Below are 56922 nucleotides of genomic sequence, written 5' to 3' on the forward strand. Positions count from 1 at the left end.
CAGCACGGAGCGGTTGGTGCTGCGCCCCCTCGACGAGGACGACGTGCCCGCCCTGGCCGAGATGATGAACGACGAGCAGGTCGCCGCCTGGACCGACGTGCCCCAGCCGTTCACCGAGGCCGGCGCCCGGCGCTGGATCACCGAGCACGCGCCCGCCGAACGCGCCGCGGGACGCGGCCTGGACCTCGCCGTCACCGAGTTCCTCACCCAGCGCCTGGTCGGCGTCGTCCAGCTGTCCAAGACCAACTGGCACATCCGCGCGACCGAGTTGTCGTACATCGTCGCTCCCTGGGCCCGCGGCGAGGGGTACGCCTCCGAGGCCGCGCTCGCCACCGCCCGCTGGCTCTTCGACGACCGGGGCTTCGAACGCATCGAGCTGCGCACCGCCGCCGACAACACCGCCTCCCAGCAGGTCGCCCAGAAGATCGGCTGCATCAGCGAGGGCGTGCTGCGCAACGCGTGCATAGTCCATGTGCGCACCGAGGACGGCGGCTGGGCCGACCTGCGCACCGACTTCATCGTCTGGAGCCTGCTGCCGGAGGACCTCGAAGGCGCCGACGAACAGCTCGCCGACACCAGCGGCTTCACGTCGTACGCGGACTGGAACTGACGCCCCCGCCGTGGCCCGTCGTCGGCGTGCGGCGGGACCGGGTACCCTCACGGAGCCCGCCACTGGGCCCTGCACCCCTGACGACCTGCGAAAAGCTGGAGATGGACGACGATGGCCGACCGGGTCACGGTGATCGGCTGGGACGGTTCGCCGCTGACCGAGGCGGCACGCTCGGCGCTCGGCGCCGCCACGCTCGTGGCGGGCGCGGCCCACCATCTCGCACTGCCCGAACTCCCGCCCGCCGCCGAACGCGTCCGCCTCGGCAGCGTCGCGCTCGCCGCCCGCCGCATCGCCGCCCACCGCGGCACCGCGGTCGTGCTGGCCGACGGCGACCCCGGCTTCTTCGGCGTCGTACGCACCCTGCGCGCACCGGAGTTCGGCCTGGAGGTGGAGGTCGTCCCCGCCGTCTCCTCCGTCGCCACCGCCTTCGCGCGGGCCGGCATGCCCTGGGACGACGCCCAGGTCGTCGTCGCTCACCCGCGCACCCTGCGCCGGGCCGTCAACGTCTGCCGCGCCCACACCAAGGTGGCCGTCCTCACCTCGCCGGGCGCGGGCCCCGCCGAACTCGGCCTCCTCCTCGCGGGCGTCCACCGCACCTTCGTCATCTGCGAGGAACTGGGCACCGAACGCGAGCAGGTCTCCGTCGTCACCTCCGACAAGGCCCCCGACCACACCTGGCGCGACCCCAACGTCGTCATCGTCATCGGCGGACCGGTGAGCGCGTCGGAGGGCGGTGGCTGGATCGCCGGCCGCGACCCGGGCACCGGACCGCGCGGCTGGGTCCAGCCCGACGAGGCGTACGGCGACGGCGCCGCGCTCGGCGAGGGCGAGACCGAGCTGCTGCGCGCCGCCCAACTCGCCCGCCTCGGGCCCCGGGTCGGCGACCTCGTCTGGGACATCGGCTGCGGCTCGGGCGCGTTCGCCACCGAGGCCGCGCGCGCCGGTGCCGCCGTCATCGCCGTCGACCACGACCGGGCCGCGTGCGTCCGCACCGACGGCGCCGCCCGCCGCTACGGCGTCCAGCTCCACGTCGTCCACGGCAGTGCCCCGCACGTCCTGGAGGACCTGCCCGAACCCGATGTGGTGCGGGTCGGCGGCGGGGGAGCGGCCGTCGTCTCCGCGGTCGCCGACCGGCGCCCGCAGCGCATCGTCACCCACGCCGCGACCCGCGACGCGGCCGAACTCGTCGGCCGCGACCTGACCGAGCACGGCTACCGCGTCGAGTGCGCCCTGCTCCAGTCCGTCGAACTGGACACCCGCGCCTGGCGGGAGACCGAGCGGAACGTGGCCTTCCTGCTCAGCGGGGTCCTGGGGATCGCCCCGTGATCCGGTAGTCGTACCGCGCGCGGTAGGCTGGCCGATCGTTGTACCCCACCGGTGGCCCGGAACTTCGTTCGCCAATGTCCGGAACGCACGCCCCTTTTGGGGTGGGTGTGGTACGGCGAACCCGTGGACGCGCAACGTGGCGCAGTCCACAGCGGCCTGTCGCGGATCATGCTGTCGTGACGGCGCGACGACCGGGACAATGCCACTGAATGGCTTTGTCGCCTTTTCCGGCGGGTCGTTCGTGCCGCTGGGCACGGACGCTCGTTCTTCACCATGGGGCGGTCGGCATGCCGTTCCGGGTGAGCTGGTCGTAGGAGCACTAACCGATTGGGCGAGGGGTACGCATGACCGACACCGGCCAGGTCCCGGGCGAGGGGCAGCCGGAGAGCGCAGGCATGGTGGAGCAGCCGGGCGTCACCGCGCACGGCGCGTACACCTACCTCTCCGAGGCACCCGCCGAGGACGAAGACCTGCTGCTGCCGGGCGCCCAGGGCGCATGGGGCAACGAGGTGCCGCCGCCCGCCCCGGAGCCTGTGGTGGAGGCCCTGCACGAGCCGGGCCCGCACGAGGCGTCCGGCCGTGACACGGGCTCCGTGGACCTGGGCGGCGTCCGCCTCCCGTCCCCGCAGGAGACCATGGCGCCACGCCGCCCGCTGCACCTCGGCCCGCCCATCCCCAACGCCTCCGCGAGCCCCGTCCGCTCCCTCGCCGACCGCGGCCCGGAGTACCTGGACGCCCAGCCGCTGCGCGAGATGGTCCCGCAGAGCGCGGCGCCCTGGGGCGCGGCCGCGGGGGGGCCGGGCACCGGGCAGGTGCCGGGTACGGCCGAGGCCGCGCCGGTCGCCGGCGGTACTCCGGGTGCCGAGGCCCCGGCGGTCGCCGTGCCGGGTACGGCGGAGGCGGTGCCGGTCGCCGCGGAGGCGGCGGGTGCGCCGGTCGCCGGACAGGGGCCGGGTGCGGAAACGGTTGACCCGGCGGTCGCCGGGGCGCCTGATGCCGCCGTCGGCGAGGCCGGCGTGATCGGCCTCGCCGCCCAGGCCGTCGCGCAGGCGCCCGTCGCCGAGCAGCTGGTGCAGGGCCACGACGGTCCCCAGCCCGCCGACGGCCATGACGGCGTCTACGCGCCGCGGGCCGAGGAAGCCGCGCCGGTCGCCGCCGAGCCCGTCCAGGTGCCGGTCGCCCAGGCTGTCGAGGCCGCCGAAGCGACCGCCGTCGCCGTGCGGCCGGTCCAGGAGGCGCAGGCCGCCGAGGCGGTGGGCGCGCCGGAGGCCGGGGCCCCCGTGCAGGCCGAGGCCCCGGTTCCGGGCGCCGTCGAGGCCGTCCCGGCCGCCGAGTCGGCCGAACCTGTCGCCGTCCAGGCCGCCGAGTCGGTGGAACCCGTCGAGGCCGTCGAGGGGGGCCAGGCCGCGGAACCGGCCGAACCTGTCGCCGTCCAGGCCGCCGAGTCGGTGGAACCCGTCGAGGCCGTCGAGGGAGTCCAGGCCGCCGAGCCCGTGGCCACGGAGGCTCCCGCCGCCGTGGAGGCCGGGGTTCCGGTCGTGTCCGCGCCGGTTCCTCACCAGCTTCCCGATGCCGTCGCCGGCGGCCCTGTCGCCGAGCCCGTCGAGCCGGTCGCCGTGGACGCTGCCCAGCCTGCCGAGCCGGTCGCCGTGGACGCTGCCCCGGCCGCCGTCGAGCCCGTCCAGGCCGCCGAGCCCGCCGAGCCGGTGGCCGCCGACGCCGTCCAGCCCGCCGACGCCCCGGCCGAGCAGGCCGAGGCCGCCGCGCCGGTCGTCCACCAGGTCCAGGGCCCGCAGTCGGTCGAACCCGCTGCCCAGGCCGCCGAGACCGTGCCGAGCGCGCCCCAGCCGCAGGCTCCGACCCCGGCCCCGGTCGAGGTACAGCCCCTGCCGCAGCCGACGGCCCAGGACCAGAGCGAGCAGGCCGTCCCCCTCGCCGAGCCCGTCCCGGCGAGTGACCCCGCCGTACCCACCGTCCCCGCCCCCGAGCAGCCCGCCGAGGCCGTCCCGGCGCCGGTCGCCGCCGTGGCCGTGGACCCGCAGGCCGCCGTCGCCGCTGCGGCCGAGGCGGCGCAGCCGCAGCCCGCCGCCGACCCGGCCCCCGCCGCGCCCGCGCAGCCGCAGGACGCCTCGGCGCCCGTCGACGCCCCGGCCCGGCAGACCCCCGTCCCGACGGAGGTCCCGGGGCAGCCCGCCCCCGCCGCCGAGCAGTCGCACGGCGTTCCCCTGGAGCCGGGTGCCGAGCAGCCGCTCGGCGCGTTCGTCCCGGTGGAGGGGCAGGTGCCGAGCGCGCCGCATCTGGCGCCGACCCCGCCACACCCCCTCGTCCTGCCCGCGCAGGGCCCCGCGCCGCAGGCCGTCGTGCCCGCGCCCCGCGAGGCCGAGGCCGAGACCGCGCCGCACGCGCGGACCCCTGAGCCCGCCGCCGAGCAGGGACAGACCCCGGCCGAAGCGGCACCGGCACCCGCGCGGGGCTCCACCGGCCCCGCCGCCCCCGGCTACGACGACGCCGAGCGCGAGGCCGTACTGAAGGTCATGCGCGAGCGCCGCGACATCCGCAACGGCTTCCGCAACGACCCCATCCCGCACGAGGTGCTGCTCCGCGTCCTGGAGGCCGCCCACACCGCGCCCTCCGTCGGCCACTCGCAGCCCTGGGACTTCGTCGTCATCCGGTCCGCCGAGACGCGCAACACCATGCACGAACTGGCCATGCGCCAGCGCGAGGCGTACGCGAAGTCGCTGCCCAAGGGCCGGGCGAAGCAGTTCAAGGAACTGAAGATCGAGGCCATCCTCGACACTCCGGTGAACATCGTCGTCACCGCCGACCCCACCCGTGGCGGCCGGCACACGCTGGGCCGTTACACCCAGCCCCAGATGGCGCCGTACTCCGCCGCGCTCGCCGTCGAGAACCTCTGGCTCGCGGCCCGCGCCGAGGGCCTCGGCGTCGGCTGGGTCAGCTTCTTCGACGAGCGTGAGATGGTGCGCGCCCTCGGCCTGCCCGAGCACCTGGAGGTCATCGCCTACCTGTGCGTAGGCTACGTCGACGAATTCCCCGACGAGCCGGAGCTGATGCAGGCCGGCTGGTCCAAGCGACGCCCCCTGTCCTGGGTGGTGCACGAAGAGACGTACGGCCGCCGCGCCCTGCCCGGAGAGGAACCCCACGACCTGCTTGCCGAGACCGTCGCCCAGATCCGCCCGCTCGACGCCAAGGCCCTCGGTGAGGCCTGGGAGCGCCAGAAGCGCATGACCAAGCCGGCCGGCGCGCTCGGCATGCTGGAGATCATCTCCGCGCAGCTGTCCGGTCTCTCCCGGCAGTGCCCGCCGCCGATCCCGGAGCCCGCCGCCGTCGCCATCTTCGCGGGCGACCACGGTGTGCACGCCCAGGGCGTCACCCCCTGGCCCCAGGAGGTCACCGGTCAGATGGTGGCCAACTTCCTGGGCGGGGGCGCGGTCTGCAACGCCTTCGCCGCCCAGGTCGGCGCCGAGGTGTGCGTGGTCGACGTCGGCGTCGCCGCCGACCTGCCCGCCACCCCCGGCCTGCTGCCCCGCAAGATCCGCGGCGGCACGTCCGACATGACCACCGGGCCCGCGATGACCCGCGAGGAGGCCAAGGCGGCCATCGAGGTCGGCATCGAGACCGCGCGCGACCTGGTCGCGGCCGGCAACAAGGCGCTGCTCACCGGTGAGATGGGCATCGCCAACACCACCGCGTCCGCCGCGCTGATCTCCGTCTTCACCGGCGTCGACCCTGCCGAGGTCACCGGCCGCGGCACCGGCATCAACGACGAGACACTGGCCCGCAAGACCGAGGTGGTCCGGCGAGCCCTGGAGTTCCACCAGCCGGACCTGGCCGACCCCGTCGGCGTCCTCGCGGCCATCGGCGGCTTCGAGCACGCCGCGATGGTGGGCCTGCTGCTCGGTGGCGCGTCCCTGCGTACGCCGGTCATCCTGGACGGCGTCAGCGCGGGTGCCGCGGCCCTCGTGGCCCGCGCCATCGCCCCCGAGGTCCTCGCGGCCTGCATCGCCGGCCACCGCAGCGCCGAACCCGGCCACGTCGCCGCCCTCAACAAGCTCGGCCTGCGCCCCCTGGTCGACCTCGACCTGCGCCTCGGCGAGGGCACGGGCGCGCTCCTCGCCCTGCCGCTGGTGCAGAGCGCGGCCAGGGCGATGCACGAGGTGGCGACGTTCGACTCGGCTGGCGTCACCGAGAAATAGGCCCCCAGGGGTCTCGGCAGGGCGGTTCCGGTCGCCGCCCTGCCGGACTGCCGCACCGCCGTGACCAGCCCCCGGACACCTGCCCCGCCCTTACCGCTGCCCACGTAAAATCCGCACGTCAGGGCCACCACAACGCCCCCGGAGGAGCCATGGCCGAACACCCCGCCTACCCCGTAGGTCTGCGCCTCTCCGGCCGCCGCGTCGCCGTCCTCGGCGCCGGCCAGGTCGCCCAGCGCCGGCTCCCGGCCCTCATAGCGGCCGGCGCGGACATCGTCGTGGTGTCCCCCGAGGCGACCCCCTCCGTCGAGGCGATGGCGGACGCGGGCGAGATCACCTGGCACCGGCGGCGGTACGAGGACGGCGACCTCGCGGACGCCTGGTACGCCCTCATCGCCACCAGCGACCAGGAGGCCAACGCCGCGGCCTCCGCCGAGGCCGAGCGCCACCGCGTCTGGTGCGTCCGCTCCGACGACGCCGACCGGGCCACCGCATGGACCCCGGCCACCGGCACCAGCGCGGGCGTCACCGTCGCCGTCCTCACCACGGAGGCCCGCGGCCGCGACCCCCGGCACACCGCCGCCATCCGCGACGCGGTCGTCGAGGGTCTGCGCGACGGCACCCTCGTCGCTCCCCATCACCGCACCCGCACCCCCGGCGTCGCACTGGTCGGCGGCGGCCCCGGCGACCCCGACCTGATCACGGTCCGCGGTCGTCGGCTGCTCGCCGAGGCGGACGTCGTGATCGCCGACCGGCTCGGCCCGCGCGACCTGCTCGCCGAACTCCCGCCGCACGTCGAGGTGATCGACGCCGCGAAGATCCCTTACGGCCGTTACATGGCCCAGGAGGCCATCAACAACGCGCTGATCGAACACGCCAAGCAGGGCAAGTCGGTCGTACGGCTCAAGGGCGGCGACCCCTTCGTCTTCGGCCGCGGCATGGAGGAGGTCCAGGCGCTCGCCGAGGCCGGCATCCCCTGCACCGTCGTGCCGGGCATCTCCAGCTCCATCTCGGTGCCGGGCGCGGCCGGCATCCCGGTCACCCACCGGGGCGTCGCCCATGAGTTCACGGTCGTCAGCGGCCATGTGGCGCCCGACGACGAGCGTTCGCTGGTCGACTGGCCGTCGCTGGCCAGGCTCACCGGCACGCTGGTGATCCTGATGGGCGTGGACAAGATCGGGAAGATCGCGGAGACGCTCGTCGCGCACGGCAGGTCCCCGAAGACCCCGGTCGCGCTGGTCCAGGAGGGTACGACGGCCGCGCAGCGCCGGGTCGACGCCACCCTGGCCACGGTCGCCGAGACCGTCCGCGCCGAGGACGTGAAGCCCCCGGCGGTCATCGTGATCGGCGAGGTCGTGACACAGGGCCTCGCGCCGACCGCGTGACCGACACCCTCCTGATCACGTGTAACCTCGGGTAACACGTCCCTATCCAGCCGTTGGCACCACACCCAGGACAAGGCAGTATCACCCTGTGGCCGATCTCATCACCGTCGACGATCCCGACGACCCGCGTCTTTCCGACTACACGGACCTGACCGACGTCGAGCTGCGCCGCAAGCGCGAGCCCGCCGAGGGCCTGTTCATCGCCGAGGGCGAGAAGGTCATCCGCAGGGCCAAGGAAGCGGGCTACGAGATGCGCTCCATGCTGCTCTCGGCCAAGTGGATCGACGTCATGCGCGATGTCATCGACGAACTCCCCGCCCCCGTCTACGCGGTGAGCCCGGAACTCGCCGAGCGCGTCACCGGCTACCACGTGCACCGCGGCGCGCTCGCCTCCATGCGGCGCAAGCCGCTGCCGACCGCCGCCGAACTGCTCGGTCCCGCCCGCCGCGTGGTGGTCATGGAGTCGGTCAACGACCACACCAACATCGGTGCGATCTTCCGCTCGGCGGCCGCCCTCGGCATGGACGCGGTCCTGCTCTCGCCCGACTGCGCCGACCCGTTGTACCGGCGCAGCGTCAAGGTGTCGATGGGCGCGGTGTTCTCGGTGCCCTACGCCCGCCTGGAGAACTGGCCGAAGGGCCTGGAGCAGGTCCGCGGGGCCGGCTTCACCCTCCTCGCCCTCACCCCCGACGAGAAGGCCCGCAGCCTGGACGAGGCCGCCCCGCACACGATGGACAGGGTCGCCCTGATGCTGGGCGCCGAGGGCGACGGCCTCTCCACCCAGGCCCTCGTCGCCGCCGACGAATGGGTCCGCATCCCCATGTCCCACGGCGTCGACTCACTGAACGTGGGTGCCGCCGCCGCGGTCGCCTTCTACGCGGTGGCGACGGGTCGCCCGCGGTCCTGAGTCCACGGCCGGTCAGCCCCGCGCCGAGGCGGCCCGGCTCACCAGGAGCCGTCCTCTGCCCGGCGGACGGTGCCGTGCGGGGAGTCCCACCGGACCACCGGGACGGTCGGCCCCGCCGGTCGGTCACGGCCGCCCACCACGCGGTGCGCCCTCACCCTCCGGCGCCGCGCTCCACCGGGGAGGAGCCGGGCGGGTCGGCGTACGGCCGTGTGTCACCGGTGGTCCCCGAGGGGCCGACCGGCGTCCGCTGCGACGGCCGTGCGCTCCCGCCGAACGCGCCGCCGAAGCCGTCGCCCAGGCCCCGGGCCGGCCCCTGGCAGCCCTGGGCCAGGGCGATGCCGAGGGCCACGAGCAGGGTCACCACGACGAACACGGTGAGGCGCTGCCGGAGCAGGCGGGGATTGGCGGGGCGCAGGCCGGACTTCGTGGTGCGCGGGGCCGGGCGCCGGGCGCCGCCGCGGGTGCCGGGACGGCTTCTGCCGGTGGAGCGGGGGCCACTGCCGCGCTGGTCCGGAGCCGGCCGTGCCGTGCCCGGCCGGGAGGGGGCGCCGCCGCCGCGCGAGGTGCTGCCGCCGCGCGAGGGCACCGGGCCGCCCCGGGCGGAGGCGCCGCGCGGCACCGGAGTGCCGGAGGCCTGGCGGCGCGTGGCGCGCTGCGGGTCCGGATACGTGTCGGCGAGCCGCCCGGTGGGCCGGTCCGCCTCCGCCGCGCGCGGGGAGGGCGGTCGCGCCTCGCCGAGGCCCTGCGCCTCGCGGGCCGCGATCTCCTTGAGCCGCAAGGACAGTTGGAGCGTGCTGGGCCGGTCCTCGGGGTCCTTCGCTAGGCAGGCCCGGATCAGCGGGGCGAGCGCGTCGGGCACGCCGTGCAGTTGCGGTTCCTCGTGCACCACCCGGTACAGCATCACCTCGGAACTGCCGTGTCCGAAAGGGGAGTCGCCGGTCGAGGCGTAGGCGAGGGTGGCGCCCAGCGAGAAGACGTCCGTGGCCGGGGTGACGGCCGCGCCGCGCACCTGCTCGGGGGCGAGGAAGCCCGGGGAGCCCACGGCGGTGCCCACGTGGGTGAGGGTGGAGGCGCCGGTGGACCAGGCGATGCCGAAGTCGATGATCCGCGGTCCCTTGGGGGACAGCAGGATGTTGGAGGGCTTCAGGTCCCGGTGGACGACCCCCGCCTCGTGCACCGCGACCAGGCCCTCGGACAGCGCCGCGCCGATCGCCGCCGCGTCGGCCGCGAGGAGCGCGCCCTCGTCGGCGACCCGGTCGTGCAGGGACGGCCCGGGGACGTACTGGGTGGCGAACCAGGGGCGGTCGGCCTCCAGGTCGGCGGCCACCAGCCGGGCCGTGCAGCCGCCCCGGATGCGACGGGCCGCCGAGACCTCCCGTGCGAAACGCGAGCGGAACTCCTGGTCCTCGGCGAGATCGGGCCGGATCACCTTCAGGGCGACCCGCTGCCCCTTCTTGTCGGAGCCGAGGTAGACCACGCCCATTCCGCCCGCGCCGAGCCGTCGGTGAAGCCTGAACGAGCCGACGACGCGCGGGTCCTCGCGCCTCAGGCGCATCATCGCCATGTTCATCCCCGCTGCCCGGTCCCTCTGACGTGGCACAGCTTACGTTTCCCGGGCCGCCCGCGCGCAGAGGCCGCGCCCTCTCGGCGCGACGGATTGTGCGCGCCGCCGGGTCGGGGTGAGACACGGTCAGGAGACCCGCCGCTACAGGGACCTTGGGCCGACGCCACCGTCAACCGCACGTGTCCGCAGGGGCGTTGACACTGCCACGACCAGGGGACCCCGTCCTCCCCTCCGTTGCCGGAACCGGCCGCGGACGCCCCGCCCCACCCGTCGCCGACCGGCGCCAGGACGGCACCCGGCATCCGCTCCGTGACCGTCCCGAGTGATCGAAGTCACGCGTTCCGGTGCGCCGTCCGCGTCCGACATGCCCGACACGGCGGGCGACCCCTCAGGGAAGACCCCGAGACCCGGGACCGGCTCTCCACCCAGGGGAGTAGGCCGCGGCCGGGGGCTCATCCTCCGGGAGGCCCGGCAATAGGTACGAGGGCATGACGCCCGGTTCGCGCACCGCGCCTAGATTTGGGGTCAAGCGGCGGGTGCAGCGCTCGTCCCCCGAGGTCGGACACCCGCCGCTGTCACAGACAACCGAGACGGTCAGGAGAGGGGTCATGACCCACCCGGCACCGCGACGCACCGCGTTCGCACCCCGCCGCGCGGGTCGCCGCCACCCACTGGTGGCGACGCTCATGGCCCTTCCCCTGGCGGCCCTGCTCCTGCTCGTCTTCGACGGCTGGGAGACGGTGGCCACACAGGCGTCGTCCGTGGGTGCGATGCTGGGGCGCTGAGCGGCGACCCCAGGCCCGGAAGAGCGGTCCGGGCGGGGACATCCATCCATGAAACCCCGTGGGGACGGGGGTGCGGCGGACGGCACATATGCCGGCGCAGCTGGGGAGCTGCGCCGGCATCGCCGTTCCCCGCCGGGGAGGCTGCCGCGGACGCCGGGCCGCCACCGCCGTGACGGCCGTCGGACGTCCGGTCCGCCGCCGCGGCCGGACGCGCTGTTCCGCGCGTCCCGAGGGCGCCCGGCCGGCTCCGGTGGGCGTCCGGGTCTCCTCCCGGCCCGGCACGGCGCACCGCACCGCAACCGCCGCCCCCCACCCCGCCGTCGTACCCCTCACCACACCCCGTCTGCCGAGGCCCCGTGAACATCGTCCCCATCCTCGTCGCGCACGCCCGTGCCGCGTACCCGCACCGCGCCGCCGTCCCCACCACCCTCGCCGACCGCCCGGACGCCACCGTCGTCCGCCTCGGGGACACCGTCGTCAAGGCCCACGCCCCCGGCACCGATCCCACCCACCTGGCCCGACGCCTCGACACCGCCGCCGAGCTGCCCGGTGTCCTCCTGCCCCCGCTCACCCCCGCGGCGGAGAACCTGCACGGCCGCCCGGTGACCTACTGGCCCTACGGCACCCCCGTGGACCCCACCGCCCCCGCCGCGGCCCCCTGGGAGGCCGTCGCCACCCTCCTCGCCCGGCTGCACCGCTGCGCCCCGCACTCCGCCCTGCCCCCGATGCGCGGCCCCGCCAAGGCCGCCCGTGCGATCACCCGCCTCCGCGCGGCCCTGCGCACGGCGCCCCACCCCGCCGCCCGCCCCGTCCTCGACGCCTGGGCCGCCCTCCCGGCCTGGGCCCGTGCCGAGACCCCGATGCCCACGCCGCAAGCCGTCTGCCACGGCGACCTCCACCTCGGCCAAGTCGTCCGGCACCCCGCCCCCGACGGCCCCTGGCGGCTGATCGACGTGGACGACCTGGGACTCGGCGTCCCCGCCTGGGACCTCGCCCGTCCCGCCGCCTGGTACGCCTGCGGACTCCTCCCGCCCGACGACTGGACCCGCTTCCTGGCCGCCTACCGCCGGGCGGGCGGCCCGGCCGTCCCCGCGCACGGCGACCCCTGGGCCGCCCTGGACGTCCCGGCCCGCGCGCTCAGCGCCCAGACGGCCGCCCTGGCGATCACCAGGGCGCTCGCCGCGGACCGCCCGCTGGACGGGATCGAGCGGGCCGTCGTCGACGCCTGCGCCCGCATGCCCGCCCCGTGACGCCCGTCCTCCCGGAAGGCGGTCGCAACCACGCGCGGTGAAACGGAGTCCGTCCTGGGGAACACCAAGCAGTACCGACCGGCGAGGAGTTGAGCCGACGATGCAGTGTCCGAAGTGCCACGCACCCATGCGGACGTACAACCGCAGCGGCGTCCGGATCGAGCAGTGCGGCGGGTGCCGCGGCATCTTCCTCGACTACGGCGAGCTGGAGGCCCTGACCCAGCTGGAGTCGCAGTGGTCCAAGCCCGCCCCGCCGGCCCCGCCCGCCGCCCCGCAGGGGTACCCGGCCCCGTCCGCGCCCGCCTGGGGCGGGAGCACACGAAAGCCCCCCGGCCGACGGCCGGGGGGCTTCCTGCTGTGTGGACGATACTGGGATTGAACCAGTGACCTCTTCCGTGTCAGGGAAGCGCTCTCCCGCTGAGCTAATCGTCCGCGGACAGTGGTCCGGGGACCACGGTCAGTGCGCGATACTGGGATTGAACCAGTGACCTCTTCCGTGTCAGGGAAGCGCTCTCCCGCTGAGCTAATCGCGCGGGTGTGGATCTTCGAGAGACCCGGGACCTCCGGCTGACCGGGGATCCAGTGGACGATACTGGGATTGAACCAGTGACCTCTTCCGTGTCAGGGAAGCGCTCTCCCGCTGAGCTAATCGTCCTTGGAGGTGGAGACGGGATTTGAACCCGTGTAGACGGCTTTGCAGGCCGTTGCCTCGCCTCTCGGCCACTCCACCAGGAGTGTAGGGGATCGGGATGACCCCTTCTTCCTTCGAGCGGACGACGAGGCTCGAACTCGCGACCTCAACCTTGGCAAGGTTGCGCTCTACCAACTGAGCTACGTCCGCCTGTCGTTTCGGTCCGCTTCCGCGTCCCGGCGACGTGTTGAACTCTAGCGGATTCCCGGGCCAGCACAAAAACGCGTTTGCGCAGCGTGCTGCGCTGCGCCCGGCGGAGGCGGTGGTCGGGGGCCCCTCCGGGACATCCCCGGGTCACCTCGCCGACACCCACCTAGACTCGGGCACGTGCTCCACCATGCTCCCGGCCTTCCCCCGCTGGCCCGCTTCGGCGACCGCCTCGCGACCGGCCTCCTCGACGTCACCAGCGATCCCGCCGCCCTGGAATCCACCGGCTTCTGGGCCGTCTGCGCGGACTTCGAGGGCCGTCTGACCTGCGCACGCTTCGCGGACGTACGACAGGCACCGGTACCCGCCCCCGTGCCCGGCGGCTGGCACGGCCCCGCCGTGGGGGACTGGGTCTCCTCCCTCGACCGCGCTTCCTACACCGCGGCCGTCCGCCGCGTCCGCGCCCACATAGCGGCCGGCGAGGTCTACCAGGCCAACCTCTGCCGGGTGCTCAGCGCGCCGATCGCCGCCGACGCGGACGTGGACGCCCTGACCTCCCTGCTGGCCCGCGGCAACCCGGCACCGTACGCCGGAACGATTCGCCTGCCCGAGCACGGCGTGGAGATCGCCACCGCGTCCCCGGAGCTGTTCCTGCGCCGCGACGGGCGGACCGTGGAGTCCGGACCCATCAAGGGCACCGGCCGCACCGAGGCGGACCTCCTGGAGAAGGACTACGCCGAGAACGTGATGATCGTGGACCTGGTCCGCAACGACATCGGGCGTGTCTGCGCCACCGGCAGCGTCACCGTCCCGGACCTGTGCGTGGTGGAGAAGCACCCCGGCCTCGTCCACCTCGTCTCCACCGTCCGCGGCGAGCTGCGCGCGGGCGCGGGCTGGCCCGAGCTGCTCGCCGCCGCCTTCCCGCCCGGTTCCGTGACCGGCGCGCCCAAGTCCAGCGCCCTCAGGATCATCGAGGCCCTGGAACCGGTCCCGCGCGGCCCCTACTGCGGCGGCATCGGCTGGGTGGACGCCGACCGGGGGGCCGGCGAGCTGGCCGTGGGCATCCGCACCTTCTGGACCGACCGCGCCGAGGGCGTCCTGCGCTTCGGCTCCGGCGCGGGCATCACCTGGGGATCGGACCCCGAGGGGGAGTGGCGGGAGACCGAACTGAAGGCGTCCCGCCTGCTCGCGGTAGCGTCGGGGACGTACGAGCGAACCGGAGAGGCGTGCACATGAGGATCTGGCTGGACGGCGGGCTGCGGGACACGGACTCCGCGCGGGTCTCCGTCTTCGACCACGGGCTGACCGTCGGCGACGGCGTCTTCGAGACCGTGAAGGCGGTCGAGGGCCGCACCTTCGCACTCACCCGGCACCTCGACCGGCTGACCCGCTCGGCCCGGGGGCTCGGTCTGCCCGACCCCGACCACGACGAGGTCCGCGAGGCCTGCGCCGCCGTGCTCGCGGCCAACCCGATGCCGCTCGGCCGGCTGCGGATCACCTACACCGGCGGCCACGGTCCGCTCGGCTCGGACCGCGGCGAGCACGGTACGACCCTGGTGGTCGCCCTCGGCGAGACCACGCGCCGCCCCGACACCACGGCCGTGATCACCGTCCCCTGGACCCGCAACGAGCGCGGTGCCCTCACCGGCCTGAAGACCACCTCGTACGCCGAGAACGTCGTCGCCCTCGCCCGCGCCCACGAACAGGGCGCCTCCGAGGCGCTGTTCGGCAACACCGTCGGCCAACTGTGCGAGGGCACCGGCTCGAACGTCTTCGTCGTCCTGGACGGCGAGATCCACACCCCACCGGCCGCCTCCGGCTGCCTCCCCGGCATCACCCGCGCCCTCACCGTCGAGTGGACCGGCGCCAGGGAGACCGACCTGCCCCTCGACGTGCTGACCCACGCCGACGAGATCTTCCTGACCTCCACCCTGCGCGACATCCAGGCGGTCCACCGGGTGGACGACCGCGAACTCCCGGACACCCCGGGTCCGGTGACCACGAAGGCGATGCGGATCTTCGAGGAGCGGGCGGGGCAGGACCCGGACCCGCGGTGACGCGGTGGCACCGGCGCGGGGCTTTGCCGGCGCGGCTCCGGTTCGGGCCGCCGGGCCTCCTCGTGGGCGGCGTCGCGGACGGCCCCCGTGGTGCGCTGTTCCGCGGTCCGGCGGGCTCCGGCGCGGATGCGCGGGGCTGACGCCACGAGCAGGACGGATCGCGGCGCGGGCGCGAGGGCGAGGGCGGGTACACCGCCCGTGGTGCGCGTGGCGGCCGGCCGTCGCGGGGGATCGCGCCGGCCATGGGCCGGGCGGGACCCGGCCGTCGGCCGATGCTTCGGCCAGACTCCCGTGCCCCGGGCGTGACTCCGGCCCCGAGCCTCGGCGAACCGGCTGACTCCGGCCGCCGTCCTGGGTAGAACAGCTGTGATGACCACGACCCTGCGGCCCCTCGAGCCGCTTCAGCAGCATCCCGACGGCACCCGTTCGCGCCGCTACCAGGTGTGCGTGAACAGCCGTCCGGCGGGCGAGATCCACCTCGGGACCTCGCCGTCCCTCGGGGACACGGTGGCCCGCGTCGACGACCTGCGGATCGCCGAGGCAGACCGCCGCCGCGGCCGGGGGACCTTCGCCGCGCTCGCCGCGGAGGAGGTGGCGCGCGGCTGGGGCTGCCGGCAGATCGAGACGGTCGTACCGGCCGCCTCGGCGGACATCGCGCTACGGCTGTTCGGCGCCCTCGGCTACACCCTCCGCAACCGCGGCATGGAGAAACGCCTCGACGCCACCCCGCCCGCGCTGCCGCCGGGCAGCCGCGCACGGCCCATGTCCGAGGCCGAGTTCGAGGACTGGCAGGCCCACGAGCACGCGCGCTACATCCGCACGTGGGTCGAGCGGGGCGTCCCCGAGGCGACCGCCCGCGCCAAGGCCCGCGACGACCATGCCCGGCTGCTGCCACGGGGGTACGCGACCGAGGGCATGCTCTTCAGCGTCCTGGAGCACGAGGGAACCCGGGTCGGCACCCTGTGGCTGGCCCTGCGGGAGGACGCGGCGTACGTGTACGACGTCGAGACGGACGCGGCCGGGCGCGGCCGGGGGCACGGCCGGGCGCTCATGCTCCTCGCCGAACGCCAGGCCATGGAGGCCGGCCGGCCGCTCCTCGGCCTCAACGTGTTCGCGGGCAACACCCCGGCCGAGCGGCTGTACGAGTCACTCGGCTACGAGACGGTGACGTACTCCTTGTCGAAGCCGCTGCTGTAGGCGGGCGGGGCGGCGCGACGTCGCGGCGGCGCGGGAGTCCTCAGGCGTCGCGCCCGCCCAGCAGCCGGTCCGCGATCTCCTCGATCCGCTCGCGCAGCCCCTCCTGGCTCTTGCCGCCGTCCAGTCGCTCGCCGCCGATGACGTACGTCGGGGTGCCGGTCACGCCGATCGCCTTGCCCTCGGCCTGGTCGGCGTCGACGATCAGGATGTGCCGGCCGTCGATCAGCGCGGTGTCGAACTCCTCGGCGTCCAGACCGAGTTCACGGGCCACCTCGACCAGGAGGGGCTCTCCCTCCCGGCCCAGCTCCCCGACCCGCTCCAGGACGGCCTCCACGTACGGCCAGCCGCTGCCCTGCGCCAGCGCCTCCTCGGCGGCCTGGGCGGCCGCGAAGGCGTGCTTGTGCCGTTCCAGCGGGAAGTGCCGCAGCCGCACGTCCAGCCGGTCGCCGTAGCGGGCACGCAGGGCGCGTACGTCGTCCAGGGCGGTGCGGCAGTCGGGGCACTGGAGTTCGCACCAGACGTCGAGGACGACGGCGTCGGCGCGTTCGGGGGAGGAGTCGCTCATGACCTCCAGTCTTCCAGGCCGGCCAAGGCCACCCCAATCCGGACCTCCGCCCGGACCCTGGTGGGGCCGGCGTTCCTCCCGGCCCCCTCGCCACCGGCACCCGGGGAGGAGGCGACCCGGAGATCTCCCTGATGTACGGCCCGGGGCATGGCCCCGCGCGGGCCGGGCGGTGCAGGATGGAAGGGACGAAGCGCCACACGTCGGCCGTGCCGGAGTGCCGGACCGCCGCTGGTGAGGCGTCGAGCGTCCACCCGACCGAGCCCGCCAGGAGGACCGGATGATCGCCGAGACAGTCTGTTCCGCCGTGTCCGCGGCGGGCCTGGGTATCGCGGTGGTCACGGCCTACCGCAGGCGCTTCCTGTCGGCGGCCCGCATCGCGGCCTACGCGCTGGTGCCGGTCGGTCTCGTGATGACGGGCGTCGTGGGCTGGCTCGCGGACACCGCGTTCAGTCCCACCGCCTGGGCGGGCTTCGGCGTGCTGGCCGCGGCCTGGCTGCTGTTCGCCGGCACCCGTGCGGTGGAGCGCCGCAGGGCCGGGGCGGGCAGTGAACAGGGCGGGGCGTCGTCCGGCACCGGGAGGGCACGGCCGGGCGCCACGGCACCGGAGTCACCCGCTCCGGCGCTGGGGCAGGGGAAGGGGAGACGTCCCGCGTCGTCCGGCGACGACTTCAGCGACATCGAGGCGATCCTCAAGAAGCACGGCATATGACAGTCACATGAGTCGCCGGAGCGTCACAGTGGGTCCACGGATGTCCGGAATCGTTCACCAGCCGAAGCGAGCCGGACGAGAGATCACGGGATTCGGCGAACTCCCGCAAGATCGTGAGTCTTGATCGCTGGCGAGGTCCCGCGTGCGCCATGATCAGCCGCGAGATGCTGGATACGACACAGAGCGAGGCCGCGCCGCCGAAGGACGAGCCGCGCGGGTGCCTCTTCGCCCTCTCCCAGCCACCGCTGATGATCTTCCTGGCGGTGATCGGGTGTCTGATCCTCATGGCTGCGCTGCACGATCTGCTGTTGCTGTGAGTCGTACACGTCCGTCCCGGCGCCACCCGCCGGGACCGACGTCGCCCCCTGGAGCGCTGCCGTTCACCCGACCGGCCCCAGCCCGTCGGGCTCCTTCTCGGCCGAGCCGAGCCGGCCGGCCTCCTCCCGTCCGCCGCGCCCCGGGAAGCGGCTCAGCCCGTCGCCTCCTTGCGGCGCGCCCGGTACGCGGCGACGTGCAGACGGTTGCCGCAGGTGCGGCTGTCGCAGTAGCGGCGGGAGCGGTTGCGGGACAGGTCGACGAAGGCGCGGCGGCAGTCCGGGGCCTCGCAGCGGCGCAGGCGCTCCACCTCGCCGGCGACGACGAAGAAGGCCAGGGCCATGCCGCAGTCGGCGGCGAGGTGGTCGGCCACCGAGGCGCCGGGGGCGAAGTAGTGGACATGCCAGTCGTAACCGTCGTGATCGGTCAGCCGCGGGGTGGTGCCCGCCGCCGCGACCAGCTCGTTGATCAGCCCGGCCGCACTCCTGGCGTCCGGGGCCGCGAAGATCGCCGCGAACCGCGCCCGGACCGCCCGCACGGCCGTAAGGTCGGTCTCCGAGACCACCCCGACATCGCTGACCTCGTGGTTTCGTATGAAATCCGCGAGGGCCGGGACATCGGGCAGCCCGTCCGGTGCCGTCTCGTCCTCCGGCGCGGTGTTCACCAGGTCCACCACGGTGTCGAGGGCGCACCGGGTGTCATGGGTGATCAGCACGTTTCGCTCCCTGGCCTGGGGGTCGGGCGGGCGCCCGCCGATGCTGGCCGATGGTAGCGACAACGTGCCCGTCGCAGGGGGCGCGTCCGGCCCCGGACGCCGTGGAACGCCGTCACGGGCCCACGGGTTCCCGAAGCCGCCGTGGCCGCGCCCAGGGCCGCCGTGGGAGACCCGTTGCGCGCACACGGACGGACCGACACCGTTTCCGTGAGCGCTCACGTGACGGCGCCGGCCTGTGCCGTATGCGGTTGTGCCGGCCCGAGCCGTCTCCCCGAGTGGACGGCGCCGGGCTGCTCGCAGGGGCGGCGGGCTAGCTTTCCGCCAGGATGTGCGAGAGCTCCTGATCCAGATCGAAGTGCCGATGCTCCGTGCCGGGCGGCACGGCGGCGTCGGTTCGCTTCAGGAAGGACTCCAGGGCCCGCGCGGGCGCCTCGAGCAGGGCCTCCCCCTCGGGGGAGCTGAGGGCGATGCAGACAACGCCCTGACCATGGCTGCGGGACGGCCAGACCCGGACGTCTCCGGTTCCGGTGGGCCGGTGCAGCCCCTCGGCGAGGAGGTCGCGGGCGAACACCCACTCGACGGTCTCCTCGGCTCCGGTGTGGAAGGTGGCGTGCACGGCGTAGGGGTCGGCCGTGTCGTACCGCAGGCCTGCGGGGACAGGCAGGGAGGACTCGCTCGACACAACGAGGCGCAGGTGCAGCTCGCAGCTGACCGTGGTGTTCATAAGCGCCAGGGCCTTTCGCTCAGTGTGCGCTCGGGGATTCGCACGTCGGCGAAATCGACATGCCACCTACGGTGCCGTTGTAAACCCCTCTGAGGGTTTTGCGTGTGTTTACGACACTCTTCCGGCCGAGAACTCGTACCGGATCTACGACCATTCCGGTGATGTGAATCACTCGGGTAGCGTTGTCGGTATGAATACGGAGAGTGACGATCCTGGGCTCGGGTCCCGCGCGCCGGAATTCGTCAGAGCGCGCAGACTGCTGCACCGCGGCTGGCAGGCCGGCGTCTTCGTGATCGGCCTCGCGGTCGTGATCGCCGGCGTCGCCCTGCTCCCGCTGCCCGGCCCCGGCTGGGTGGTGATCTTCGCGGGCATGGCGATCTGGGCGACCGAGTTCGTGTGGGCGCAGCTCGTGCTCCGCTGGACCAAACGCAAGGTCACCGCGGCGGCGCAGCGTGCCCTGGAGCCCGAGGTGCGCCGCCGCAACATCGCGCTGACCACGACCGGAGCGGTGGTCGTGGTGGTGCTGGGCACCATCTACCTGGTGCGGTTCGGTCCCGTGCCGCCCTGGCGGACCGGCAGCCGGTGAGCCGTCTGCTCCGCCCCGCCCGGCCGTCGCCGCGGCCGCTGGTCGAAGGCACTCCCTGACATGGGGTAATGTTCTTCCTGCACCGGGGCGATTAGCTCAGTGGGAGAGCGCTTCGTTCACACCGAAGAGGTCACTGGTTCGAACCCAGTATCGCCCACCCCGGACCGACGGCCCATCCGCGAAAGAGCGGATGGGCCGTCGTCGTATTCGTATGCCGTGACGGCCCGTCATCCGGTGGGAGAAGTTCCACTCGCGCACAACTGGCCGAAAGTGTCCGGGCATTAGGGAAAGCCGCCGAGTTTCCCGGCCGCTGCCCAGGAGCGTGGAATTCCGTGCGGCCCCAACACCCGTGGCGTCCGCGCGACGTGAGCCGGAATCAGCGGCCGGCGCGCGGAGCGCGGCACACTCGGCGCATGGACTGGAACCACTACCGCTTCCGCAGCCTGTGGCCCCTGCCCGCCCCGCCGGCCGCCGTCTACGCCGTGCTGGAACGGCCCGAGGACTACCCCCGCTGGTGGCCCCAGGTGCGTGCGGTGACCCGGCTCGACCGCTCCACCGGCATCCTCACCATCCGCTCGGCACTGCCCTACGCCATGACCTTCACCGCCCGCGAGAGGCGCCGCGACCCGGTCGCCGGGGTCCTGGAGATCGCCATCAGCGGCGACATCGAGGGCTGGGCGCGCTGGACGGTCACCGCCGCGGCCCCGGGGACGCTCGCCCTCTACGAGCAGGAGGTCGATGTCCGCAAGCCCCTGCTCCGGCGCCTCGCGGTGCCCGGCCGTCCGGTCTTCCGCGTCAACCACCGCCTCATGATGCGGTCCGGACGGCGCGGACTGCTGCGCCGGCTGCGAGCGGTTTGAAGGATCGGCGTCGGGACCTGTATTGTTCAGTGCGTTCCCGGGCGATTAGCTCAGTGGGAGAGCGCTTCGTTCACACCGAAGAGGTCACTGGTTCGAACCCAGTATCGCCCACCGGGAGAGAGCCGGTCCGCACAGCGGACCGGCTCTTCTGATGCCAGGGGGGCGTCTTGGGCACGGAGCGGGACGGGGACGGCCCGAGACCCGGCGCGCATGTGCGCGGGGCGCGGGTCCGGAGCCTGATCAGGATCTTCCTCCTGTCCCTGGTGCTGGGCGTCGTCGTGGCGGTGGCCAGGAACACCTTCAACACCGAACGCGTCACCACGATGTGGGTCGGGGCCCGGATCGCCGCCGACGGCAGCGCGCGGATCACCGAGGTCGTCGACTACGACTTCGGCTACCCGGACAGCGAACGGCACGGCATCTACCGCGACCTGCCGGACCTGCCCTACGACGAGGACGAGGCGCACGTCACCGCCACCATGGACGGCCACCGCGTCCCCTGGGAACTGACGGCCGGCGACGACTACACCGAGCCGGACGGCGAGCGGGAGACCGCCACCCGCATCCAGGTCGGAGACCCGGACCGGGCCGTGACCGGGGTGCACCGCTACCGCGTCCAGTACACCCTCCAGGGCGTCGTGAAGAACGGCGGACTGGCCTGGGACGCGGTCGGCACCGGCTGGCGCGTCGACCGGTCCCGCGTCGAGATCCACGTCCTCACCCCGTACCCGCTCGCCGCCCCGCGCTGCGTCCACGGCACCGACGGCTCCGAGCACGCCTGCGCGCTGTCCCGGCCCGGACCCGGTGAGCTGACCGTCCGGCTGGACCGACTCAAGGGCAGGGAAGGGGCCACCCTCTTCGCCGGACGCGGACACGGCGCCTCGGGGGTCGCGGCCGAAGCGCCCGCGCCGCCCGCCGGGAAGGCCGTGGGCACCACCGTGACCCACCCGCTGCTGAACGCCCTCCTCGCCCTCGGCCTCGCCCTCGCCGCCGCGCTGGTCACGATCCCGTTGCTGCGCCTCGCCGGGCGCGACCGGCCCGCGCCCGGGGACACCGACCCGGGCACGCCCGGCCCCACACCACCGCCGGGCCTGAACGCCGCCCAGGGCGGGCTGCTCGTCAGCGAGCGGGTCGAGGCCCGGCACCAGACCGCCTGGCTGCTCGGCGCCGTCGCCGAGGGCCACCTCGTCCTCGGCGGCGAGACACACGCGCCGACGCTGCGGCGCCGTGCCACGAGCGCCGGGGCCCACGACCCGGTCACCGAGGACGTCCTCCAGCGCGTCTTCGCCGGGCGCCGCGAGGTCGTCCTCGGGGCGTACGACCCGTGGTTCCAGGAGGGCTGGGAGGCGCTGGCCGGTCACCTGACCCGGTGGCGGGAGGAGTCCGGCCTGTGGGAAGCCGCCTCCCTGCGCCGGGCGCGGACCGGACGGTACGCCGGTGTCGCCGCGAGTGTGCTCGGCTTCGTCGTCGCCGCCGTGGGCGCGGCGCTCGGCGGCGGCCGCCATACGGCGGGCGGCCCGCTGCTCATCGCGGGCGCGGTCGTCTTCGGCGCCGGCCTCGCGTCGGCCCGGCGCGCCTGGGAACTCCAGCGGCGCACCCCCGAGGGCAGCGCCCGGTGGCTACGGGTCGAATCGTTCCGGCGCTATCTCGCCGACCCCGCGGCCTTCCCCGGGACGGAACCCCTCGACGAGGACCAGGTACGCCACTGCACGGCCTGGGCCGTCGCCCTGGACCTCGCCGCCGACTGGCGCGAAGCCGTGGAGAACTCCGCCGTCCCCACCCGCCAGCCCTCCTCCCGCACCGTCCGCCTGGGCCCCGCCCTCGCCTGGGCCCTCGTCGGGACCGCGGTGGCGTCCGCCCGATCCCCGTCGTCCGGTGGGAGTTCCGGCGGCAGCCCGGGTGGCGGCGGCTCCTCCTCGGGCGTCGGCGGCGGAGCGGGCGGCGGCGGAGGCGGCTCCTGGTGAGTCCGCCCGCCGGGGCATCGCGCCACGTCCGGAAGAGGGGCGTCCTACGCCGCCGCGGGCATCTGCGGTCGTAGCGGCCACTCCGTGTCCACCGTCTCCTCCGAGCCGTTGCGGGCGAACCAGGACTGGAGGCCGCGGGCCTGGGCGGCGTGCCAGCCGGCCTGGAGGGTGTGGAGCTCGGCGGGGGAGAGGCGTTCGAGGCGGGTGGCGAAGCGGCGGCCCAGGGCGCGGACCACCTCCAGCGCCGCCAGCGCGTCCGCCGCCGCGTCGTGCGCCCCCTCCAGTTCCACGCCGTAGTGCGCGCACAGGTCGGTCAGTGTGCGCCGCCCCTTGCGGTAGCGGTCCAGGTGCTTGTCCAGCACCCGCGGGTCCAGCACCCGCAGCGGCACCGAGGGGAACCACCGATCCAGGGAGGACGCCCGGTGCCTGCGCAACTCCCGGTCCAGCAGCGTCAGATCGAACGGCGCGTTCATCACCACCAGCGGACGCCCCCGCGCCGCGTGCTCCGCCAGCTGCTCGGCTATCTCGAACACCACCGGCGCCGGCCAGCGTCCGTTGCGCTGCAGGTGCTCCTCCGTCAGCCCGTGCACCGCCGTCGCCTCCGCCGGCACCGGCACCCCCGGGTTCACCAGCCAGCGCGAGACCCGGGGCAGGGTCTGCGGCGCGTCCTGGACGACCACGGCGGCCGACACGATCCGGTCGGTCTCGACGTCCACGCCCGTGGTCTCCGTGTCGAAGGCGGCGAGCGGCCCTTCGTACCAGTACGTCATCCCAACCCAACTCCTCGTCCGCCCACGGCGGCTGACGATCCGTCTTCTGCCTGTTTGGTGATACCCGGGCCGTTTGCGCCGTACGCCGGAAGGAGACAACAGGAGTACGGGTCTTTGCAGTTCAGCAGCCCGTAGCGGGGAAACCCTTGGTTCGGAAGGCTGTTGGTCATGGCCACTGTGCAGCCCGAGCGGGGCGGGCTGCTGCCCGAAAGCACGGGCACCGTCCGCGGCTCGCTCGCCACCACCGCCTGCATGGAGACACTCCAGGTCGGCTACCTGCACGCGGTCGCCGCCGCGGCCGGCTGCTCGCTGTCCCAGCCCTTCCCGGACAACGGCATCGACTGGCACGTCAGCCACAGCGCGCCGGGCCACACGGTCGACGACGAGGTCACCATCAAGGTCCAGCTGAAGGCCACGTACCAGATCCCGCCCCACCCCCCGGGCCGCGCCTTCTCCTTCACGCTCGACAACGACCACCTGCGCAAGCTCGCCCGTAGCCCCGTCACGGTGCACAAGATCCTCGTCGTGATGCTGGTCCCGCGCGCCCAGGACGACTGGCTGCGCGCCGGCCACGACCGGCTCGACCTCAGGCACTGCTGCTACTGGGTCAACCTGGCCGGCCATCCCGTCACCGGGCGGCACCGGACCACCGTGCGGATACCGACCACACGCATCTTCGACGACCGGGCGCTGTGCGAGATCATGACCCGCGTCGGGACGGGAGGCAGACCATGAGGATCCGTCCCCACGAGGAGCCGGTGCCGCCGCGGCCGCACCCCGGCGCCCTCCCCTGGCACCGCACACCCCGCGCCGCCGACGTCGACCCCGCGGTGCTCGGCGTCCTGCTGCGCCGGCACGGCTGGCAGCGGCGCGGCGGGTCCGCCGGACGCTACGGCCGCTGGACCCCGCCGGGACCGGGCGGCGGCGCGACCAGCCTCCTGGTGCCCGAAAGCCGGGCCTTCCCCGACAGCGACGACCTGCTCGGCGAGGCCCTGGACGCCCTCGCCCGCAGCGACACCCCCGCCGCCCGCGAGGTGCTCGTCTGCCTCGCCGTACCCAGCGACGAGATCCGCTGGTGGCGCGACGCCCCGAGCGGCCCGGCCGGCACCGCCTCCTGGGGCCGCGAGGAGCAACTGCGCGGTGCCGCCCGGCGGATGCTCCTCGCCGCCGCGCTCGCCACCCGTGCCCGCGCCGGGTACCACGGCGCCCGCCACCGCCGTGCCGCCACCGCACTCCTCGACGACGTCCTCGTCGGCCCCGCCGCCGAGGACGGCCGGCTGACCGCCTTCGCGCCCGTGCCCGCCGCCCGTCCCCTCGCCGTCCGCCTCCAGCAGGCCCTGTACGCCGCCCGCGAGGCCATCGACTACCGGCGCGCCACGGGCGGCATGGACGCCTTCGACGGCGCCGTCGAGGCCGGCGTCAGCCGCGAGCTGACCGAGGCGCTGGGCGCCCTCGTGCGCGGCACCGAGGGGGCCCGGGTCTGCGTCGCCTGGGCCCCCGCCGCCGGCGTCCCCGAGGGCTGCGCCCCCGACACCGAACCCGTCGAGTTCTCCCCGGGCGACCTGCCCGTGCTCCGCGACGCCGCCGCGCGTTACCTGCGCGAGGAGCCCTCCGTACCCGTGCGGATCACGGGCGCGGTCGTCCGCATGCGCCGCTCCGGACCCGGCGGCGAGGGCACGGTACGGCTGCGCGTCCTCGCGGGCGCCGAGGTGCCGCACGTGCGCGCGACCCTGGGCGAGGAGGACTACCGCATCGCGGGCCACGCCCACCTCGTCGGCCTCCCGGTGCGCGTGCACGGCCGGCTGGAGCGGCGCGGCGGCTTCCGCAGACTCACCGGCGCCTCCGGGGTCGTACCCATGCAGGTGGACGACGCCGAGCGGGACCGCCTGATGAAATCCCTCCAGGAGAACCTGGACTTCTTCGAGGAGGCATGCGGAGAGGCGTGAGGGGACGGGAACCGACCGTAACCGTTTCGCGGTCGGTGCCCTCGGGTCGGTACGATCGCCTGTGCGCGCGCTCCTGGTATGGCGCCGCACCCACCTTCAGTCAGGAGAGACCGGTGTCAGACGTCCGTGTGATCATCCAACGCGATTCCGAGCGGGAAGAACGCGTGGTGACGACGGGCACTACGGCCGCCGACCTCTTCGCGGGCGAGCGCTCGATCATCGCCGCGCGCGTGGCCGGCGAGCTGAAGGACCTCGCCCACGAGCTGTCCGACGGCGACGAGGTCGAGGGTGTCGAGATCTCGTCCGAGGACGGCCTCAACATCCTGCGCCACTCCACCGCGCACGTCATGGCGCAGGCCGTGCAGGAGATCTTCCCCGAGGCCAAGCTGGGCATCGGCCCGCCGGTCAAGGACGGCTTCTACTACGACTTCGACGTCGAGAAGCCGTTCACGCCCGAGGATCTCAAGGCCATCGAGAAGAAGATGCAGGAGATCCAGAAGCGCGGGCAGAAGTTCGCCCGCCGGGTCGTCACCGACGACGCCGCCCGCGAGGAGCTGGCCGACGAGCCGTACAAGCTGGAGCTGATCGGCCTCAAGGGCTCCGCGTCGCACGACGACGGCGCGGACGTCGAGGTCGGCGCCGGCGAGCTGACGATCTACGACAACCTGGACGCCAAGACGGGCGAGCTGTGCTGGAAGGACCTCTGCCGCGGTCCGCACCTGCCCTCCACCCGCCTCATCCCGGCCTTCAAGCTGATGCGCAACGCGGCCGCCTACTGGCGCGGCAGCGAGAAGAACCCGATGCTCCAGCGCATCTACGGCACCGCCTGGCCCTCCAAGGACGAGCTGAAGGCGTACCTGGAGTTCCTCGCCGAGGCCGAGAAGCGCGACCACCGCAAGCTCGGTGCCGAGCTGGACCTCTTCTCCATCCCCGAGCAGATCGGCTCCGGCCTCGCCGTCTTCCACCCCAAGGGCGGCATCATCCGCCGGACCATGGAGGACTACTCGCGGCGCCGCCACGAGGAGGAGGGGTACGAGTTCGTCTACACCCCGCACGCGACGAAGGGGAAGCTCTTCGAGACCTCGGGCCACCTGGACTGGTACGCCGACGGCATGTACCCGCCCATGCAGCTCGACGAGGGCGTGGACTACTACCTCAAGCCCATGAACTGCCCGATGCACAACCTGATCTTCGACGCGCGCGGCCGCTCGTACCGTGAACTGCCGCTGCGTCTCTTCGAGTTCGGGACCGTGTACCGGTACGAGAAGTCGGGCGTCGTGCACGGCCTCACCCGTGCCCGGGGCTTCACGCAGGACGACGCGCACATCTACTGCACCCGTGAGCAGATGTCCGAGGAGCTGGACAAGACGCTCACCTTCGTCCTCGGCCTGCTGCGGGACTACGGTCTGACCGACTTCTACCTGGAGCTGTCCACCAAGGACCCGGAGAAGTTCGTCGGCTCCGACGAGGTCTGGGAGGAGGCGACCGAGACCCTGCGCCAGGTCGCCGAGAAGCAGGGCCTGCCCCTGGTCCCCGACCCGGGCGGCGCCGCGTTCTACGGCCCGAAGATCTCGGTGCAGGCCAAGGACGCCATCGGCCGTACCTGGCAGATGTCGACCATCCAGCTCGACTTCAACCTGCCCGAGCGGTTCAACCTGGAGTTCACCGCCCCCGACGGCTCCAAGCAGCGTCCGGTCATGATCCACCGCGCGCTGTTCGGCTCCATCGAGCGCTTCTTCGCGGTGCTCCTGGAGCACTACGCGGGCGCGTTCCCGGCGTGGCTGGCCCCGGTGCAGGCGCTGGGCATCCCGATCGGCGACGCCCACGTCGAGTACCTGGAGAAGTTCGCGGCGGCGGCCCGCAAGCAGGGCCTGCGCGTCGAGGTGGACTCCTCCTCGGACCGCATGCAGAAGAAGATCCGCAACGCCCAGAAGCAGAAGGTGCCCTTCATGGTCATCGCGGGCGACGAGGACATGTCGAACGGCTCGGTGTCCTTCCGCTACCGCGACGGCTCCCAGGAGAACGGCATCCCGGTCGACGAGGCCATCGCCAAGATCGCCAAGGTCGTGGCGGAGCGGGCCCAGGTCTGACCCTGGCCGAGAATGGGCCCCCGGCGGACTTCCGTCCCCGGGGGCCCTGGCCGGTGAGGGGGCCCTACGCCATATGCTGCATGGCATGACGAGTGAGCCGGAGCAGCAGATCGGCGTGGGGACGCAGGACGCGTTCCAGCGCCTGTGGACGCCTCATCGGATGGCCTACATCCAGGGCGAGAACAAGCCGAGCGGCCCGGGGGCCGACGACGGCTGTCCCTTCTGCTCGATCCCGGCCAAGTCCGACGAGGACGGGCTGATCATCCGCCGGGGCGAGCATGTCTACGCGGTCCTCAACCTGTATCCGTACAACGGCGGCCATCTGATGACCGTGCCCTACCGGCACGTGGCCGACTACACGGATCTCACCGGGCCGGAGACCGCCGAGCTGGCCGAGCTGACCAAGCAGGCGATGACCGCCCTGCGCACCGCGTCCGGGGCGCACGGCTTCAACATCGGCATGAACCAGGGAGCGGTGGCGGGCGCGGGCATCGCCGCGCACCTGCACCAGCACGTGGTGCCCCGCTGGGGCGGCGACACCAACTTCATGCCCGTGGTCGGCCACACCAAGGTGCTCCCGCAGCTCCTTGCCGACACCCGCAAGATGCTGGCGGAGGCCTGGCCCGCGTAAGGCCGCTCGGATACGCCGAGGGCGCCCCCCTTCCCGGGGAGGCGCCCTCTTCGTGTCCCGGACGCGCTACGCGTCGTACAGGTCCGCCTTGCGCGGCGACGGGTCCTGGACCTGGCCGCTGAGGAACGACGACCGGTTGCCGAACTTCTCCGTGTCGACGCCGTGCTCCTTGAGGACCTTGATCGCGGCCGAGTGCACGACCCGCAGCACCGGGGTGGCCGCGCGCAGCGCGTCGTCGGCCATGAAGCGGTGCCGCCAGGGCTGGTCGGCCCACGCGTGCCGCAGACCGAACGGCTCCGGCAGGCCGAGGGAGCCGCCGAGCCAGTTGAGCAGCGGCGGGTACCAGGCCAGCGGGGCGCGCACGGCGAGCCGTACGACCTCGTCGGTGGTCATCAGCGGCAGGTTGATCTTGCGGGTCTCCCAGGGCTTGAAGGTCTTGGCGACCTCCTTGGTCGGCGCCTCCGGCTTGCTCCAGAACAGCCCGTTGACCGGGCCCAGCGCATGCCCGGTGACCTCGATGCGCAGCGTCTCGTGCAGCACGGTCACCGTGATCATCATGGTGATCACCAGCTGGCCGTCCCACAGCGTCCACTGCACGCCCAGGTAGTGCCGGTCGCCCTTGCCGAACTGCTGCTTGTTGCAGATCTCCTGTATGGCGTGCGGCTTGACCTGGAAGGCCTCCACGTCGGTGCCCTCCGGCCGGGACACCGCCCCGGCCTTCTCGGCGATCGGGGTGACGATCCAGTGCTTGACCGACGGCTTGGGGAAGCCCCCGGTGTTCAGCGGGCCGCGCTCCAGCAGGGCCAGCTGGTCGTGGATCGCGCGGATGACGTCCCAGCTGCGGAACGGGTGGATCTCGCGGCCCGGTTCGGCGGACACCAGGTCCTCGGCGAGCTGCCAGGCGCCCCAGCGGGTGCCCATGCCGAGTATGCCCTTGGGGCCCGCGTAGAAGACCGAGTTGGACTGCTGCTCGGCGGTGAGCCGGGCCAGGGACTCGCGCAGCGCGTCGGCCGCGGTCTGGTTCGGGCCGCGCGGCACCGCCTCGGGCACCTTGATGCCCACGCTGCTGCCCGACAGCAGGCCGTCCCAGCGGCCCCGCAGGTCCTTGGCGGTGCGCTCGCAGATCCGCTTGGCCAGGTACCAGCCGACGACCGGCAGCACCACGGCCGCCCGCGCGTACCACCCCCAGAAGCCGCCGAAGGGCATCTTGACCAGGAACAGCACGGCCAGCAGGCCCACGCCGAGGAACAGCGTGGTGGCCAGGGTGCCGGCCCGCTTGTCGTCGCGCTTGGCGACGAAGGAGCGCAGCTGGAAGACGAGCAGCCAGGCGATCAGCCCCGGCAGGAAGAGCACCCCGCACAGGACCGTCACCAGCGTCAGCCGGTTGTCCCGTTCGCGGCGGATGTTGTTGGCCGCCAGACAGTGCTCGACCACGAACTGCGGCTCGGAGCCGAACGACTGGATGAGCGGCTTGCGGCCGGCGCCGAGCATGCGGTCCACCACGGCGCGCGAGAACGCCTCGCCGAGGTTGGGCTTGAACAGCCCGATCCGGCCGGCCTTGACGGTGGACTGGTGCCACTCGTTGTCGGCTTCCTTGATCTTGTCGACCGGGCCGTCCCGGTAGGCCGCGGAGGCCAGCGCGGCCGTCGCCGCCTGCTGACCGTCGCCGGAGACGGGCACCTGGGGCCCGTCCCACTCCGTTCCAAACGACATTCCCGCCCCCATCGCCGCCGGTGTCGCTCCTGCGGCCTTCCCGACTTCCCTGCTCCGCACACCTGTTGGGCCCCTCGGCCTACCGGAACCGGACGGCCGGCACACGAGGTGCCCAGGTGATCAGCGTATCCGTCACCACCGACGACCGGAGGGCGGACGGCCGAAGCCGTCCGCCCGGAATCCGGCCGATCAGCCTTCGTCCCCGGCCTGTTCGCGAATGCGTTCCGCGATCTGCGGGGGCATCGGCTCGTGGCGTGCGTACGCCCGGTCGAAGCGCGCGGTGCCGTGGGACAGCGAGCGCAGGTCGACGGCGTAGCGGCCGATCTCGAACTCGGGGACCTCGGCCCGGATCAACGTGCGGCCGGAGCCCACCTGCTCGGTGCCGAGCACCCGGCCGCGGCGGCCCGACAGATCGCTCATCACGGCGCCCACGTAGTCGTCGTTGACCAGGACGCTCACCTCGGCCACCGGCTCCAGCAGGTGGATCCTCGCGTCCGCTGCGGCCTCGCGCAGGGCCAGCGCGCCCGCGGTCTGGAAGGCGGCGTCGGAGGAGTCCACCGAGTGCGCCTTGCCGTCGAGCAGCGTGACCCGCACGTCCACGAGCGGATGTCCGGCGGCGACGCCCCGCGCGGCCTGCGCGCGCACGCCCTTCTCCACGGACGGGATGAACTGGCGCGGCACCGCCCCGCCGACCACCTTGTCCACGAACTCGATGCCCGAGCCCCCGGGCAGCGGCTCCACCTCGATCTCGCAGATCGCGTACTGCCCGTGCCCGCCGGACTGCTTGACGTGCCGGCCGCGCCCGGTGGCCTTGTTCGCGAACGTCTCCCGCAGGGAGACCTTGTGCGGTACGACGTCCACCTGCACGCCGTAGCGGCTGCGCAGCCGTTCCAGCGCGACGTCCGCGTGCGCCTCGCCCAGGCACCACAGCACCACCTGGTGGGTGTCCTGGTTCTGCTCCAGGCGCATCGTCGGGTCCTCGGCGACCAGCCGGGACAGACCTTGCGAGAGTTTGTCCTCGTCCGCCTTGCTGTGTGCCTGGATGGCGACCGGGAGCAGCGGGTCCGGCATCTGCCAGGGCTCCATCAGCAGCGGGTCGTCCTTGGCGGAGAGCGTGTCCCCGGTCTCGGCGCGGGACAGCTTGGCCACGCACACCAGATCGCCGGCGACGGCCTGGGTGACCGGCCGCTGCTGTTTGCCGAACGGCATGGACAGGGCGCCGATCTTCTCGTCCACGTCGTGGTCCTCGTGGCCCCGGTCGCTCAGTCCGTGCCCGGAGACGTGCACCGTCTGGTCGGGGCGCACCGTGCCGGAGAAGACGCGGACCAGGGAGATGCGGCCGACGTAGGGGTCGGACGCGGTCTTGACGACCTCGGCGGCCAGCGGTCCGGCGGTGTCGCACGGCCTCAGCTCGCGCGGCTCGCCGTCGAGGCTGGTCACACCAGGCACCGGATGCTCGAACGGCGTCGGGAAGCCGCCCGTGATCAGGTCGAGCAGCTCCACGGTGCCGAGTCCCTGCCGGGCGCCCTCGGCGGCGGGGGCGGCGGCCAGCACCGGGAAGAAGCGGCCGCGCGCGACGGCCCGCTCCAGGTCCTGGACCAGCGTCTTGACCTCGACCTGCTCGCCGCCGAGGTAGCGGTCCATCAGGGTCTCGTCCTCGCTCTCGGCGATGATCCCCTCGATGAGCCGGTTGCGGGCCTCGTCCAGGTCCGGCAGCTGGTCCGGGCCGGGTTCGGACTCCTTGCGCCCGCCGGACGAGTAGTCGAACAGCTTGCGGGTGAGCAGCCCCACCAGGCCGGTCACGGGTGCGTGCCCGTCCGGGCCCTCGGGGCCGCGCAGCGGCAGGTACAGGGGCAGGACGGCGTCCGGGTCGTCGCCGCCGAAGGCCTCGGCGCAGATCCGGGTCATCTCCTCGAAGTCCGCGCGGGCCGCCTCCAGGTGCGTGACCACGATCGCGCGGGGCATCCCGACGGCCGCGCACTCCTCCCAGACCATGCGGGTCGAGCCGTCCACCCCGTCCGAGGCCGAGACGACGAAGAGGGCCGCGTCCGCGGCGCGCAGACCGGCCCGCAGCTCCCCGACGAAGTCCGCGTAGCCGGGGGTGTCGAGGATGTTGATCTTGATGCCGTCCCAGGCGACCGGCACCAGGGACAGCTGTACGGAGCGCTGCTGCCGGTGCTCGATCTCGTCGTAGTCCGAGACGGAGCCGCCGTCCTCCACGCGGCCCGCCCGGTTCACCGCCCCGGCGGTCAGCGCCAGGGCCTCCACCAGGGTCGTCTTGCCCGATCCGGAGGGGCCGACCAGCACCACGTTCCGTATGGACGCGGGTTGGTCGGCCGTCAGAGCCCTGCCGGCGGCCCCGGGGTGTGTCTGAGTCTTGTCGCCCATGATCCTGCCTCCCGTGCACGGTGAGGTCATCGGGGCGCGGACACGCGAACCGCGTGCTGTGGCGGCTTCGGCGACGCCCGCGGTTATTCGAGCTTTCCACTCCCGTCACGTCGCGTCCATACGGAGGACCCGATCCCGCCGCCTGCACCCGCGCGGGGGCGTACGGACCGGGTCCCGGTCCGGTCCGTGCGAGCCCGGCGCACCACCTCAGCGCACGGGCCGCGGGTGCCCGCCCGCCACGGGTACGCGCGCGTGGCTACGATGGGCCAGCCGGCGGCCATCAGGGCCGCGGCGACACCGACCGTCGGGAAGGCCATGCTGAACAAGTACGCGCGTGCATTCTTCACGCGTGTCCTCACACCGTTCGCCGCGTTTCTCATCCGGCGGGGGGTGAGCCCCGACACGGTCACGCTGATCGGCACGGCGGGCGTGGTGGCGGGCGCGCTGGTCTTCTATCCCCGGGGCGAGTTCTTCTGGGGCACGGTCGTGATCACCCTGTTCGTCTTCTCCGACCTGGTCGACGGCAACATGGCCCGCCAGCTGGGCCGCTCCAGCCGCTGGGGCGCCTTCCTGGACTCCACCCTGGACCGGGTCGCCGACGGCGCGATCTTCGGCGGCTTCGCCCTCTGGTACGCGGGCAACGGGAACGACAACGTGCTGTGCGCGGTCTCGATCTTCTGTCTGGCCAGCGGCCAGGTGGTGTCCTACACCAAGGCGCGCGGCGAGTCGATCGGGCTCCCGGTCGCCGTCAACGGACTCGTCGAGCGTGCCGAGCGGCTGGTGATCTCGCTGGTCGCGGCCGGTTTCGCGGGCCTGCACACGTTCGGCGTGCCGGGCATCCAGTGGCTGCTGCCGATCGCCCTGTGGATCGTGGCCGCGGGCAGCCTGGTCACGCTGATCCAGCGGGTCGTCACCGTGCGCCGGGAGTCCGCCGAGGCCGAGGCGGCCGCGCGGGACACGAGCGGGGCGGCGAGGTGAGCGTCTCCGACCGGCTCAGCGACGCGCTGTACGGCGCGGGCTGGAGCACCGTCAAGAGGCTCCCGGAGCCTGTCGCGGCCCGCCTCGGGCGGAGCATCGCCGACCTCGCCTGGAAGAAGCGCGGCAAGGGCGTGCGGCGCCTGGAGGCGAACTACGCGCGCGTGGTGCCCGGCGCGAGCCCCGAACGCCTGGCCGAGCTGTCCCGCAAGGGCATGCGCTCCTACCTGCGCTACTGGATGGAGTCCTTCCGGCTGCCCGCCTGGAGCCCCGAGCGGATCAGGGCGGGCTTCGACCCCAAGGACGTACACCACCTGACCGAGGGCCTCGACGCCGGCAAGGGCGTGGTCCTCGCCCTGCCGCACCTGGCCAACTGGGACCTGGCCGGCGCCTGGGTCACCACCGAGCTGCGCACCCCGTTCACCACGGTCGCCGAACGCCTCAGGCCCGAGACGCTCTACGACCGTTTCGTCGCCTACCGCGAGGGCCTCGGCATGGAGGTGCTGCCGCACAGCGGCGGCTCCGCCTTCGGCACCCTGGCCCGGCGGCTGCGCGACGGCGGCCTGGTCTGCCTGGTCGCCGACCGCGACCTGTCCGCCTCCGGCGTGGAGGTCGACTTCTTCGGCGAGAAGGCCCGGATGCCCGCCGGGCCCGCCCTGCTCGCCCAGCACACCGGCGCCCTGCTGCTGCCGGTCACCCTCTGGTACGACGACTCGCCCGTCATGCGGGGCCGTGTCCACCCCCCGATCGAGGTCCCCACGTCAGGCACCAGGGCCGAGAAGGCGTCTGTCATGACACAGGCCCTGGCCGACGCCTTCGCCACCGGGATCGCCGAGCACCCGGAGGACTGGCACATGCTCCAGCGGCTGTGGCTCGCCGACCTCGACCCCGCGAAGGGACCCGCGTGAGAATCGGGATCGTCTGCCCGTACTCCTGGGACGTGCCCGGTGGCGTCCAGTTCCACATCCGCGACCTCGCCGAGTACTTCATCCGCCTCGGCCACGAGGTCTCCGTGCTCGCCCCGGCCGACGACGACACCCCGCTGCCGCCGTACGTCGTCTCGGCGGGCCGCGCGGTCCCGGTGCCGTACAACGGCTCGGTGGCCCGGCTGAACTTCGGCTTCCTGTCGGCCGCGCGGGTACGGCGCTGGCTGCACGAGGGGGCCTTCGACGTGGTGCACATCCACGAGCCGACCTCGCCCTCGCTCGGCCTGCTCACCTGCTGGGCGGCGCAGGGCCCCATCGTGGCCACGTTCCACACCTCCAACCCGCGCTCGCGGGCGATGATCGCGGCCTACTCGATCCTCCAGGCCGCCCTGGAGAAGATCAGCGCCCGGATCGCGGTGAGCGAGTACGCGCGGCGCACCCTGGTCGAGCATCTGGGCGGGGACGCCGTGGTCATCCCCAACGGCGTCGACGTCGACTTCTTCGCGCGGGCCGAGCCCAAGCCCGAGTGGCAGGGGGAGACGATCGGCTTCATCGGCCGCATCGACGAGCCCCGCAAGGGCCTGCCCGTCCTGATGAAGGCCCTGCCGAAGATCCTGGCCTCCCGGCCCACCGCGCGGCTGCTGGTCGCGGGCCGCGGCGACGAGGAGGCCGCCGTCGAGGACCTGCCGGCCGAGCTGCGCTCCCGGGTGGAGTTCCTCGGCATGGTCAGCGACGAGGACAAGGCGCGCCTGCTGCGCAGCGTCGACGTGTACGTGGCGCCCAACACCGGCGGCGAGAGCTTCGGCATCATCCTGGTCGAGGCCATGTCCGCGGGCGCCCCCGTGCTCGCCTCCGACCTCGACGCCTTCGTGCAGGTCCTCGACGAGGGCAGGGCGGGCGAGATCTTCGCCAACGAGGACGCCGACGCGCTCGCCGACGCCGCCGTACGCCTCCTGGCCGACCCGGAACGCCGCGCCGGGCTCCGCGCCCGCGGCAGCACCCATGTGCGGCGCTTCGACTGGTCCACGGTCGGTGCCGACATCCTCTCTGTCTACGAGACGGTCACGGACGGCACGACAGCGGTCGCGGCCGACGAACGGACGACAGGGCTGCGGGCCCGGTTCGGACTGGCGCGGGACTGAGACGCCGGGCGGGGGAGCGGAGGCGGTCTCGTCCCGGGGCGGGCCGGGACCCGCTGCGGGGTTCGGGCGTGCCTCGGGCCGACGATCGGGACCGGAACCGGCCGACGGTCTCTCCGGGCGCGGTGCGGAACCGGCGCGCGGCTCCACGGGCGCTTCGGGTCGGCGTTGGACGGAGACCTCGGGTGGGAGTGGACCTCTCGGGGTGACGCCGGCCGTCGGGCCGGGCAACCGGGCACGCGGGCTCCACCGGGGCGGGGCCGGCCCTCGGGCGGCGTGGGATGGGGGGTGAGAACCGGGCCGGACGGGGTCAGTCCCGGGCCGCGGGCTTCGCGTCGCCGCGGGACCGAAACCCCGGCCGGGAGTGGACCCCCGGGTGATGCGGGCGTCGAGCCGGCACGGGAACTCGTGGGTGGGACCGGGCGACGGGCGCGCAGCGGGCGCGCGGGTTCCTCCGGGGCGGTGCGGGACCGGTCCCCGCGATGCCCTCGCCGCCCCTTCGGCGGGCCGACGGGGTGCCGATAGCCTTCCCGCGTGACCGCAACCCTCATCTGGATCCTCGTCGCCCTCCTCGCGATCGGCGTCTACCTGAGCTGGACCGCAGGCCGCCTGGACCGGCTGCACGTACGGATGGACGCCGCCCGTGCCGCGCTCGACGCCCAGCTGCTGCGCCGCGCCTCCGTGGCCCAGGAACTCGCCACCTCCGGCGTCCTGGACCCGGCCGCCTCGATCGTGCTGTACGAGGCCGCGCACGCCGCCCGGCAGGCCGAGGAGGAGCAGCGGGAGGTCGCCGAGAGCGAACTGAGCCAGGCCCTGCGCGCGGTGTTCGCGGAACCGGCGCAGGTCGAGGCCCTGCGCGAGGCCCCCGGCGGCGAGGACGCCGTCCACGAGCTGGCCGAGGCCGTGCGCCGGGTCCCGATGGCCCGCCGCTTCCACAACGACGCCGTGGGCGCCGCCCGCCGGCTGCGCGGGCACCGCAAGGTCCGCTGGTTCCGGCTGGCCGGCCACGCTCCCTTCCCGCTGGCCTTCGAGATGGACGACGAACCCCCCGCTGCCCTGGTGGAACGCGCCGCTTGACCGCCCCTCACCTGGCATTCCCAGTGAAAACGAGCCACAGGCTTTCCATTGGCCCTTGCTGTGGCCTGCTCCACTGGCGTTTCCTCGGTGCAGCAGAGAACCCTCTTTCACTTCAGTGAGGTCGCCCGTGTCCACCACCGAGAACCAGGCTCCCGAGACCGGTACCGCCCGCGTGAAGCGCGGCATGGCCGAGCAGCTCAAGGGCGGCGTCATCATGGACGTCGTCACCCCGGAGCAGGCGAAGATCGCCGAGGACGCGGGCGCCGTCGCCGTCATGGCCCTGGAGCGGGTCCCCGCCGACATCCGCAAGGACGGCGGCGTGGCCCGCATGTCCGACCCGGACATGATCGAGGGCATCATCGACGCCGTCTCGATCCCGGTCATGGCCAAGTCCCGCATCGGCCACTTCGTCGAGGCCCAGGTCCTGCAGTCCCTCGGCGTCGACTACATCGACGAGTCCGAGGTCCTCACCCCGGCCGACGAGGTCAACCACTCCGACAAGTGGGCCTTCACCACCCCGTTCGTGTGCGGCGCCACCAACCTGGGCGAGGCCCTGCGCCGCATCGCCGAGGGCGCCGCGATGATCCGCTCCAAGGGCGAGGCCGGCACCGGCAACGTCGTGGAGGCCGTGCGCCACCTGCGCCAGATCAAGGGCGAGATCGCCAAGCTGCGCGGCTGCGACAACAACGAGCTGTACGCCGCCGCCAAGGAGCTGCGCGCCCCCTACGAGCTGGTCAAGGAGGTCGCCGAGCTGGGCAAGCTCCCCGTGGTGCTGTTCTCCGCCGGCGGCGTGGCCACCCCGGCCGACGCCGCTCTGATGCGCCAGCTCGGCGCCGAGGGCGTGTTCGTCGGCTCCGGCATCTTCAAGTCCGGCGACCCGGCCAAGCGCGCCGCCGCCATCGTGAAGGCCACCACCTTCTACGACGACCCGAAGATCATCGCGGACGCGTCCCGCAACCTCGGCGAGGCCATGGTCGGCATCAACTGCGACACCCTCCCGGAGACCGAGCGCTACGCGAACCGCGGCTGGTAAGCACAGGCCCACAGGTACCCGAATCCCATGAACACTCCTGTCATTGGCGTCCTGGCCCTCCAGGGCGACGTACGGGAGCACCTCATCGCCCTGGCCGCGGCGGACGCCGTGGCCAGGCCGGTGCGGCGCCCCGAGGAACTCGCCGAGGTCGACGCGCTCGTCCTGCCCGGCGGGGAGTCCACCACCATCTCCAAGCTGGCCGTGCTCTTCGGCGTGATGGAGCCCCTGCGTGCCCGCGTGCGCGCCGGCATGCCCGTCTACGGCACCTGCGCGGGCATGATCATGCTGGCCGACAAGATCCTCGACCCGCGTTCGGGCCAGGAGACCATCGGCGGCATCGACATGATCGTGCGCCGCAACGCCTTCGGACGCCAGAACGAGTCCTTCGAGGCGAAGGTCGGCGTCAAGGGCGTCACCGGCGATCCTGTGGAGGGCGTCTTCATCCGCGCCCCCTGGGTGGAGTCCGTCGGCGCGGACGCCGAGGTGCTCGCCGAGCACGACGGCCACATCGTCGCCGTCCGCCAGGGCAACGCGCTCGCCACGTCGTTCCACCCGGAGCTGACCGGTGACCACCGCGTCCACGCCCTGTTCGTGGACATGGTGCGCGCCCAGGCCACCGCGGAGTCCTTGTAGGATCTCAGGCGTTCGTTCATAGATGGGTAACGCGAAGGAGACAGGCAGATGTCCGGCCACTCTAAATGGGCTACGACGAAGCACAAGAAGGCCGTGATCGACGCCAAGCGCGGCAAGCTCTTCGCGAAGCTGATCAAGAACATCGAGGTCGCGGCGCGCATGGGCGGCGTGGACCTGGACGGTAACCCCACGCTCTACGACGCCGTCCAGAAGGCCAAGAAGCAGTCGGTCCCGAACAAGAACATCGACTCCGCGATCAAGCGCGGTGGCGGTCTCGAGGCCGGCGGCGCCGACTACGAGACGATCATGTACGAGGGCTACGGCCCGAACGGGGTCGCGGTGCTCATCGAGTGCCTCACCGACAACCGCAACCGCGCCGCCTCCGACGTGCGCGTCGCCATGACCCGCAACGGCGGCAACATGGCCGACCCGGGCTCGGTGTCGTACCTCTTCAACCGCAAGGGCGTCGTCATCGTCCCCAAGGGCGAGCTGACCGAGGACGACGTGCTCGGCGCCGTCCTGGACGCGGGTGCCGAGGAGGTCAACGACCTCGGCGAGTCCTTCGAGGTGCTCAGCGAGGCCACCGACCTGGTCGCGGTCCGCACCGCCCTCCAGGAGGCCGGCATCGACTACGACTCGGCCGAGGCCAACTTCGTCCCGACCATGCAGGTCGAGCTGGACGAGGAGGGCGCCAAGAAGATCTTCAAGCTGATCGACGCCCTGGAGGACAGCGACGACGTGCAGAACGTCTTCGCCAACTTCGACGTGAGCGACGAGATCATGGAGAAGGTGGACGCGTAGCGCGTACGGCTGACCGACCGGGCCGACGGGACACCCCGTCGGCCCGTCGCGTTGTGGGGCGTTGGTGCGCGGCCTTGTCGGTGGCACCCGATAGCCTGCACAAACAGGTGATCGAGCGCTCAAGGGGAGGGACCGTGCGGGTACTGGGGGTGGACCCGGGGCTGACCCGGTGCGGGGTCGGCGTGGTCGAGGGGGTCGCCGGCCGCCCGCTCACCCTGATCGGCGTCGGTGTCGTCCGCACCCCCGCGGACGCCGAACTCAGCGACCGGCTGCTCGCCGTCGAACAGGGCATCGAGGAGTGGCTGGACGAGCACCGGCCCGAGTTCGTCGCCGTGGAGCGCGTCTTCAGCCAGCACAATGTGCGCACCGTGATGGGCACCGCCCAGGCCAGCGCCGTCGCCATGCTGTGCGCCGCCCGCCGCGGCATCCCCGTCGCGCTGCACACCCCCAGCGAGGTCAAGGCCGCCGTCACCGGCTCGGGCCGCGCCGACAAGGCGCAGGTCGGCGCCATGGTCACCCGGCTGCTCCGGCTCGCCGCGCCCCCCAGACCCGCCGACGCCGCCGACGCCCTCGCCCTCGCCATCTGCCACATCTGGCGCGCCCCCGCCCAGAACCGGCTCCAGCAGGCCCTCGCCCTGCACACCGCCCACGCAACGAAAGGCCGTACGGCATGATCGCCTTCGTCAGCGGCACGGTCGCCGCGCTCGCCCCCGACGCCGCGGTGGTGGAGGTCGGCGGCGTCGGCATGGCCGTCCAGTGCACCCCGGACACCCTCTCCACGCTCCGCGTCGGACAGCCCGCCAAGCTGCACACCTCCCTGGTCGTGCGCGAGGACTCGCTGACCCTGTACGGCTTCGCGGACGACGACGCCCGCCAGGTCTTCGTCCTGCTCCAGACCGCCAGCGGCGTCGGCCCCCGCCTCGCCCAGGCCATGCTCGCCGTGCACAGCCCGGACGCGCTGCGCCGCGCCGTCGCCACCGGGGACGAGAAGGCCCTCACCGCGGTCCCCGGCATCGGCAAGAAGGGCGCCCAGAAGCTGCTCCTCGAACTGAAGGACCGTCTCGGCGCGCCCGTCGGCGCCCCCGCGGTCGGCGCCCCGGTCACCCAGGGCTGGCGCGACCAGCTGCACGCGGCCCTCATCGGGCTCGGCTACGCCACCCGCGAGGCCGAGGAGGCCGTGTCCGCCGTGGCCCCCCAGGCCGAGGCGGCGGGCGGCACCCCGCAGGTCGGCCAGCTCCTGAAGGCCGCCCTGCAGACCCTGAACCGAGCCCGCTGACCCCCACCCTTTGTTGAGGCACACCACATGAACTGGGACGACACGGCCGACACACCCGCCGACGAGCGGCCGCCCGTACCCCCCGCGGAGCGGCTGGTGGGCTCCGCCGCCGATCGCGAGGACCAGGCCGTCGAGGCAGCCCTGCGCCCCAAGGACCTCGGCGAGTTCATCGGCCAGGAGAAGGTCCGCGAGCAGCTCGACCTGGTGCTGCGCGCGGCCCGCGCCCGCGGCGCCACCGCCGACCACGTGCTCCTCTCCGGCGCCCCCGGCCTCGGCAAGACCACCCTGTCGATGATCATCGCGGCCGAGATGGGCGCCCCCATCCGCATCACCTCGGGACCCGCCATCCAGCACGCCGGCGACCTCGCCGCGATCCTCTCCTCTCTCCAGGAGGGCGAGGTCCTCTTCCTGGACGAGATCCACCGCATGTCCCGGCCCGCCGAGGAGATGCTCTACATGGCGATGGAGGACTTCCGCGTCGACGTCATCGTCGGCAAGGGCCCCGGCGCCACCGCCATCCCCCTCGAACTGCCCCCGTTCACCCTGGTCGGCGCCACCACCCGGGCCGGACTGCTGCCGCCCCCGCTGCGCGACCGCTTCGGCTTCACCGCGCACATGGAGTTCTACGAGCCCCGCGAACTGGAGCGCGTCGTGCACCGCTCCGCGCAGCTCCTGGACGTCGGCATCGAGACGGAGGGCGCCGCCGAGATCGCCGGACGCTCCCGCGGCACCCCCCGCATCGCCAACCGCCTGCTGCGCCGCGTCCGCGACTACGCGCAGGTCAAGGCCGACGGCGTGATCACCCGCGAGATCGCCGCGGCCGCCCTCGCCGTCTACGAGGTCGACGCGCGGGGCCTGGACCGGCTGGACCGCGCCGTCCTGGAGGCGCTGCTGAAGCTCTTCGCCGGCGGACCCGTCGGCCTGTCCACGCTCGCCGTCGCGGTGGGGGAGGAGCGGGAGACCGTCGAGGAGGTGGCCGAACCCTTCCTGGTACGAGAGGGACTGCTGGCCCGCACCCCGCGCGGCCGCGTCGCCACCCCCGCCGCCTGGACACACCTCGGTCTCACCCCGCCCGGCGCCGCCACGTCGGGAAACGGACAACAGGACCTGTTCGGGACGTGACACCTCCGGCACCGGATGCGCCGCCCACTCGAGCGGTGGCCCGGTGCGGAACCCAGGTGCCATGCTGAGCGTTGTTCCATGTGCGCGGACTCGCTTAGACTCCGCCGATGCCGCCCTTGCGGGCGGCGCCGACACACCCCCATCCCCGAAAAGGCCGCTGTCCGTCGCGGTCGCGCGAAGGAAATCCCGTCCCGTGAATGCCTATACCCTTCTCCCGTTCATCGTGCTCATCGCGGCCATGTTCCTGATGACGCGCTCTGCCAAGAAGAAGCAGCAGCAGGCCGCCCAGATGCGCAACGAGATGCAGCCCGGCTCCGGTGTCCGCACGATCGGGGGAATGTACGCGACGGTCAAGGAAGTCAACGAGGACACCGTGCTCCTCGACGCCGCCCCCGGCGTGGACCTCCTCTTCGCGAAGAACGCGATCGGCGCCGTCCTCACCGACGACGAGTACAACCGCATCGTGCACGGCATCGAGCACGACCTGAAGTCCGACGCCGACATCGTCCCGGACGACGCCTCCTCCCTCACCGAGACCGACGAGACCGACGGATCTGCCGCCGCTGCCGCCGCCTCCGACGACAAGATCGACCTCGGTAAGAAGGACGCCGACGAGGACGCCGCCGACGGGTCCGAGTCCGGCGCGGCCACGACGGAGGACCAGCCGAAGAAGACCGACGGCGACTCCGACGCGAAGTAGTCACGCCCCGGTGGTACGCGAGACGGCATAATCACGCCCCGCGCACCGCCGGGCGCGTCTGTTTCCCGCACGGGGAGCCCGACACCATGTCATGGCCGCCGAGCGCCGACCGGGCGCCGAGCGGCCCGAGAGGGAGTACGAGAAGGTGGCAGCACCTAAGAAGGGCCGGAGCGCGAGCGCCCAGAGCAAACCAGGGCGCTCACTGGCCCTCATCCTGATCGCCATCGTGGCGCTCACCGGAGGGATGTTCGTCTCCGGGCACACCACTCCGCGTCTCGGCATCGACCTCGCCGGTGGTACGAGCATCACGCTCAAGGCGAAGGCCGACCAGGGGTCCGCGATCAACAAGGCCAACATGGACACCGCGGTCGACATCATGAACCGCCGTGTCAACGGCCTCGGCGTCTCCGAGGCGGAGGTGCAGACCCAGGGAACCGACAACATCATCGTCAACATCCCGCGGGGCACCAACTCCAAGGAGGCCCAGCAGCAGGTCGGCACCACCGCCAAGCTCTACTTCCGCCCCGTGCTGGCGAGCGAGCCCAGCGGCGCCGCGGCCAGCCCCTCGCCGAGCGGCTCCCCGACCGTCGGCTCCTCGCCCAAGCCGGGCTCCAGCTCCTCGCCGAGCGCCTCCTCCTCGCAGAAGGCATCCTCGCCCGGCACCGCGTCCCCCACGGCCTCCGCGACCACCCAGGGCCGCGCGGTCACCGACGCTCTCAAGGCGGGCTCCAGCCCCTCGCCGAGCGCGACGCCCACCGGTGGTTCCTCCCCGAAGCCGACCCCCTCGGCCTCCGGCGGCACGGACACCGCCAAGCTCCAGGCCGCGTTCACCGCCCTGGACTGCTCCAAGCCCGACGACCGCGCCAAGGCCGGCAACAACGCCAAGCCCGGCGACCCCACCATCGCCTGCGGCAAGATCGGCAAGGGCTACTACAAGTACCTGCTCGGCCCCGCCGCCGTGGACGGCACCGAGGTGAAGAAGGCCCAGGCGGTCTTCGACACCCAGGGCGCCTCCGGCTGGCAGGTCCAGATGACCTTCAACTCCACGGGCGCCAAGAAGTTCGCCGACATCACCGGCCAGCTGGCCAAGAACCAGGCCCCGCAGAACGAGTTCGGCATCGTCCTGGACGGCGAGGTCGTCTCCAGCCCGTACGTCAGCCTGGCCATCACCGGCGGCCAGGCGGAGATCTCCGGCAGCTTCACGCAGCAGGACGCGCAGAGCCTCGCCAACATGCTGTCGTACGGCGCCCTGCCGCTGTCCTTCCAGGAGCAGTCCGTCACCACCGTGACCGCCGCGCTCGGCGGTGAGCAGCTGCACGCGGGCCTGCTCGCCGGCGCCATCGGCCTCGCCCTGGTCGTGATCTACCTGGTGGTCTACTACCGCGGCCTGTCGCTGGTCGCCATGGCCTCCCTCGTGGTCTCCGCGATCCTCACGTACGTGATCATGTCGCTGCTCGGCCCGGCCATCGGCTTCGCGCTGAACCTGCCGGCCGTCTGCGGTGCCATCGTGGCCATCGGCATCACCGCCGACTCGTTCATCGTCTACTTCGAACGCATCAGGGACGAGATCCGCGAGGGCCGCTCGCTGCGACCCGCCGTCGAGCGTGCCTGGCCGCGCGCCCGGCGCACCGTCCTGGTCTCCGACTTCGTGTCGTTCCTCGCCGCCGCGGTGCTGTTCATCGTGACCGTCGGCAAGGTCCAGGGCTTCGCGTTCACGCTGGGTCTGACCACCGTGCTCGACGTGGTCGTCGTCTTCCTGTTCACCAAGCCGCTGATGACCCTGCTGGCCCGCCGCAAGTTCTTCGCGAACGGCCACAAGTGGTCCGGCCTGGACCCGAAGAGCCTCGGTGGCAAGCCGCCGCTGCGCCGCACCCGCCGTCCCGCCGGTCCCGCCGCCGGCCCTGTCGACCCGAAGGAGGCATGAGCGATGTCGAAACTCGGCTCCCTCGGCGCCCGGCTGCACCGCGGCGAGATCAGCTACGACTTCGTCGGCAAGCGCAAGATCTGGTACGGCGTCTCGATCCTCATCACCATCACGGCCATCCTCGGTCTGGCGGTGCGCGGCCTGAACATGAGCATCGACTTCCAGGGCGGTGCCGTCTTCACCACGCCGAACCACATGAGCACCTCGGTCGCCCAGGCGGAGACGTACGCCAGGGACGCCTCCGGCCACCAGGCCGTCGTGCAGAAGCTCGGCAACGGCAGCCTGCGCATCCAGATCGCCGGCGTGGACACCGCCAAGTCCGACCAGATCAAGCAGACCCTCGCCAAGGACCTGAACCTCAACCCCGAGAAGCTCGCCGCCGACCTGGTCGGCCCGAGCTGGGGCCAGGAGATCGCCAACAAGGCCTGGGAGGGCCTGGCGATCTTCATGGTGCTCGTCGTGATCTACCTGGCCATCGCCTTCGAGTGGCGCATGGCCGTCGCGGCCCTGGTCGCCCTGATCCACGACATCACCATCACGACCGGTATCTACGCCCTGGTCGGCTTCGAGGTCTCGCCCGGCACCATCATCGGTCTGCTGACGATCCTCGGTTACTCGCTCTACGACACGGTCGTCGTCTTCGACAGCCTCAAGGAGCAGACGAAGGACATCACCAAGCAGACCCGCTTCACCTACAGCGAGATCGCCAACCGTTCGATCAACGGCACCCTGGTCCGCTCGATCAACACCACGGTCGTCGCCCTGCTGCCGGTCGCCGGTCTGCTCTTCATCGGCGGCGGCTTCCTCGGCGCCGGCGACCTGAACGACATCTCGCTGTCGCTGTTCGTCGGCCTCGCGGCCGGCGCCTACTCCTCGATCTTCATCGCCACCCCGCTCGTCGCCGACCTCAAGGAGCGCGAGCCCGCGATGAAGGCGCTCACCAAGCGGGTCATGGCCAAGCGCGCCCAGGCCGCTTCGGAGGACGGTCCCGTCACCGCCGGTGGCGATGACGCCGAGGACGCCGCGCCCGCCGTGGTCGGCCCGCGCAACCAGTCCGTCTCCCGCGGCCGGGGCCGCGGCCGTCAGGCGGGCAAGCGCCGATGACCGACATCCAGGAGCTGCTGCTCAGCCGCATTCGCGACGTCGCGGACTACCCGGAGCCGGGCGTGATGTTCAAGGACATCACCCCGCTGCTGGCGGACCCCGCCGCGTTCACCGCCCTGACCGACACCCTCGCGGGCATCGCCGCGAGCACGGGCGCCACCAAGATCGTCGGTCTGGAGGCCCGGGGCTTCATCCTCGGCGCCCCCGTCGCCGTCCGCGCGGGCCTGGGCTTCATCCCGGTCCGCAAGGCCGGCAAGCTGCCCGGGGCCACCCTGGGCCAGGCCTACGACCTGGAGTACGGCTCGGCCGAGATCGAGGTGCACGCCGAGGACCTGTCCTCCGGCGACCGCGTCCTGATCGTGGACGACGTGCTGGCCACCGGCGGCACCGCCGAGGCGGCCATCCACCTCATCCAGCGCGCCGGTGCCGACGTCGCGGGCCTCGCCGTCCTGATGGAGCTCGGCTTCCTCGGTGCCCGCACCCGCCTGGAGCCCACCCTCGCCGGAGCCCCCCTGGAGGCCCTCCTCCAGGTGTGACCCGGCCTACCCCGCAACGCCCTACGGCCGCCCCGGCACCCGCCCGGGGCGGCCGTAGGGCGTCTCCCCACCGCGGACCCGCCCTCGCCGACGCGGTCCGTGCGGTGTCTCCCCGGCCGGAACCGCCCCCACCGGTTCCGCCGGGCATCACTTTTCGGCCACCTCCCCGGAATCCCCCGTGCATCCCAGGCGTTACAGGGGTAGTCGGTCCCTACGGTCCGCCTGCGGACGATCCGCGGCGGCGGGATCGCTACCATGGGGTCTCCGGAGCCTGACCGGGGGACCCGGAACGTGCACGAGGAGCCCTCTTGCCAGACGAGGCCCAGCCACTGACCGCCGCCAAGCCCGAGCCCGCCTCGGCGCCCGCGGCCAAGCCCGCGCCGAACGTGTCGACCGCGAAGAACGACACCCGCGGGGCGGTCGAGCACGCCCCGTCCGCCTCCGTCGAGAAGCCCGCCGAGGTCTCCCGTCCCAAACCGGCGGTCCCCGCCGAGCGTCCCGCCCAGCCCCCCGTCGTGCGCCCGCCCGCCGTGCAGCCCGGCCGCACCGGCTCCTCGAGCCGCGTCCGCGCCCGCCTGGCCCGCCTCGGCGTCCAGCGCGCGAACCCGTACAACCCGGTCCTGGAACCGCTGCTGCGGATAGTGCGCAGCAACGACCCGAAGATCGAGAACTCCACCCTCCGCCAGATCGAGCGCGCCTACCAGGTCGCCGAGCGCTGGCACCGCGGCCAGAAGCGCAAGAGCGGCGACCCGTACATTACGCACCCGCTCGCCGTCACCACCATCCTCGCCGAGCTGGGCATGGACCCGGCCACGCTCATGGCGGGCCTGCTGCACGACACCGTCGAGGACACCGAGTACGGACTCGACCAGCTGCGCCGCGACTTCGGCGACACCGTGGCCCTCCTCGTCGACGGCGTCACCAAGCTGGACAAGGTGAAGTTCGGCGAGGCGGCGCAGGCCGAGACCGTGCGCAAGATGGTCGTCGCCATGGCCAAGGACCCGCGCGTCCTGGTCATCAAGCTCGCCGACCGCCTGCACAACATGCGCACCATGCGCTATCTCAAGCGAGAGAAGCAGGAGAAGAAGGCGCGCGAGACCCTGGAGATCTACGCGCCGCTCGCCCACCGCCTGGGCATGAACACCATCAAGTGGGAACTGGAGGACCTCGCCTTCGCGATCCTCTACCCCAAGATGTACGACGAGATCGTCCGGCTGGTGGCCGAACGGGCGCCCAAGCGCGACGAGTACCTCGCCATAGTGACCGACGAGGTCCAGTCCGACCTGCGCGCGGCCCGCATCAAGGCGACCGTCACCGGCCGCCCGAAGCACTACTACAGCGTCTACCAGAAGATGATCGTCCGCGGCCGCGACTTCGCGGAGATCTACGACCTGGTGGGCATCCGCGTCCTGGTCGACACCGTCCGCGACTGCTACGCCGCCCTCGGCACCGTGCACGCGCGATGGAACCCGGTCCCCGGCCGGTTCAAGGACTACATCGCGATGCCCAAGTTCAACATGTACCAGTCGCTGCACACCACGGTGATCGGTCCCAACGGCAAGCCCGTCGAACTGCAGATCCGCACCTTCGACATGCACCGCCGCGCCGAGTACGGCATCGCCGCGCACTGGAAGTACAAGCAGGAGGCCGTCGCCGGCGCCTCCAAGGTGCGCACCGACGCGCCGAGGACGGCAGGCAAGGACAAGGACGCCATCAACGACATGGCGTGGCTGCGGCAGTTGCTGGACTGGCAGAAGGAGACCGAGGACCCGGGCGAGTTCCTGGAGTCCCTGCGCTTCGACCTCTCCCGCAACGAGGTCTTCGTCTTCACCCCCAAGGGCGACGTCATAGCGCTCCCTGCGGGCGCCACCCCGGTGGACTTCGCCTACGCGGTGCACACCGAGGTCGGCCACCGCACCATAGGAGCGCGGGTCAACGGCCGCCTCGTACCGCTCGAATCGACCCTGGACAACGGCGACCTGGTCGAGGTCTTCACTTCCAAGGCGACCGGCGCCGGGCCCTCCCGCGACTGGCTCGGCTTCGTCAAGTCGCCCCGGGCGCGCAACAAGATCCGCGCCTGGTTCTCCAAGGAGCGCCGGGACGAGGCGATCGAGCAGGGCAAGGACGCCATCGTGCGGGCCATGCGCAAGCAGAACCTGCCGATCCAGCGCATCCTGAACGGCGACTCCCTGATCACGCTCGCCCACGAGATGCGGTACTCGGACATCTCCGCCCTGTACGCGGCGATAGGCGAGGGCCATGTCTCCGCGCAGAACATCGTGCAGAAGCTGGTACAGGCCCTCGGCGGCGAGGAGGCCGCCACCGAGGAGATCGACGAGTCCGTCCCGCCGTCCCGCGGCCGCGGCCGCAAGCGCCGCTCCAGCGCGGACCCCGGTGTCGTGGTCAAGGGCGTCGACGACGTGTGGGTCAAGCTGGCCCGCTGCTGCACCCCGGTGCCCGGCGACCCGATCATCGGCTTCGTCACCCGCGGCAGCGGCGTCTCCGTGCACCGCAGCGACTGCGTCAACGTGGAGTCGCTGTCCCGGGAGCCGGAGCGCATCCTCGACGTCGAGTGGGCGCCCACGCAGTCCTCGGTCTTCCTGGTCGCCATCCAGGTCGAGGCCCTGGACCGCTCCCGGCTGCTGTCGGACGTCACCCGCGTGCTGTCCGACCAGCACGTCAACATCCTCTCGGCCGCCGTCCAGACCTCCCGCGACCGCGTCGCCACCTCCCGCTTCACCTTCGAGATGGGTGACCCCAAGCACCTCGGCCACGTCCTGAAGGCCGTACGGGGCGTGGAGGGCGTGTACGACGTCTACCGCGTGACCTCCGGACGCAGCCGGTCGTAACCGCCAGCACCGCCCGGGAAGCCGGCTTCGGAAGACAGGGAAAGGGCCCCGTACGCGCGTACGGGGCCCTTTCACACCGGCATCGGGAGAATCAGCCGCCGAACTCGTGCAGGCCCTTCAGAGCCTGGTCCAGGAGTGCCTGGCGGCCCTCCAGTTCCTTCTGCAGCTTGTCGGCCTTCGCGGTGTTGCCCTGGGCGCGGGCCTGTTCGATCTGCGCCACCAGCTTGTCCACGGCGGCCTGGAGCTGACCGGTCAGACCCTCGGCACGCGCACGCGCCTCCGGGTTCGTGCGGCGCCACTCGGCCTCCTCGGCCTCCTGGATCGCCCGCTCGACCGCGTGCATCCGGCCCTCGACCTTCGGCCGCGCGTCCCTGGGGACGTGGCCGATGGCCTCCCAGCGCTCGTTGATCGAACGGAAGGCGGCACGGGCGGCCTTCAGATCGCCGATCGGCAGGAGCTTCTCGGCCTCCTCGGCCAGCTCCTCCTTGAGCTTCAGGTTCTCCGCCTGCTCCGCGTCCCGCTCGGCGAACACCGAGCTGCGCGCCGCGAAGAACACGTCCTGGGCGCCGCGGAAGCGGTTCCACAGGTCGTCCTCGTGCTCGCGCTGGGCGCGGCCCGCGGCCTTCCACTCCGACATCAGATCGCGGTAACGGGCCGCCGTCGGACCCCAGTCCGTGGAACCGGACAGCGCCTCGGCCTCGGCGACCAACCGCTCCTTGATCCGGCGGGCGTCCTCGCGCTGCGCGTCCAGCTGTGCGAAGTGCGCCTTGCGGCGCTTGGAGAACGCCGACCGGGCGTGCGAGAAGCGGTGCCACAGCTCGTCGTCGGACTTGCGGTCCAGACGCGGCAGCCCCTTCCAGGTGTCCACCAGCGCCCGCAGCCGCTCACCCGCGGCCCGCCACTGGTCGGACTGCGCGAGCTGCTCCGCCTCGACGACCAGGTCCTCCTTGGCCTTGCGGGCCTCGTCGGACTGCTTGGCCCGCTGGGCCTTGCGCTCCTCGCGGCGCGCCTCGACCGTCTCCACGAGCTTGTCCAGCCGACCGCTCAGCGCCGCCAGGTCGCCGACCGCGTGGTGCGCGTCCACCTGCTCGCGCAGGTGGCCGATGGCGGTCTGGGCGTCCTTCGCCGACAGGTCGGTGGTCCGCACTCGCTTCTCGAGGAGGCCGATCTCGACAACCAGGCCCTCGTACTTGCGCTCGAAGTAGGCCAGCGCCTCCTCAGGGGAGCCGGCCGCCCAGGATCCGACGACCTGCTCGCCGTCGGCCGTACGCACGTACACGGTCCCCGTCTCGTCGACGCGGCCCCACGGGTCGCTGCTCACAGCGCCTCCTCCACATGATGCCTGCGGGGTGCCTCAGCGCCCCCGGGCATCCACCACAGTTTCGTCACGGCCAACATAGGCGACCAGCGGGTTCCCTGTCCGCATCCAGCGCGACCGAAATTCCGCCGACGGCCTTGACCGCCCTCAGGACTTGGCGACCGTCGCCTTGTTGATCACAACGGTCGCGTTCGGGGCACCGTCACCCTGGCCGGTGCTCTCGCCGGCCGCCGCGATCTTGTCCAGCACCTTCATGCCGGACGCGGAGATCGTGCCGAACGGGGTGTACTGGGGCGGCAGCGGGCTGTCCTTGTAGACCAGGAAGAACTGGCTGCCACCGGTGTGCTTCTGGCCGGTGTTGGCCATCGCCACGGTGCCCGCCGGATACGTGTTCTTCTTCAGGCTCGAATCCTTCAGGTTCTCGTCCGGCAGCGTGTAGCCGGGACCGCCCATGCCGGTGCCCTGCGGGTCGCCGCACTGGAGCACGTAGATGCCCTGCGTGGTCAGGCGGTGGCACTTCGTGTGGTCGAAGAAGCCCTTGCCCGCGAGGAAGTCGAAGGAGTTGACCGTGTGCGGGGCCGCCGACGTCTTCAGCGCGATCGGGATGTCACCGCACGTCGTCGCGAGGTCCAGCGTGTACTTCGCCGACGTGTCGATCGACATCGCCGGCTCCTTCTTCCAGCTGAGCTTCTGCACCGAGCCCGCGGCCGGCTTCCGGCACGGGTCCGGCGCCTTGCTCGGCTTCGCGGACGCGCTCGGCGTGGTCTTGGCGCTCGCGTCGGTCTTCTTGTCGTCGCCTCCCAGCACGTGGGTCGTGTACAGCGCCACACTGCCGATCACGATCACGCCCAGTACCGACGCGATCGCGGAGTTGCGCACACGGGCCTTGCGCCGCGACTCGGTGCGCCGCTGCTGCTGCCGCAAGAACTTCTCCCGGGCGAGCTGACGCCGCCGCTGCTCCTGGCTGACCACCGGGTTCTCTCCTCATGCGTGTCGTGTGTCGAGCGGTACGCGTGCGTCCTCGTGGGCCGACCACTGCGTGTAGCCCCGTACCGTATATGGGTTCGCTGAGGAAACGGCAGCGCCGGTAGGCTCTGAGTGCGGCCGAGGCCGCCTTGTCACCGCCTGTCAACCGATGAAACGAAGGACGATCGTGCTCATTGCCGGGTTCCCCGCCGGGGCCTGGGGGACGAACTGCTACCTCGTCGCCCCCGCCGCCGGTGAGGAGTGCGTGATCATCGACCCGGGCCACCAGGCCGCCGAGGGAGTCGAGGAGACGCTGAAGAAGCATCGGCTCAAGCCCGTCGCGGTCGTCCTCACCCATGGCCACATCGACCATGTGGCCTCGGTCGTCCCCGTGTGCGGCGCCCATGACGTCCCCGCCTGGATCCACCCCGAGGACCGCTTCATGATGAGCGACCCGGAGAAGGCGCTCGGCCGCTCCATCGGCATGCCCCTCATGGGCGAGCTGACCGTGGGCGAGCCCGACGACGTCAGGGAACTGGCCGACGGCGCGCGGCTGGAGCTGGCCGGACTGGAGTTCTCCGTCGCGCACGCGCCGGGCCATACCAAGGGGTCGGTGACCTTCCGGATGCCCGAGAGCGCCGACGTCCCGTCGGTGTTCTTCTCCGGGGATCTGCTGTTCGCCGGCTCCATCGGACGCACCGACCTGCCGGGCGGATCCATGGCGGACATGCTCGGGTCGCTGGCACGGGTGTGCCTGCCGCTCGACGACTCCACCGTGGTCCTGTCCGGCCACGGCCCCCAGACGACCATCGGCCGCGAGCGCGCCACCAACCCCTATCTGCGGGAAGTGGCCGCCGGCCAGGGAGCCCCCGCGGCTCCCCGACGAGGAATGTGACGAGAGAGCTTCCCGTGAGCACCTTCCAGGCCCCCAAGGGCACCTACGACCTGATCCCGCCGGACTCGGCCACGTACCTCGCGGTCCGTGAGGCGATCGCCGCTCCGCTGCGCAACTCCGGCTACGGCTACATCGAGACCCCCGGTTTCGAGAACGTCGAGCTGTTCGCGCGCGGCGTCGGCGAGTCAACCGACATCGTGACCAAGGAGATGTACGCCTTCGAGACCAAGGGCGGGGACAAGCTCGCCCTGCGCCCCGAGGGCACGGCCTCCGTGCTGCGCGCGGCCCTGGAGGCCAACCTGCACAAGACCGGCAACCTCCCGGTCAAGCTCTGGTACTCGGGCTCGTACTACCGCTACGAGCGCCCGCAGAAGGGCCGTTACCGCCACTTCTCCCAGGTGGGCGCCGAGGCGATCGGCGCGGAGGACCCGGCACTCGACGCCGAGCTGATCATCCTGGCCGACCAGGCGTACCGCTCGCTGGGCCTGCGCAACTTCCGCATCCTGCTCAACAGCCTGGGCGACAAGGAGTGCCGGCCGGTGTACCGGGCCGCGCTCCAGGACTTCCTGCGCGGCCTCGACATCGACGAGGACACACGCCGGCGCGCCGAGATCAACCCGCTGCGCGTCCTCGACGACAAGCGCGAGTCCGTCCAGAAGCAGCTCACCGGCGCCCCGCTGCTGCGCGACTACCTGTGCGACGCGTGCAAGACGTACCACGAGGAGGTCCGCGAGCTGATCACCGCGGCGGGCGTGGCCTTCGAGGACGACCCGAAGCTGGTCCGCGGCCTGGACTACTACACCCGCACCACCTTCGAGTTCGTGCACGACGGCCTCGGCTCGCAGTCCGCGGTGGGCGGCGGCGGCCGCTACGACGGCCTGTCCGAGATGATCGGCGGCCCCGCGCTGCCCTCCGTCGGCTGGGCCCTCGGCGTCGACCGCACGGTCCTCGCGCTGGAGGCCGAGGGCGTGGAGCTGGACATCCCCGCCAGCACCTCCGTCTACGCCGTCCCGCTCGGCGAGGAGGCCCGGCGCGTCCTGTTCGCCAAGATCACCGAGCTGCGCAAGGTGGGCATCGCGGCGGACTTCGCCTACGGCGGCAAGGGCCTCAAGGGCGCGATGAAGAGCGCCAACCGCAGCGGCGCGCGCTACGCCCTCGTCGCCGGTGAGCGCGACCTCGCCGAGGGCGTCGTCCAGCTCAAGGACATGCGGTCCGGCGAGCAGACGGCGATCGGCGTCAACGAGATCGTGGCGGAGCTGGAGTCGCGGCTCGGCTAGCGGCACGACGCAAGGGAAGGGCGCCGGGGATCTCCCCGGCGCCCTTCCCGCTGCTCAGGCAGTCCGCGCCGCGGGGTGTGGGCGGGCATCTTCGGGCACGCACCCGGGCCGCCGCCTCGGCGGCGAGCAGGAGCGCGGCGTGCTGAACGGAACCCGCCCGGTCCCCGCCCGCGAAGCCGGTGACCGACCGGCATTCGGTGGGCGCACTCGTCAACCCGGTGGGTGCCGGTTCGTCCTGCCGGTCGATTCCGATCGGGGACCGCCCGGCGCGGCCGCCCGGCGCCGGGTCCGTTTCGGACGCCGGGACCTCGCTTCTGGGGGAACCGGTCGGCCTGGAGGACCCCACCGGGGTGTGCCCGCCCGCGTCCGAGCAGGCCGGACGCCACCCGCCGCCGGATGCCGAGATCCCCGCCCGTCCACCGCCACGTCCCCCGACCGCCCGCGCGGTCCCCGTGCGTTCACCCCGAATTCGTTCACGTGTGCTGTCATGGCCTTGATGCGCCGGCACGAACCCCACGCTCCGTGACCATCGGGCGGAACGGGTTGGGTCCGCCGAACGGTGGACACACAGGAGGGTGCGGCACAATGGCCGGTGCCCGAAGATGGTCCAACTCTCAAGTGACGGAATCGGCGTGATGAGCAAGACGACAGTCAACGACGTCTCCGCGGTGCCCGGTCCCGACCGCCCCGCCGACGCCCGTACGGCGGGCGGCAGCCGCGCCTTCGCCCTGATGCTGGTCATCACCGGCGCGGCCGGACTGCTGGCCGCCTGGGTGATCACGCTCGACAAGTTCAAGATCCTCGAGTACAAGGTCGCGGGCAAGACCTTCACCCCGGGGTGCAGCGTGAACCCGGTGGTCTCCTGCGGCAGCGTGATGGAGAGCAAGCAGGCCGCCGTCTTCGGCTTCCCCAACCCGATGCTCGGCCTGGTCTGCTACGGCGTCGTGATCTGCGTCGGCATGAGCCTGCTGACCCGCGCCCGCTTCCCGCGCTGGTACTGGCTGACGTTCGACTTCGGCACCCTCTTCGGCGTCTGCTTCGTCACCTGGCTGCAGTTCGAGTCCCTGTACCGGATCAACGCCCTGTGCCTGTGGTGCTCGCTCGCCTGGGTCGCCACGATCACCATGTTCTGGTACGTCACCTCGTTCAACGTCCGCAACGGCTTCCTGCCCGCCCCGCGCTGGCTGCGCTCCTTCTTCGGCGAGTTCACGTGGGTGCTCCCGGTCACCCACTGCGGCATCATCGCCATGCTGATCCTGACCCGCTGGGGCAGCCAGCTCTGGGCCTGAGCCCTCGCCCGCGGCCCGGCCCACCGCCCGGCCCCGGGCGGCGGGCCGGATTGTCGGTGCCGTGTCTTAGGGTTTCAGCGTGGAACCCGACCTCTTCACCGCAGCAGCCGAGGAACGCCAGGAGAAGGACCCGGCGGCCAGTCCCCTGGCGGTGCGGATGCGCCCGCGCACGCTCGACGAGGTCGTGGGCCAGCAGCACCTGCTCAAGCCCGGTTCGCCCCTGCGCCGCCTGGTCGGCGAGGGCTCCGGCGGCCCCGCCGGACCGTCCTCGGTGATCCTGTGGGGCCCGCCCGGCACCGGCAAGACGACCCTCGCGTACGTCGTCTCCAAGGCCACCAACAAGCGCTTCGTGGAGCTGTCCGCGATCACCGCGGGCGTCAAGGAGGTGCGCGCCGTCATCGACGGCGCCCGCCGCGCCGCCGGCGGCTTCGGCACCGAGACCGTCCTCTTCCTGGACGAGATCCACCGCTTCAGCAAGGCCCAGCAGGACTCCCTGCTGCCCGCCGTCGAGAACCGCTGGGTCACCCTGATCGCGGCCACCACCGAGAACCCCTACTTCTCGGTGATCTCCCCGCTGTTGTCCCGCTCCCTGCTGCTCACCCTCGAACCCCTCACCGACGACGACATCCGCGGCCTGCTCCGCCGCGCCCTGGACGCCGAGCGCGGCCTGAAGGGCGCGGTCACCCTCCCCGAGGACACCGAGGACCACCTGCTGCGCATCGCCGGCGGCGACGCCCGCCGCGCCCTGACCGCGCTGGAGGCCGCCGCCGGGGCCGCACTCGACCAGGGCGAGAGCGAGATCTCCCTCGCGACCCTCGAACAGACCGTGGACCGCGCGGCGGTGAAGTACGACCGCGACGGCGACCAGCACTACGACGTCGCCAGCGCCCTCATCAAGTCCATCCGCGGCTCCGACGTGGACGCGGCCCTGCACTACCTCGCCCGCATGATCGAGGCCGGCGAGGACCCCCGGTTCATCGCCCGGCGCCTGATGATCTCCGCCAGCGAGGACATCGGCCTGGCCGACCCGAACGCGCTGCCCATCGCGGTCGCCGCCGCCCAGGCCGTCGCCATGATCGGCTTCCCCGAGGCGGCGCTGACCCTCAGCCACGCCACCATCGCCCTCGCGCTCGCCCCGAAGTCCAACTCCGCGACGACCGCGATAGGCGCCGCCCTGGAGGACGTGCGCAAGGGCCTCGCGGGCTCGGTGCCCCCGCATCTGCGCGACGGTCACTACAAGGGCGCCGCCAGACTCGGCCACGCGCGGGGGTACGTGTATCCGCACGACCTGCCCGAGGGCATCGCCGAGCAGCAGTACGCCCCGGACGCGCTGAAGGACCGCGAGTACTACGCGCCGAGCCGGCACGGCGCCGAGGCGCGGTACGCGGACGCGGTCGACTGGACCCGCAAGCACCTCGGTCGCAGACGGTCCTGAGCAGCCTGTAGAATGCTCCGAAGCGCCCAGTCCCGTGCCGTCAGAGCGGGACAGCGGGCCGGAGATCCCGTCCTCCCGGGGACGGACTCCAGGAGCGTCGCGCACCGTCGATCGGTGTCGCGGGCAGCCCACCACCACCCGGAGCCCGGGAGCGGTCGGTGGGCCACTCGCGTGCTGCACGTATGTGCCCAGACCAGGGAAGCGGCTGCCCGGCAGGTCCCGTGGGGACCAGCGGGTTTTCCCGGCTGCGGATGCGACCTCCCGAAACCCTGGCAAGCCGAACACTACGAAACGAGATTGAGACAGTGGCGAACCAGTCCCGCCCCAAGGTCAAGAAGTCGCGTGCCCTCGGCATCGCGCTGACCCCGAAGGCCGTCAAGTACTTCGAGGCCCGCCCCTACCCGCCGGGTGAGCACGGCCGCGGCCGCAAGCAGAACTCGGACTACAAGGTCCGTCTGCTGGAGAAGCAGCGCCTGCGCGCTCAGTACGACATCTCCGAGCGCCAGCTGGTCCGCGCCTACGAGCGTGCGTCCAAGGTCCAGGGCAAGACCGGTGAGGCCCTGATCGTGGAGCTGGAGCGCCGCCTCGACGCGCTGGTCCTGCGTTCGGGTCTCGCCCGCACGATCTACCAGGCCCGCCAGATGGTCGTCCACGGCCACATCCAGGTCAACGGCCAGAAGGTCGACAAGCCGTCCTTCCGCGTCCGTCCGGACGACGTCGTGCAGGTCCGCGACCGCTCCAAGGACAAGACGCTCTTCCAGATCGCCCGTGAGGGTGGCTTCGCCGCGGACGGCGAGACCCCGCGCTACCTCCAGGTGAACCTCAAGGCCCTGGCGTTCCGCCTGGACCGCGAGCCGAACCGCAAGGAGATCCCGGTGATCTGCGACGAGCAGCTCGTCGTCGAGTACTACGCCCGCTGATCCCAGCCCCGGCGCAGCACCGCACTCCGGCCCGCCGTCTTCCCCGTCCCGCTGGGCGGAGAGGCGGCGGGTCCGCGTTTTCCCGGCCTGGCCGGGCCGGCGCCGACCGCGGGTTCGCGTTGTGCGGGCCGGTACCGGAGAGGCGGCGGGCCCGCACGGGTGCGCCCCGGTCGCGCCCCCGCCCCGTCGCGCCCCGCCCGCGTCCGTCCTACCGCTGCTTCCCGGCCTCGCAGCCCCCGCCCGTCCTCACCGCGTCCCACCGCGACACCCCCCGGGGCGCCGGCACCGAGGCCGGCGGTCGTGCCCCGTCCCGGCCCAGCGCCCGGCCCACCGCGGCCTCCCGGTCCAGGCGCGCTCCGCGTCGTACGCACTCCTCGTAACGGGCGTCGCCCAGCGCCTCGCGGGCGGTCGTCTCGCACTGTGCGTGCGGGGCGCTGTAGTGCGCCGAGCCGAAGAGGGGGAGACCCACCGAGAGCCAGGAACGGGCGGCCGCGCCCTGGAGGAGGGCGGCCTCGGCGGCGTCCCCCTCGGCCGCCGTCACCAGGGCGAGGAGTTCGAGGGAGAGGACCGAGCCGAGCAGGTCGTCGAAAGCGTGGGCGTTGCGCAGGCAGTCGGTCAACA

Annotated in this window: 50 protein-coding genes and 7 tRNA genes (2 of these 57 cut by a window edge); 42 read left to right on the forward strand and 15 right to left on the reverse strand. The window is 72.7% G+C overall.

Features of this window, described 5'->3' with window-relative positions; genetic code table 11:
* The 5 genes from QSK45_RS25360 to QSK45_RS25380 all read left to right on the forward strand — a co-directional run.
* Positions 1 to 610: the 3' portion of a GNAT family N-acetyltransferase gene (locus QSK45_RS25360; protein WP_285560746.1), read on the forward strand. Its footprint begins 29 nt before the window's first position; 610 of the gene's 639 nt are visible here — the last part of the coding sequence; its start codon lies beyond the left edge, outside the window; the stop codon is at positions 608 to 610.
* Positions 611 to 721: 111 nt separating this feature from the next.
* Positions 722 to 1936, forward strand: coding sequence for a precorrin-6y C5,15-methyltransferase (decarboxylating) subunit CbiE (gene cbiE, locus QSK45_RS25365; protein ID WP_285560748.1), 1215 nt, complete (start codon positions 722 to 724; stop codon positions 1934 to 1936).
* 344 nt (positions 1937 to 2280) lie between these two features.
* Positions 2281 to 6150 (forward strand): nicotinate-nucleotide--dimethylbenzimidazole phosphoribosyltransferase, encoded by a 3870-nt coding sequence (cobT, locus tag QSK45_RS25370; protein WP_285560750.1) that lies wholly within the window; start codon positions 2281 to 2283, stop codon positions 6148 to 6150.
* A 149-nt stretch (positions 6151 to 6299) separates the two neighbouring features.
* Complete coding sequence (cobA, locus tag QSK45_RS25375; RefSeq protein ID WP_285560752.1) at positions 6300 to 7532, forward strand: uroporphyrinogen-III C-methyltransferase; 1233 nt, start codon at positions 6300 to 6302, stop codon at positions 7530 to 7532.
* Between the two features lie 88 nt (positions 7533 to 7620).
* Entirely contained in the window at positions 7621 to 8439 is an 819-nt protein-coding gene (locus QSK45_RS25380; protein ID WP_285560754.1) for a TrmH family RNA methyltransferase, read from the forward strand.
* A gap of 151 nt (positions 8440 to 8590) precedes the next feature.
* Here the strand turns inward: QSK45_RS25380 and QSK45_RS25385 are convergent, their stop codons facing one another.
* Positions 8591 to 10009, reverse strand: a complete 1419-nt coding sequence (locus QSK45_RS25385) for a serine/threonine-protein kinase (RefSeq protein ID WP_285560756.1) — start codon at positions 10007 to 10009, stop codon at positions 8591 to 8593.
* A 602-nt stretch (positions 10010 to 10611) separates the two neighbouring features.
* On the opposite strand from QSK45_RS25385, the gene QSK45_RS25390 reads away from it, so the two are divergent.
* From QSK45_RS25390 to QSK45_RS25400, 3 genes are all read left to right on the forward strand, one after another.
* Positions 10612 to 10788: a hypothetical protein gene (locus tag QSK45_RS25390; protein WP_285560758.1), complete on the forward strand. Its 177-nt coding sequence runs from the start codon at positions 10612 to 10614 to the stop codon at positions 10786 to 10788.
* A 362-nt stretch (positions 10789 to 11150) separates the two neighbouring features.
* Complete coding sequence (locus QSK45_RS25395; RefSeq protein WP_490993621.1) at positions 11151 to 12038, forward strand: phosphotransferase family protein; 888 nt, start codon at positions 11151 to 11153, stop codon at positions 12036 to 12038.
* Between the two features lie 100 nt (positions 12039 to 12138).
* A complete protein-coding gene (locus QSK45_RS25400; protein ID WP_285560760.1) occupies positions 12139 to 12417 on the forward strand; it encodes a TFIIB-type zinc ribbon-containing protein in 279 nt (92 codons plus the stop codon).
* Here QSK45_RS25400 and QSK45_RS25405 read toward each other — a convergent pair.
* From QSK45_RS25405 to QSK45_RS25425, 5 genes are all read right to left on the reverse strand, one after another.
* Positions 12399 to 12470 (reverse strand) — tRNA-Val (locus QSK45_RS25405). The two genes, QSK45_RS25400 and QSK45_RS25405, sit on opposite strands and share 19 nt — an antisense overlap.
* 29 nt (positions 12471 to 12499) lie before the next feature.
* Positions 12500 to 12571: transfer RNA gene (locus QSK45_RS25410), tRNA-Val, on the reverse strand.
* Between the two features lie 50 nt (positions 12572 to 12621).
* Positions 12622 to 12693 (reverse strand) — tRNA-Val (locus tag QSK45_RS25415).
* A 1-nt stretch (position 12694) separates the two neighbouring features.
* Positions 12695 to 12768: transfer RNA gene (locus QSK45_RS25420), tRNA-Cys, on the reverse strand.
* Between the two features lie 38 nt (positions 12769 to 12806).
* Positions 12807 to 12879: transfer RNA gene (locus QSK45_RS25425), tRNA-Gly, on the reverse strand.
* Positions 12880 to 13056: 177 nt separating this feature from the next.
* Between QSK45_RS25425 and QSK45_RS25430 the strand changes: the two genes are divergently transcribed.
* The 3 genes from QSK45_RS25430 to QSK45_RS25440 all read left to right on the forward strand — a co-directional run bounded on the left by QSK45_RS25430 (position 13057) and on the right by QSK45_RS25440 (position 16130).
* The gene (locus QSK45_RS25430) at positions 13057 to 14112 is read left to right on the forward strand and encodes a chorismate-binding protein (protein ID WP_285560761.1); all 1056 of its coding nucleotides are present in this window, start codon (positions 13057 to 13059) and stop codon (positions 14110 to 14112) included.
* On the forward strand, positions 14109 to 14933 hold the full coding sequence (locus QSK45_RS25435) for an aminotransferase class IV (protein WP_285560763.1): 825 nt from the start codon (positions 14109 to 14111) through the stop codon (positions 14931 to 14933). The genes QSK45_RS25430 and QSK45_RS25435 overlap by 4 nt, the downstream gene beginning before the upstream one ends.
* A 369-nt stretch (positions 14934 to 15302) precedes the next feature.
* Entirely contained in the window at positions 15303 to 16130 is an 828-nt protein-coding gene (locus tag QSK45_RS25440; protein ID WP_285560764.1) for a GNAT family N-acetyltransferase, read from the forward strand.
* 40 nt (positions 16131 to 16170) lie between these two features.
* Here QSK45_RS25440 and QSK45_RS25445 read toward each other — a convergent pair whose 3' ends face one another.
* On the reverse strand, positions 16171 to 16695 hold the full coding sequence (locus tag QSK45_RS25445) for a DsbA family protein (RefSeq protein ID WP_285560767.1): 525 nt from the start codon (positions 16693 to 16695) through the stop codon (positions 16171 to 16173).
* A gap of 277 nt (positions 16696 to 16972) precedes the next feature.
* Here QSK45_RS25445 and QSK45_RS25450 point away from each other — a divergent pair, with 277 nt between their 5' ends.
* Together QSK45_RS25450 and QSK45_RS25455 are read left to right on the forward strand one after the other, a co-directional pair.
* Complete coding sequence (locus QSK45_RS25450; RefSeq protein WP_285560768.1) at positions 16973 to 17404, forward strand: hypothetical protein; 432 nt, start codon at positions 16973 to 16975, stop codon at positions 17402 to 17404.
* Between the two features lie 164 nt (positions 17405 to 17568).
* Positions 17569 to 17721, forward strand: coding sequence for a hypothetical protein (locus QSK45_RS25455; RefSeq protein ID WP_164932512.1), 153 nt, complete (start codon positions 17569 to 17571; stop codon positions 17719 to 17721).
* Between the two features lie 152 nt (positions 17722 to 17873).
* Here QSK45_RS25455 and QSK45_RS25460 read toward each other — a convergent pair whose 3' ends face one another.
* Positions 17874 to 18434 carry a CGNR zinc finger domain-containing protein gene (locus QSK45_RS25460; protein WP_285560772.1) on the reverse strand — a complete coding sequence of 187 codons (561 nt, stop codon included), beginning with the start codon at positions 18432 to 18434 and terminating at the stop codon, positions 17874 to 17876.
* A gap of 310 nt (positions 18435 to 18744) precedes the next feature.
* Complete coding sequence (locus QSK45_RS25465; protein WP_004002642.1) at positions 18745 to 19158, reverse strand: SsgA family sporulation/cell division regulator; 414 nt, start codon at positions 19156 to 19158, stop codon at positions 18745 to 18747.
* A gap of 190 nt (positions 19159 to 19348) precedes the next feature.
* On the opposite strand from QSK45_RS25465, the gene QSK45_RS25470 reads away from it, so the two are divergent.
* From QSK45_RS25470 to QSK45_RS25490, 5 genes are all read left to right on the forward strand, one after another.
* Complete coding sequence (locus QSK45_RS25470) at positions 19349 to 19744, forward strand: TIGR02611 family protein (protein WP_285560774.1); 396 nt, start codon at positions 19349 to 19351, stop codon at positions 19742 to 19744.
* A gap of 85 nt (positions 19745 to 19829) precedes the next feature.
* A tRNA-Val gene (locus QSK45_RS25475) sits at positions 19830 to 19901 on the forward strand.
* Between the two features lie 256 nt (positions 19902 to 20157).
* Positions 20158 to 20604 (forward strand): SRPBCC family protein, encoded by a 447-nt coding sequence (locus tag QSK45_RS25480; protein WP_285560775.1) that lies wholly within the window; start codon positions 20158 to 20160, stop codon positions 20602 to 20604.
* Between the two features lie 39 nt (positions 20605 to 20643).
* Positions 20644 to 20715, forward strand: a tRNA-Val gene (locus QSK45_RS25485).
* 56 nt (positions 20716 to 20771) lie between these two features.
* A complete protein-coding gene (locus QSK45_RS25490; RefSeq protein WP_285560777.1) occupies positions 20772 to 22568 on the forward strand; it encodes a DUF2207 domain-containing protein in 1797 nt (598 codons plus the stop codon).
* A gap of 44 nt (positions 22569 to 22612) precedes the next feature.
* On the opposite strand, the gene QSK45_RS25495 is transcribed toward QSK45_RS25490, so the two are convergent.
* Positions 22613 to 23338, reverse strand: coding sequence for a 3'-5' exonuclease (locus QSK45_RS25495; RefSeq protein ID WP_285560779.1), 726 nt, complete (start codon positions 23336 to 23338; stop codon positions 22613 to 22615).
* Between the two features lie 168 nt (positions 23339 to 23506).
* On the opposite strand from QSK45_RS25495, the gene QSK45_RS25500 reads away from it, so the two are divergent.
* The 4 genes from QSK45_RS25500 to QSK45_RS25515 all read left to right on the forward strand — a co-directional run bounded on the left by QSK45_RS25500 (position 23507) and on the right by QSK45_RS25515 (position 28005).
* Positions 23507 to 24073 carry a DUF4365 domain-containing protein gene (locus QSK45_RS25500; protein WP_285560781.1) on the forward strand — a complete coding sequence of 189 codons (567 nt, stop codon included), beginning with the start codon at positions 23507 to 23509 and terminating at the stop codon, positions 24071 to 24073.
* Entirely contained in the window at positions 24070 to 25284 is a 1215-nt protein-coding gene (locus QSK45_RS25505; protein WP_285560782.1) for a hypothetical protein, read from the forward strand. The genes QSK45_RS25500 and QSK45_RS25505 overlap by 4 nt, the downstream gene beginning before the upstream one ends.
* Positions 25285 to 25397: 113 nt before the next feature.
* Entirely contained in the window at positions 25398 to 27374 is a 1977-nt protein-coding gene (gene thrS / locus QSK45_RS25510) for a threonine--tRNA ligase (protein WP_285560784.1), read from the forward strand.
* A 73-nt stretch (positions 27375 to 27447) separates the two neighbouring features.
* A complete protein-coding gene (locus tag QSK45_RS25515; RefSeq protein ID WP_285560785.1) occupies positions 27448 to 28005 on the forward strand; it encodes an HIT family protein in 558 nt (185 codons plus the stop codon).
* A 66-nt stretch (positions 28006 to 28071) separates the two neighbouring features.
* On the opposite strand, the gene QSK45_RS25520 is transcribed toward QSK45_RS25515, so the two are convergent.
* Both QSK45_RS25520 and QSK45_RS25525 read right to left on the reverse strand, forming a co-directional pair.
* Positions 28072 to 29718: an AbeC-like domain-containing protein gene (locus QSK45_RS25520; RefSeq protein WP_285560787.1), complete on the reverse strand. Its 1647-nt coding sequence runs from the start codon at positions 29716 to 29718 to the stop codon at positions 28072 to 28074.
* A gap of 189 nt (positions 29719 to 29907) precedes the next feature.
* Positions 29908 to 32106: an elongation factor G-like protein EF-G2 gene (locus QSK45_RS25525; protein ID WP_285560789.1), complete on the reverse strand. Its 2199-nt coding sequence runs from the start codon at positions 32104 to 32106 to the stop codon at positions 29908 to 29910.
* 261 nt (positions 32107 to 32367) lie between these two features.
* Here QSK45_RS25525 and pgsA point away from each other — a divergent pair, with 261 nt between their 5' ends.
* The 15 genes from pgsA (at position 32368) to QSK45_RS25600 (ending at position 48201) form a co-directional block, all read left to right on the forward strand.
* Complete coding sequence (gene pgsA, locus QSK45_RS25530) at positions 32368 to 33084, forward strand: phosphatidylinositol phosphate synthase (RefSeq protein WP_285561054.1); 717 nt, start codon at positions 32368 to 32370, stop codon at positions 33082 to 33084.
* Positions 33081 to 33989: a phosphatidylinositol mannoside acyltransferase gene (locus QSK45_RS25535; RefSeq protein WP_285560791.1), complete on the forward strand. Its 909-nt coding sequence runs from the start codon at positions 33081 to 33083 to the stop codon at positions 33987 to 33989. The genes pgsA and QSK45_RS25535 overlap by 4 nt, the downstream gene beginning before the upstream one ends.
* Positions 33986 to 35149 carry a glycosyltransferase family 4 protein gene (locus tag QSK45_RS25540; RefSeq protein ID WP_285560794.1) on the forward strand — a complete coding sequence of 388 codons (1164 nt, stop codon included), beginning with the start codon at positions 33986 to 33988 and terminating at the stop codon, positions 35147 to 35149. Before QSK45_RS25535 ends, QSK45_RS25540 begins: the two co-directional genes overlap by 4 nt.
* 531 nt (positions 35150 to 35680) lie before the next feature.
* The gene (locus QSK45_RS25545) at positions 35681 to 36223 is read left to right on the forward strand and encodes a LemA family protein (protein ID WP_285560795.1); all 543 of its coding nucleotides are present in this window, start codon (positions 35681 to 35683) and stop codon (positions 36221 to 36223) included.
* 127 nt (positions 36224 to 36350) lie between these two features.
* Positions 36351 to 37256: a pyridoxal 5'-phosphate synthase lyase subunit PdxS gene (gene pdxS / locus QSK45_RS25550; RefSeq protein WP_037651067.1), complete on the forward strand. Its 906-nt coding sequence runs from the start codon at positions 36351 to 36353 to the stop codon at positions 37254 to 37256.
* 27 nt (positions 37257 to 37283) lie between these two features.
* Complete coding sequence (pdxT, locus tag QSK45_RS25555) at positions 37284 to 37889, forward strand: pyridoxal 5'-phosphate synthase glutaminase subunit PdxT (protein WP_285560798.1); 606 nt, start codon at positions 37284 to 37286, stop codon at positions 37887 to 37889.
* A 48-nt stretch (positions 37890 to 37937) separates the two neighbouring features.
* A complete protein-coding gene (locus QSK45_RS25560; protein ID WP_285560801.1) occupies positions 37938 to 38690 on the forward strand; it encodes a YebC/PmpR family DNA-binding transcriptional regulator in 753 nt (250 codons plus the stop codon).
* A 134-nt stretch (positions 38691 to 38824) separates the two neighbouring features.
* Positions 38825 to 39364: a crossover junction endodeoxyribonuclease RuvC gene (ruvC, locus tag QSK45_RS25565; protein WP_285560803.1), complete on the forward strand. Its 540-nt coding sequence runs from the start codon at positions 38825 to 38827 to the stop codon at positions 39362 to 39364.
* On the forward strand, positions 39361 to 39966 hold the full coding sequence (gene ruvA, locus QSK45_RS25570; protein ID WP_285560804.1) for a Holliday junction branch migration protein RuvA: 606 nt from the start codon (positions 39361 to 39363) through the stop codon (positions 39964 to 39966). Before ruvC ends, ruvA begins: the two co-directional genes overlap by 4 nt.
* A gap of 27 nt (positions 39967 to 39993) precedes the next feature.
* On the forward strand, positions 39994 to 41088 hold the full coding sequence (gene ruvB, locus QSK45_RS25575; protein WP_285560805.1) for a Holliday junction branch migration DNA helicase RuvB: 1095 nt from the start codon (positions 39994 to 39996) through the stop codon (positions 41086 to 41088).
* 193 nt (positions 41089 to 41281) lie between these two features.
* Positions 41282 to 41788, forward strand: coding sequence for a preprotein translocase subunit YajC (gene yajC / locus QSK45_RS25580; protein WP_285560808.1), 507 nt, complete (start codon positions 41282 to 41284; stop codon positions 41786 to 41788).
* A gap of 145 nt (positions 41789 to 41933) precedes the next feature.
* Complete coding sequence (secD, locus tag QSK45_RS25585; protein WP_285561055.1) at positions 41934 to 43712, forward strand: protein translocase subunit SecD; 1779 nt, start codon at positions 41934 to 41936, stop codon at positions 43710 to 43712.
* 3 nt (positions 43713 to 43715) lie between these two features.
* Complete coding sequence (gene secF, locus QSK45_RS25590; protein WP_285560810.1) at positions 43716 to 44816, forward strand: protein translocase subunit SecF; 1101 nt, start codon at positions 43716 to 43718, stop codon at positions 44814 to 44816.
* Positions 44813 to 45352 carry an adenine phosphoribosyltransferase gene (locus QSK45_RS25595; RefSeq protein WP_285560812.1) on the forward strand — a complete coding sequence of 180 codons (540 nt, stop codon included), beginning with the start codon at positions 44813 to 44815 and terminating at the stop codon, positions 45350 to 45352. The genes secF and QSK45_RS25595 overlap by 4 nt, the downstream gene beginning before the upstream one ends.
* Positions 45353 to 45660: 308 nt before the next feature.
* A complete protein-coding gene (locus tag QSK45_RS25600; RefSeq protein WP_285560814.1) occupies positions 45661 to 48201 on the forward strand; it encodes a RelA/SpoT family protein in 2541 nt (846 codons plus the stop codon).
* A gap of 91 nt (positions 48202 to 48292) precedes the next feature.
* Here the strand turns inward: QSK45_RS25600 and QSK45_RS25605 are convergent, their stop codons facing one another.
* Together QSK45_RS25605 and QSK45_RS25610 are read right to left on the reverse strand one after the other, a co-directional pair.
* Positions 48293 to 49522 (reverse strand): DUF349 domain-containing protein, encoded by a 1230-nt coding sequence (locus QSK45_RS25605; RefSeq protein WP_285560816.1) that lies wholly within the window; start codon positions 49520 to 49522, stop codon positions 48293 to 48295.
* 144 nt (positions 49523 to 49666) lie between these two features.
* A complete protein-coding gene (locus tag QSK45_RS25610; RefSeq protein WP_285560818.1) occupies positions 49667 to 50491 on the reverse strand; it encodes a peptidylprolyl isomerase in 825 nt (274 codons plus the stop codon).
* A gap of 181 nt (positions 50492 to 50672) precedes the next feature.
* Between QSK45_RS25610 and QSK45_RS25615 the strand changes: the two genes are divergently transcribed.
* The 5 genes from QSK45_RS25615 to rpsD all read left to right on the forward strand — a co-directional run bounded on the left by QSK45_RS25615 (position 50673) and on the right by rpsD (position 56301).
* Positions 50673 to 51380, forward strand: a complete 708-nt coding sequence (locus QSK45_RS25615) for an MBL fold metallo-hydrolase (RefSeq protein ID WP_285560819.1) — start codon at positions 50673 to 50675, stop codon at positions 51378 to 51380.
* A gap of 14 nt (positions 51381 to 51394) precedes the next feature.
* Positions 51395 to 52657, forward strand: coding sequence for a histidine--tRNA ligase (gene hisS / locus QSK45_RS25620; RefSeq protein WP_285560821.1), 1263 nt, complete (start codon positions 51395 to 51397; stop codon positions 52655 to 52657).
* A 635-nt stretch (positions 52658 to 53292) separates the two neighbouring features.
* Positions 53293 to 53946, forward strand: a complete 654-nt coding sequence (locus QSK45_RS25625; protein WP_285560823.1) for a vitamin K epoxide reductase family protein — start codon at positions 53293 to 53295, stop codon at positions 53944 to 53946.
* A 79-nt stretch (positions 53947 to 54025) separates the two neighbouring features.
* Positions 54026 to 55381, forward strand: coding sequence for a replication-associated recombination protein A (locus tag QSK45_RS25630; protein WP_285560825.1), 1356 nt, complete (start codon positions 54026 to 54028; stop codon positions 55379 to 55381).
* A gap of 305 nt (positions 55382 to 55686) precedes the next feature.
* Entirely contained in the window at positions 55687 to 56301 is a 615-nt protein-coding gene (gene rpsD, locus QSK45_RS25635; RefSeq protein WP_070030068.1) for a 30S ribosomal protein S4, read from the forward strand.
* Positions 56302 to 56509: 208 nt separating this feature from the next.
* Here the strand turns inward: rpsD and QSK45_RS25640 are convergent, their stop codons facing one another.
* Positions 56510 to 56922, reverse strand: partial view of an ATP-binding protein gene (locus QSK45_RS25640; protein ID WP_285560831.1) — the final stretch only. It continues 1723 nt past the right edge of the window; 413 of the gene's 2136 nt are visible here — the last part of the coding sequence; its start codon lies off the right edge, out of view — the gene reads right to left on this strand; the stop codon is at positions 56510 to 56512.

The sequence above is a fragment of the Streptomyces hygroscopicus subsp. hygroscopicus genome, assembly GCF_030269125.1.
GTDB lineage: Bacteria > Actinomycetota > Actinomycetes > Streptomycetales > Streptomycetaceae > Streptomyces > Streptomyces hygroscopicus_C.

Excerpts from the sequence above, each read along its gene's own strand:
- cbiE (WP_285560748.1), top strand. The coding sequence starts at position 722 with ATGGCCGACCGGGTCACGGTGATCGGCTGGGACGGTTCGCCGCTGACC.
- cobT (WP_285560750.1), top strand. The coding sequence starts at position 2,281 with ATGACCGACACCGGCCAGGTCCCGGGCGAGGGGCAGCCGGAGAGCGCA.
- cobA (WP_285560752.1), top strand. The coding sequence starts at position 6,300 with ATGGCCGAACACCCCGCCTACCCCGTAGGTCTGCGCCTCTCCGGCCGC.
- QSK45_RS25385 (WP_285560756.1), bottom strand. The coding sequence starts at position 10,009 with ATGAACATGGCGATGATGCGCCTGAGGCGCGAGGACCCGCGCGTCGTC.
- QSK45_RS25390 (WP_285560758.1), top strand. The coding sequence starts at position 10,612 with ATGACCCACCCGGCACCGCGACGCACCGCGTTCGCACCCCGCCGCGCG.
- QSK45_RS25400 (WP_285560760.1), top strand. The coding sequence starts at position 12,139 with ATGCAGTGTCCGAAGTGCCACGCACCCATGCGGACGTACAACCGCAGC.
- QSK45_RS25435 (WP_285560763.1), top strand. The coding sequence starts at position 14,109 with ATGAGGATCTGGCTGGACGGCGGGCTGCGGGACACGGACTCCGCGCGG.
- QSK45_RS25440 (WP_285560764.1), top strand. The coding sequence starts at position 15,303 with ATGACCACGACCCTGCGGCCCCTCGAGCCGCTTCAGCAGCATCCCGAC.
- QSK45_RS25445 (WP_285560767.1), bottom strand. The coding sequence starts at position 16,695 with ATGAGCGACTCCTCCCCCGAACGCGCCGACGCCGTCGTCCTCGACGTC.
- QSK45_RS25450 (WP_285560768.1), top strand. The coding sequence starts at position 16,973 with ATGATCGCCGAGACAGTCTGTTCCGCCGTGTCCGCGGCGGGCCTGGGT.
- QSK45_RS25455 (WP_164932512.1), top strand. The coding sequence starts at position 17,569 with ATGCTGGATACGACACAGAGCGAGGCCGCGCCGCCGAAGGACGAGCCG.
- QSK45_RS25465 (WP_004002642.1), bottom strand. The coding sequence starts at position 19,158 with ATGAACACCACGGTCAGCTGCGAGCTGCACCTGCGCCTCGTTGTGTCG.
- QSK45_RS25470 (WP_285560774.1), top strand. The coding sequence starts at position 19,349 with ATGAATACGGAGAGTGACGATCCTGGGCTCGGGTCCCGCGCGCCGGAA.
- QSK45_RS25480 (WP_285560775.1), top strand. The coding sequence starts at position 20,158 with ATGGACTGGAACCACTACCGCTTCCGCAGCCTGTGGCCCCTGCCCGCC.
- QSK45_RS25495 (WP_285560779.1), bottom strand. The coding sequence starts at position 23,338 with ATGACGTACTGGTACGAAGGGCCGCTCGCCGCCTTCGACACGGAGACC.
- QSK45_RS25500 (WP_285560781.1), top strand. The coding sequence starts at position 23,507 with ATGGCCACTGTGCAGCCCGAGCGGGGCGGGCTGCTGCCCGAAAGCACG.
- QSK45_RS25505 (WP_285560782.1), top strand. The coding sequence starts at position 24,070 with ATGAGGATCCGTCCCCACGAGGAGCCGGTGCCGCCGCGGCCGCACCCC.
- QSK45_RS25515 (WP_285560785.1), top strand. The coding sequence starts at position 27,448 with ATGCTGCATGGCATGACGAGTGAGCCGGAGCAGCAGATCGGCGTGGGG.
- QSK45_RS25520 (WP_285560787.1), bottom strand. The coding sequence starts at position 29,718 with ATGTCGTTTGGAACGGAGTGGGACGGGCCCCAGGTGCCCGTCTCCGGC.
- QSK45_RS25525 (WP_285560789.1), bottom strand. The coding sequence starts at position 32,106 with ATGGGCGACAAGACTCAGACACACCCCGGGGCCGCCGGCAGGGCTCTG.
- pgsA (WP_285561054.1), top strand. The coding sequence starts at position 32,368 with ATGGGCCAGCCGGCGGCCATCAGGGCCGCGGCGACACCGACCGTCGGG.
- pdxT (WP_285560798.1), top strand. The coding sequence starts at position 37,284 with ATGAACACTCCTGTCATTGGCGTCCTGGCCCTCCAGGGCGACGTACGG.
- QSK45_RS25560 (WP_285560801.1), top strand. The coding sequence starts at position 37,938 with ATGTCCGGCCACTCTAAATGGGCTACGACGAAGCACAAGAAGGCCGTG.
- ruvA (WP_285560804.1), top strand. The coding sequence starts at position 39,361 with ATGATCGCCTTCGTCAGCGGCACGGTCGCCGCGCTCGCCCCCGACGCC.
- ruvB (WP_285560805.1), top strand. The coding sequence starts at position 39,994 with ATGAACTGGGACGACACGGCCGACACACCCGCCGACGAGCGGCCGCCC.
- secF (WP_285560810.1), top strand. The coding sequence starts at position 43,716 with ATGTCGAAACTCGGCTCCCTCGGCGCCCGGCTGCACCGCGGCGAGATC.
- QSK45_RS25595 (WP_285560812.1), top strand. The coding sequence starts at position 44,813 with ATGACCGACATCCAGGAGCTGCTGCTCAGCCGCATTCGCGACGTCGCG.
- QSK45_RS25625 (WP_285560823.1), top strand. The coding sequence starts at position 53,293 with ATGAGCAAGACGACAGTCAACGACGTCTCCGCGGTGCCCGGTCCCGAC.